The sequence below is a fragment of the Pseudomonas sp. 22085 genome (assembly GCF_052045815.1).
GTDB lineage: Bacteria > Pseudomonadota > Gammaproteobacteria > Pseudomonadales > Pseudomonadaceae > Aquipseudomonas > Aquipseudomonas glycinae.
In genome coordinates this window covers 111,133-167,639 of sequence record NZ_JBQEQA010000006.1, presented here as the reverse complement: position 1 = coordinate 167,639, position 56,507 = coordinate 111,133, and the positions used below count along the sequence as shown (strand labels likewise).

53 protein-coding genes, 1 tRNA gene, 1 pseudogene and 1 riboswitch (1 of these 56 running past the window's edge) are annotated in these 56,507 nt (G+C 59.0%); of the genes and pseudogenes, 30 read left to right on the top strand and 25 right to left on the bottom strand.

From position 1 onward, the window contains the following. The 4 genes from ACTJK7_RS09160 to ACTJK7_RS09145 all read left to right on the top strand — a co-directional run. Positions 1–573 carry the 3' portion of a LysR family transcriptional regulator gene (locus ACTJK7_RS09160; protein ID WP_064383023.1) on the top strand. Its footprint begins 336 nt before the window's first position, so the window shows 573 of its 909 coding nt (coding positions 337–909); the start codon falls outside the window, past its left edge; its stop codon occupies positions 571–573. Positions 574–676: 103 nt separating this feature from the next. Beyond that, positions 677–1,870: a CaiB/BaiF CoA transferase family protein gene (locus tag ACTJK7_RS09155; RefSeq protein ID WP_108559981.1), complete on the top strand. Its 1,194-nt coding sequence runs from the start codon at positions 677–679 to the stop codon at positions 1,868–1,870. Continuing rightward, positions 1,867–2,793 carry a hydroxymethylglutaryl-CoA lyase gene (locus ACTJK7_RS09150; RefSeq protein WP_108559983.1) on the top strand — a complete coding sequence of 309 codons (927 nt, stop codon included), beginning with the start codon at positions 1,867–1,869 and terminating at the stop codon, positions 2,791–2,793. Before ACTJK7_RS09155 ends, ACTJK7_RS09150 begins: the two co-directional genes overlap by 4 nt. A gap of 82 nt (positions 2,794–2,875) precedes the next feature. Next, positions 2,876–4,207 (top strand): MFS transporter, encoded by a 1,332-nt coding sequence (locus ACTJK7_RS09145; protein WP_011332861.1) that lies wholly within the window; start codon positions 2,876–2,878, stop codon positions 4,205–4,207. A gap of 34 nt (positions 4,208–4,241) precedes the next feature. On the opposite strand, the gene ACTJK7_RS09140 is transcribed toward ACTJK7_RS09145, so the two are convergent. After that, entirely contained in the window at positions 4,242–4,730 is a 489-nt protein-coding gene (locus ACTJK7_RS09140) for a DMT family transporter (protein ID WP_085655539.1), read from the bottom strand. Positions 4,731–4,808: 78 nt separating this feature from the next. Here ACTJK7_RS09140 and ACTJK7_RS09135 point away from each other — a divergent pair, with 78 nt between their 5' ends. From ACTJK7_RS09135 to ACTJK7_RS09105, 7 genes are all read left to right on the top strand, one after another. Further along, a complete protein-coding gene (locus tag ACTJK7_RS09135; protein WP_440780639.1) occupies positions 4,809–5,720 on the top strand; it encodes a LysR family transcriptional regulator in 912 nt (303 codons plus the stop codon). Positions 5,721–5,873: 153 nt separating this feature from the next. Continuing rightward, positions 5,874–6,593 carry a hypothetical protein gene (locus ACTJK7_RS09130; RefSeq protein ID WP_085655536.1) on the top strand — a complete coding sequence of 240 codons (720 nt, stop codon included), beginning with the start codon at positions 5,874–5,876 and terminating at the stop codon, positions 6,591–6,593. A 4-nt stretch (positions 6,594–6,597) separates the two neighbouring features. Then, positions 6,598–7,014, top strand: coding sequence for a fosfomycin resistance glutathione transferase (gene fos, locus ACTJK7_RS09125; protein ID WP_064383036.1), 417 nt, complete (start codon positions 6,598–6,600; stop codon positions 7,012–7,014). A 60-nt stretch (positions 7,015–7,074) separates the two neighbouring features. Then, complete coding sequence (locus ACTJK7_RS09120; RefSeq protein WP_323150916.1) at positions 7,075–7,713, top strand: LysE family translocator; 639 nt, start codon at positions 7,075–7,077, stop codon at positions 7,711–7,713. Between the two features lie 77 nt (positions 7,714–7,790). Beyond that, complete coding sequence (locus tag ACTJK7_RS09115; protein WP_108559991.1) at positions 7,791–9,140, top strand: sensor domain-containing protein; 1,350 nt, start codon at positions 7,791–7,793, stop codon at positions 9,138–9,140. 118 nt (positions 9,141–9,258) lie between these two features. After that, positions 9,259–9,414: a KGG domain-containing protein gene (locus ACTJK7_RS09110; protein ID WP_077045875.1), complete on the top strand. Its 156-nt coding sequence runs from the start codon at positions 9,259–9,261 to the stop codon at positions 9,412–9,414. A gap of 75 nt (positions 9,415–9,489) precedes the next feature. Then, positions 9,490–9,993, top strand: coding sequence for a DUF4142 domain-containing protein (locus ACTJK7_RS09105; RefSeq protein ID WP_064383040.1), 504 nt, complete (start codon positions 9,490–9,492; stop codon positions 9,991–9,993). A gap of 49 nt (positions 9,994–10,042) precedes the next feature. On the opposite strand, the gene ACTJK7_RS09100 is transcribed toward ACTJK7_RS09105, so the two are convergent. Next, positions 10,043–10,453 carry a low affinity iron permease family protein gene (locus ACTJK7_RS09100; protein WP_011332870.1) on the bottom strand — a complete coding sequence of 137 codons (411 nt, stop codon included), beginning with the start codon at positions 10,451–10,453 and terminating at the stop codon, positions 10,043–10,045. 223 nt (positions 10,454–10,676) lie between these two features. Here ACTJK7_RS09100 and ACTJK7_RS09095 point away from each other — a divergent pair, with 223 nt between their 5' ends. Next, entirely contained in the window at positions 10,677–11,762 is a 1,086-nt protein-coding gene (locus ACTJK7_RS09095) for a type I restriction endonuclease (protein WP_064383042.1), read from the top strand. A 162-nt stretch (positions 11,763–11,924) separates the two neighbouring features. After that, positions 11,925–12,695 carry a trans-aconitate 2-methyltransferase gene (gene tam / locus ACTJK7_RS09090; RefSeq protein ID WP_108559992.1) on the top strand — a complete coding sequence of 257 codons (771 nt, stop codon included), beginning with the start codon at positions 11,925–11,927 and terminating at the stop codon, positions 12,693–12,695. 42 nt (positions 12,696–12,737) lie between these two features. Here tam and ACTJK7_RS09085 read toward each other — a convergent pair whose 3' ends face one another. Further along, positions 12,738–13,466, bottom strand: a complete 729-nt coding sequence (locus ACTJK7_RS09085) for a class I SAM-dependent methyltransferase (protein ID WP_440780638.1) — start codon at positions 13,464–13,466, stop codon at positions 12,738–12,740. A gap of 529 nt (positions 13,467–13,995) precedes the next feature. On the opposite strand from ACTJK7_RS09085, the gene ACTJK7_RS09080 reads away from it, so the two are divergent. Then, on the top strand, positions 13,996–14,364 hold the full coding sequence (locus ACTJK7_RS09080; RefSeq protein ID WP_064594063.1) for a DUF6124 family protein: 369 nt from the start codon (positions 13,996–13,998) through the stop codon (positions 14,362–14,364). 79 nt (positions 14,365–14,443) lie between these two features. Here the strand turns inward: ACTJK7_RS09080 and ACTJK7_RS09075 are convergent, their stop codons facing one another. The 14 genes from ACTJK7_RS09075 to ACTJK7_RS09010 form a co-directional block, all read right to left on the bottom strand. After that, entirely contained in the window at positions 14,444–15,703 is a 1,260-nt protein-coding gene (locus ACTJK7_RS09075) for a type II toxin-antitoxin system HipA family toxin (protein ID WP_440780637.1), read from the bottom strand. After that, positions 15,696–16,013, bottom strand: coding sequence for a helix-turn-helix transcriptional regulator (locus tag ACTJK7_RS09070; protein WP_440780636.1), 318 nt, complete (start codon positions 16,011–16,013; stop codon positions 15,696–15,698). Before ACTJK7_RS09070 ends, ACTJK7_RS09075 begins: the two co-directional genes overlap by 8 nt. 482 nt (positions 16,014–16,495) lie before the next feature. Next, positions 16,496–16,569: transfer RNA gene (locus ACTJK7_RS09065), tRNA-Gly, on the bottom strand. 169 nt (positions 16,570–16,738) lie between these two features. Continuing rightward, complete coding sequence (locus ACTJK7_RS09060; RefSeq protein ID WP_011332879.1) at positions 16,739–17,623, bottom strand: alpha/beta fold hydrolase; 885 nt, start codon at positions 17,621–17,623, stop codon at positions 16,739–16,741. Positions 17,624–17,939: 316 nt separating this feature from the next. Next, complete coding sequence (locus ACTJK7_RS09055) at positions 17,940–18,632, bottom strand: pseudouridine synthase (RefSeq protein ID WP_108560002.1); 693 nt, start codon at positions 18,630–18,632, stop codon at positions 17,940–17,942. A 33-nt stretch (positions 18,633–18,665) separates the two neighbouring features. Continuing rightward, a complete protein-coding gene (locus tag ACTJK7_RS09050) occupies positions 18,666–18,896 on the bottom strand; it encodes a cysteine-rich CWC family protein (RefSeq protein ID WP_108560004.1) in 231 nt (76 codons plus the stop codon). After that, positions 18,889–20,376, bottom strand: coding sequence for a sensor domain-containing diguanylate cyclase (locus ACTJK7_RS09045; RefSeq protein ID WP_085655528.1), 1,488 nt, complete (start codon positions 20,374–20,376; stop codon positions 18,889–18,891). Before ACTJK7_RS09045 ends, ACTJK7_RS09050 begins: the two co-directional genes overlap by 8 nt. A gap of 168 nt (positions 20,377–20,544) precedes the next feature. Beyond that, positions 20,545–22,317, bottom strand: coding sequence for an allophanate hydrolase (gene atzF, locus ACTJK7_RS09040; protein WP_440780635.1), 1,773 nt, complete (start codon positions 22,315–22,317; stop codon positions 20,545–20,547). Positions 22,318–22,341: 24 nt separating this feature from the next. Further along, entirely contained in the window at positions 22,342–25,974 is a 3,633-nt protein-coding gene (uca, locus tag ACTJK7_RS09035; RefSeq protein ID WP_108560007.1) for an urea carboxylase, read from the bottom strand. Between the two features lie 279 nt (positions 25,975–26,253). Beyond that, the gene (locus ACTJK7_RS09030) at positions 26,254–26,895 is read right to left on the bottom strand and encodes an urea amidolyase associated protein UAAP2 (protein WP_064383065.1); all 642 of its coding nucleotides are present in this window, start codon (positions 26,893–26,895) and stop codon (positions 26,254–26,256) included. Between the two features lie 11 nt (positions 26,896–26,906). Continuing rightward, a complete protein-coding gene (locus ACTJK7_RS09025; protein ID WP_064383067.1) occupies positions 26,907–27,632 on the bottom strand; it encodes an urea amidolyase associated protein UAAP1 in 726 nt (241 codons plus the stop codon). Between the two features lie 13 nt (positions 27,633–27,645). Continuing rightward, positions 27,646–28,434: an ABC transporter ATP-binding protein gene (locus ACTJK7_RS09020; RefSeq protein WP_108560009.1), complete on the bottom strand. Its 789-nt coding sequence runs from the start codon at positions 28,432–28,434 to the stop codon at positions 27,646–27,648. Next, the gene (locus tag ACTJK7_RS09015) at positions 28,431–29,246 is read right to left on the bottom strand and encodes an ABC transporter permease (RefSeq protein ID WP_085655522.1); all 816 of its coding nucleotides are present in this window, start codon (positions 29,244–29,246) and stop codon (positions 28,431–28,433) included. Before ACTJK7_RS09015 ends, ACTJK7_RS09020 begins: the two co-directional genes overlap by 4 nt. 18 nt (positions 29,247–29,264) lie before the next feature. Continuing rightward, the gene (locus ACTJK7_RS09010) at positions 29,265–30,332 is read right to left on the bottom strand and encodes a putative urea ABC transporter substrate-binding protein (RefSeq protein ID WP_108560011.1); all 1,068 of its coding nucleotides are present in this window, start codon (positions 30,330–30,332) and stop codon (positions 29,265–29,267) included. Between the two features lie 63 nt (positions 30,333–30,395). Then, positions 30,396–30,496, bottom strand: a riboswitch (guanidine-I (ykkC/yxkD leader). Between the two features lie 284 nt (positions 30,497–30,780). On the opposite strand from ACTJK7_RS09010, the gene ACTJK7_RS09005 reads away from it, so the two are divergent. The 5 genes from ACTJK7_RS09005 to ACTJK7_RS08985 all read left to right on the top strand — a co-directional run bounded on the left by ACTJK7_RS09005 (position 30,781) and on the right by ACTJK7_RS08985 (position 39,492). Further along, positions 30,781–31,044: a hypothetical protein gene (locus tag ACTJK7_RS09005; protein ID WP_064383076.1), complete on the top strand. Its 264-nt coding sequence runs from the start codon at positions 30,781–30,783 to the stop codon at positions 31,042–31,044. A 178-nt stretch (positions 31,045–31,222) separates the two neighbouring features. Next, the gene (locus ACTJK7_RS09000) at positions 31,223–31,621 is read left to right on the top strand and encodes a hypothetical protein (protein ID WP_064383078.1); all 399 of its coding nucleotides are present in this window, start codon (positions 31,223–31,225) and stop codon (positions 31,619–31,621) included. Between the two features lie 203 nt (positions 31,622–31,824). Beyond that, a complete protein-coding gene (locus ACTJK7_RS08995; RefSeq protein WP_440780634.1) occupies positions 31,825–33,024 on the top strand; it encodes a glycosyltransferase family 4 protein in 1,200 nt (399 codons plus the stop codon). A 46-nt stretch (positions 33,025–33,070) separates the two neighbouring features. Beyond that, the gene (locus ACTJK7_RS08990) at positions 33,071–33,931 is read left to right on the top strand and encodes a hypothetical protein (protein WP_108560015.1); all 861 of its coding nucleotides are present in this window, start codon (positions 33,071–33,073) and stop codon (positions 33,929–33,931) included. A 2-nt stretch (positions 33,932–33,933) separates the two neighbouring features. Next, on the top strand, positions 33,934–39,492 hold the full coding sequence (locus ACTJK7_RS08985) for a calcium-binding protein (protein WP_440780633.1): 5,559 nt from the start codon (positions 33,934–33,936) through the stop codon (positions 39,490–39,492). Positions 39,493–39,569: 77 nt separating this feature from the next. On the opposite strand, the gene ACTJK7_RS08980 is transcribed toward ACTJK7_RS08985, so the two are convergent. Next, entirely contained in the window at positions 39,570–40,682 is a 1,113-nt protein-coding gene (locus ACTJK7_RS08980) for an enoyl-CoA hydratase/isomerase family protein (RefSeq protein ID WP_236196733.1), read from the bottom strand. Positions 40,683–40,814: 132 nt separating this feature from the next. Here ACTJK7_RS08980 and ung point away from each other — a divergent pair, with 132 nt between their 5' ends. After that, the gene (gene ung / locus ACTJK7_RS08975) at positions 40,815–41,510 is read left to right on the top strand and encodes a uracil-DNA glycosylase (protein ID WP_440780632.1); all 696 of its coding nucleotides are present in this window, start codon (positions 40,815–40,817) and stop codon (positions 41,508–41,510) included. 136 nt (positions 41,511–41,646) lie between these two features. Here the strand turns inward: ung and ACTJK7_RS08970 are convergent, their stop codons facing one another. From ACTJK7_RS08970 to ACTJK7_RS08955, 4 genes are read right to left on the bottom strand one after another with little or no spacing between them, the layout of a single operon-like run. After that, positions 41,647–42,684, bottom strand: coding sequence for an AbrB family transcriptional regulator (locus ACTJK7_RS08970; protein WP_108560020.1), 1,038 nt, complete (start codon positions 42,682–42,684; stop codon positions 41,647–41,649). Beyond that, a complete protein-coding gene (locus ACTJK7_RS08965; RefSeq protein WP_011332894.1) occupies positions 42,677–44,191 on the bottom strand; it encodes a tripartite tricarboxylate transporter permease in 1,515 nt (504 codons plus the stop codon). Before ACTJK7_RS08965 ends, ACTJK7_RS08970 begins: the two co-directional genes overlap by 8 nt. Position 44,192: 1 nt before the next feature. Beyond that, positions 44,193–44,651: a tripartite tricarboxylate transporter TctB family protein gene (locus ACTJK7_RS08960; protein WP_011332895.1), complete on the bottom strand. Its 459-nt coding sequence runs from the start codon at positions 44,649–44,651 to the stop codon at positions 44,193–44,195. A 56-nt stretch (positions 44,652–44,707) separates the two neighbouring features. Then, complete coding sequence (locus ACTJK7_RS08955; RefSeq protein WP_011332896.1) at positions 44,708–45,685, bottom strand: Bug family tripartite tricarboxylate transporter substrate binding protein; 978 nt, start codon at positions 45,683–45,685, stop codon at positions 44,708–44,710. A gap of 450 nt (positions 45,686–46,135) precedes the next feature. On the opposite strand from ACTJK7_RS08955, the gene ACTJK7_RS08950 reads away from it, so the two are divergent. Further along, positions 46,136–46,807, top strand: a complete 672-nt coding sequence (locus ACTJK7_RS08950; RefSeq protein ID WP_007957980.1) for a response regulator — start codon at positions 46,136–46,138, stop codon at positions 46,805–46,807. Continuing rightward, on the top strand, positions 46,800–48,185 hold the full coding sequence (locus ACTJK7_RS08945) for a sensor histidine kinase (protein WP_064383088.1): 1,386 nt from the start codon (positions 46,800–46,802) through the stop codon (positions 48,183–48,185). Before ACTJK7_RS08950 ends, ACTJK7_RS08945 begins: the two co-directional genes overlap by 8 nt. On the opposite strand, the gene ACTJK7_RS08940 is transcribed toward ACTJK7_RS08945, so the two are convergent. Beyond that, positions 48,186–49,007, bottom strand: coding sequence for an HDOD domain-containing protein (locus tag ACTJK7_RS08940; RefSeq protein WP_039772686.1), 822 nt, complete (start codon positions 49,005–49,007; stop codon positions 48,186–48,188). It lies immediately after the preceding gene. Positions 49,008–49,042: 35 nt separating this feature from the next. Continuing rightward, positions 49,043–49,984, bottom strand: a complete 942-nt coding sequence (gene ygfZ, locus ACTJK7_RS08935) for a CAF17-like 4Fe-4S cluster assembly/insertion protein YgfZ (RefSeq protein ID WP_011332899.1) — start codon at positions 49,982–49,984, stop codon at positions 49,043–49,045. A gap of 149 nt (positions 49,985–50,133) precedes the next feature. On the opposite strand from ygfZ, the gene ACTJK7_RS08930 reads away from it, so the two are divergent. After that, on the top strand, positions 50,134–50,388 hold the full coding sequence (locus ACTJK7_RS08930; RefSeq protein WP_007957989.1) for an FAD assembly factor SdhE: 255 nt from the start codon (positions 50,134–50,136) through the stop codon (positions 50,386–50,388). Continuing rightward, positions 50,372–50,824 (top strand): protein YgfX, encoded by a 453-nt coding sequence (locus tag ACTJK7_RS08925; protein WP_440780631.1) that lies wholly within the window; start codon positions 50,372–50,374, stop codon positions 50,822–50,824. Before ACTJK7_RS08930 ends, ACTJK7_RS08925 begins: the two co-directional genes overlap by 17 nt. On the opposite strand, the pseudogene ACTJK7_RS08920 reads toward ACTJK7_RS08925, so the two are convergent. Further along, a pseudogene (locus ACTJK7_RS08920) lies at positions 50,793–50,984 on the bottom strand (L-aspartate oxidase); the annotation flags it as partial. The gene ACTJK7_RS08925 and the pseudogene ACTJK7_RS08920 overlap by 32 nt on opposite strands. A 43-nt stretch (positions 50,985–51,027) precedes the next feature. On the opposite strand from ACTJK7_RS08920, the gene ACTJK7_RS08915 reads away from it, so the two are divergent. From ACTJK7_RS08915 to ACTJK7_RS08890, 6 genes are all read left to right on the top strand, one after another. Then, positions 51,028–52,488, top strand: coding sequence for a tyrosine-type recombinase/integrase (locus ACTJK7_RS08915; protein WP_440780629.1), 1,461 nt, complete (start codon positions 51,028–51,030; stop codon positions 52,486–52,488). 248 nt (positions 52,489–52,736) lie between these two features. Then, positions 52,737–53,156 (top strand): hypothetical protein, encoded by a 420-nt coding sequence (locus tag ACTJK7_RS08910; protein WP_085605541.1) that lies wholly within the window; start codon positions 52,737–52,739, stop codon positions 53,154–53,156. Between the two features lie 259 nt (positions 53,157–53,415). After that, entirely contained in the window at positions 53,416–53,889 is a 474-nt protein-coding gene (locus tag ACTJK7_RS08905) for a hypothetical protein (RefSeq protein WP_159085202.1), read from the top strand. A 510-nt stretch (positions 53,890–54,399) separates the two neighbouring features. Further along, a complete protein-coding gene (locus tag ACTJK7_RS08900; RefSeq protein WP_108560030.1) occupies positions 54,400–54,702 on the top strand; it encodes a hypothetical protein in 303 nt (100 codons plus the stop codon). A 199-nt stretch (positions 54,703–54,901) separates the two neighbouring features. Then, positions 54,902–55,297: a hypothetical protein gene (locus ACTJK7_RS08895; protein WP_085605547.1), complete on the top strand. Its 396-nt coding sequence runs from the start codon at positions 54,902–54,904 to the stop codon at positions 55,295–55,297. A gap of 56 nt (positions 55,298–55,353) precedes the next feature. Continuing rightward, positions 55,354–56,355, top strand: a complete 1,002-nt coding sequence (locus ACTJK7_RS08890) for a hypothetical protein (RefSeq protein ID WP_108560032.1) — start codon at positions 55,354–55,356, stop codon at positions 56,353–56,355. Positions 56,356–56,507: the final 152 nt, after the last annotated feature.

Here is a 56,507-nt window from a genome sequence, read left to right as displayed (position 1 = left end):
CAGTTTCTCCCCGAAGACCTGCGCGATTTCACTGCGCAACAGCCGCAGGTCAAGACCGATCTGGAAGAGCGGCCCAGCGCCGGCGTGGTTCAGGGCGTGCTCGATGGCGTGGCGGATCTGGGTATCTGTTCCAGCGACAGCGACATCAAAGGCCTGCACAGCGTGCGCTATCGCCGGGACAAACTGGTGGTGGTGATGCTGCCCGAGCATCCGTTGGCGGTGCGCGAATCCGTCGCGTTCAGTGAAACCCTCGACAGCGATTACGTCGGTCTGCACGCCGCCAGTTCGATCAATATGCGCACCCACGCTGCCGCGCGGCAGGCCGGCAAGGTGTTGCGCATCCGCATTCATGTGCCGGGCTTCGATGCCGTGTGCCGGATGGTGCAGGCCAACATGGGCATCGGCATCCTGCCGCAGCGGGCTTATGAGTTGTTCGGCCGGGCGCTGGGGTTGCAGGCGGTGCCGCTGACCGATGGCTGGTCGGATCGTGACTTGCTCGTGGTGGTGCGTGACCAGGCCGGGCTGTCGCCGGTGAGCCGGATCCTGTTCGAGCATTTGCGCGCAGCCAGTTGAGCGTTCGCGTTTGGCGAACGGCCGTTGCCGAGTGACGGCTGGATCGCAGCCATGACGTTCCTCTAGCCTTGGCCGCAATTCCAAGAACAAGAGGTACCCCGCGATGACTGCCCCTTTGAGTGCGATCAAAGTGATCGAAATCGGCACCCTGATCGCTGCGCCGTTTGCCGCGCGCATGCTTGCCGAATTCGGCGCCGAAGTGATCAAGATCGAAGCCATGGGTCAGGGCGACCCGCTGCGCAAATGGCGCAAGCTGCACGAAGGAACGTCGCTGTGGTGGTACCTGCAATCGCGCAACAAGAAATCCTTGGCGCTCAATCTGAAATCCGCCGAAGGCATCGAGCTGGTCAAGCAACTGGCGCGCGATGCCGACGTGATCATCGAAAACCTGCGCCCCGGCGCCCTGGAAAAACTCGGCCTGGGCTGGGACGTGCTGCACGCCCTGAACCCCAACCTGACCCTGGTGCGCATTTCCGGCTACGGCCAGACCGGCCCTTACCGTGACCGCCCCGGCTTCGGTGCGATCGGCGAGGCCATGGGCGGCATTCGCTACACCACCGGCACCCCCGGTTCGCCCCCGGCGCGGGTCGGCGTCAGCCTCGGCGATTCGCTGGCTTCACTGCACGCGGTGATCGGTGCACTGATGTCGCTGCTGCGGGTCAAGACCGGGCAGGGCGGCGGGCAGGTTGTCGATGTGTCGCTGGCCGAAAGCGTGTTCAACGTCATGGAAAGCCTGGTGCCGGAATACGACATGCTCGGCCATGTCCGCGAACGCAGTGGCGGCGCGTTGCCGGGCATCGCACCTTCCAATACTTACCTCACGGCTGACGGCGCCTACGTTGTGATCGCCGGCAACAGCGACCCGATCTACAAGCGCCTGATGCAGGTCATCGGTCGGGATGATCTGGCCGAAGCCGAAGAATTCGCCCACAACGACGGTCGTGCCGCAAAGAGCGGTCTGCTCGACGCTGCCATCACCCACTGGACGAGCAGCCTGCCGATCAATGACGTACTGGCGGCGCTGGAAGCCGCCGAAGTGCCGGCCGGCCGCATCTACTCGGTGGCCGACATCGTTGCCGATCCGCACTATCAGGCCCGGGACATGTTGCTTGACGCCGCGTTGCCCGGCGGGGCGACCGTGAAGATGCCGGGCATCGTGCCCAAACTCTCGGAAACCCCCGGTGGTGTGAACTGGTCGGGCCCCGGCCTCGGTCAGCACACCGATGGCATCCTCGCCGGTCTCGGCCTGACCGCTTCTGACATCGAACGCCTGAAAAACCAGGGGGTGGTGCAATGATCAGCGATTACTCGCAGACCCTGATCGTCCAGGAAGTCTCGCCCCGGGACGGCTTGCAGATCGAGCCGACCTGGGTCGAGACCCAAGACAAGATCGCCCTGATCGATCAACTGTCCCGGGCAGGATTCAGCCGCATCGAAGCCGGCTCGTTTGTCTCGCCGAAAGCGATCCCGGCCCTGCGCGATGGCGAGCAGGTGTTCAAGGGCATCCAGCGTCAGCCGGGGGTGATTTACGTCGCGCTGATTCCCAACCTCAAGGGTGCGCAACGGGCACTGGAGGCTGGCGCCGATGAACTGAACCTGGTGATGTCCGCCAGCCAGACTCACAACCTGGCGAACATGCGCATGCGGTGCGAAGCCTCGCTGGCGGCGTTTGGCGAGATCGTGAGCTTCGCCAGCGGCTCGGGCGTGCGGCTCAACGGCAGTATCGCGACGACGTTTGGTTGTCCGTTTGAGGGCAGGATCGACGAAGATCGCGTGCTGCAAATCGTCGAGGCCTATCAACAGCTCGGCATTCAGGGCATCTCCCTGGCCGACACCACCGGCATGGCCAACCCGCGACAGGTCGACCGACTGGTGCGGCGGTTGTTGCAGCGGGTTTCGGCGGCGGATCTGACTCTGCACTTTCACAACACCCGAGGCCTGGGATTGTGCAACGTGCTGGCGGCTTACGAAGCGGGCGCCCGGCGTTTCGACGCGGCGCTGGGCGGGCTCGGCGGTTGCCCGTTTGCGCCCGGTGCCTCGGGCAACATCTGCACCGAAGACCTGGTCAACCTCTGCGATGAAGTCGGCATTCACACCGGCATCGATCTGCCGGTGCTGCTGAAACTGTCCCGTGGCTTGCCCGCGCTGCTGGGCCACGAAGTGCCGGGGCAACTGGCCAAGGCCGGACGCAATTGCGATCTGCACCCGATCCCCACCTGATGTCACACGCTCACTGACTTACCCCCAACCAGACAACAAAAACAATCGGACGCCCACCGGCAGTCCGCCTGGAGAAAAAACTATGAGCCTCAATGTAATGGAGGCGGGCGCAAGCTCGTCCGTCGATCACGATGCCGAAAAAGCCCTGGTCAGCAAGGTCGCCTGGCGCCTGATGCCGTTGATCATGGTCTGCTACCTGTTCGCCTTCTTCGACCGCATCAACATCAGCTTCGCCAAGTTCCAGTTGCAGGCCGACCTGAGCCTGAGCGACACCGCTTACGGTCTCGGTGCCGGTCTGTTCGTGGTCGGTTACGTGCTGTTCGAAGTACCGAGCAACATGATGCTGTACAAGGTTGGCGCGCGGCGCTGGATCGCCCGGATCATGATGTCCTGGGGCGTGGCGACGGCGTTGATGGTGTTCGTCAACAGCGAATGGCAGTTCTACGTGCTGCGCTTTCTGATCGGCGCGATGGAGGCCGGTTTCGCCCCCGGCGTGCTGTATTACCTGACGCTGTGGTTCCCGCAGCACTTCCGTGGCCGCATCACCTCAATGCTGTTTCTGGCCTCGGCGTTTGCCGGGCTGGTCGGTGCGCCGTTCTCCGGACTGGTGCTGGAACACCTTGATGGCGTGTTGCAGATGCGCGGCTGGCACTGGTTGTTTCTGCTCGGTGGCGTGCCCTGTGTCGGCCTCGGGTTTTTGGTACTGACCTTGCTCAAGGACCGCATCGAGGACGCTCACTGGCTGACCCCGGAAGAGAAAAAACTGCTGGCCAGCCGCATCGCCCATCACGAACCGCACAAGAGCGGCGGCTCGTTGCTGGCGGCGCTGAAGATTCCGGGTTTCCTGACTTTGGGGCTGATCTACTTCCTGATCCAGGTCGCGTCCTACGGCCTGAATTTCTGGGCTCCGCAACTGATCCGCAGTGCCGGCACCGAAAGCCCGGTGATGATCGGCCTGCTGACCTCGATCCCCTACATTTGTGGTGCGATCAGCATGGTGGTGATCGGTCGTCTGTCCGATGCTACCGGTGAGCGGCGCAAGTTTGTCGCGGGGCTGGTGATCGTCGGCGCCATCGGCTTTTTCAGCGCGGGGATTTTTGCCAGCCACACCACGTTTTTGATCGTCGCTCTTGGCTTGTTGGGTGCCGGGATCATTGCGTCGATTCCGAGCTTCTGGACCTTGCCACCGAAACTGCTGGCGGGTGCCGGGGCCGGTGCGGCGGGCGGGATTGCGGTGATCAATACACTGGGGCAGTTCGGCGGCATCGTCAGTCCGGTGATGGTCGGCCGAATCAAGGACCTGACTGGCAGTACCACACCGGCACTGTATGTCATCGGTGTGGCGGCACTGATCGCGGCGGCGTTGCTGCTGTGGGGGCTGCCGCAGAAATTGCGCACACTCGACAAGTACTGAGTTTCCGGGCTGGTCGTTCCGATCACGCGAACGATCAGCCCGCCGGTGCCAAGGACCTGGCGGCCGAGTCACCAAACTGGATCAGCACCACTCCCGCCATCAACAACAGCGCTCCGAACAGGCGCGGCAACGTCAGATGTTTCTCTACCAGCCCGAACAGGCCGAAGTGATCCAGCACGATTGACGTGATCATTTGCCCGGCCAGGGCCAGCGCCAGAAATCCCGAAGCCCCCAGCTTCGGCAGCAACACCACCGCCAATGCGACGAAGCACACTCCGAACGCGCCGCCGGTCCACATCCACAGCGGCAGCTTGCTGGCGAGGGCCAGTGACGGCAACGGCAGGCGCAGGGCGACAATCACCGGCAACAAAACCAGCACGCTCACCACCAGCGAGGTGAACGTCGCCCACAGCGGATGCCCCAACCCCCGCGCCAGGTTGATATTGATCGCACTCTGAAACGGAACCACCGCCCCGGCAAATACTGCCAACAGCAGCAAACCGACCCACTGCATCGTTCCCATGATCGTTCTCCGGCAAGGTTTTGCTGGACTCTAGAGTATTCGTCGCGCAGATTTAAATTCTGTTTTGGTATTCGGAACATGCATCGAATGAATGATTTGCGCCGCATCGACCTCAACCTCCTGGTGATCCTCGACGCCTTGCTCGGCGAACAACACGTGACCCGCGCCGCTGAGCGCCTGCACCTGAGTCAACCGGCGGTCAGCCACGCGTTGGCGCGTCTGCGTGACTTGCTCGGTGATCCGTTGCTGGTGCGTGCAGGTTCGGGGCTGGTGCCCACCGCGCGTGCGCTGGAGCTGGCGGCGCCGCTGGCTGAAACCCTGGCCCAAGTACAATCGCTGCTGGCGCCGAACACCTTTGATCCGGCCAGCGCCCGTCGGACCTTTCGTCTCGCGATGTCGGACTACGGCGCGGCGCTCATCCTGCCCGGGCTGATTCGCACGTTGCGCGCAGAAGCACCGGGCATCGACCTGCAAATCAGCCACGCCAGCCGCGAAGGCATGGTCGAAGGCCTGCTCAACGGCGACATCGACCTTGCTGCCGGCGTGCTCCCCGAATTGCCCGGCGAACTGCGCAGCACGCCGTTGTTCGAAGAGCGCTACGTCTGCCTCCTGGATCGTCAGAGCCTTCCCGCCGGAGGTGTTCTCGACTTGCCAACCTATCTCTCCCGTCCCCATGTCTTGCTGGAAATGCGCGGCAGCGGCACCCCGGAAATCGAACGCACCCTGACCGCCCTGCGTGAACGCCGCCGCGTCGCCATCAGCCTGCCGCACTGGAGCGTTGCGCCGCGGTTCATCAGCGGCACGGATCTGATCCTGACCGTGGCTTCGCGGGCGTTGAATGAGGTGGATGACGAATCGCTGATCGTCATGCCGCCGCCGTTTGAAATTGCACCGTTCACGTTTGTCTCGGCGTGGCACAAGCGGCGGGGCGGGGACCAGGCGTTGAACTGGTTGAATCGGCGGATTGAGCAGGGGATAGTGCGCGGCTGAAAAACATCAAGGAGCGGGGCGTGACGGTGAAGTCTGGGGGCGTGTCATGGTGCTGACACCCCTTCGCTACGACGGAAAATCTTACGTCCTGCCTAAAGGTTTCAAAGCCATCGAGTGATACAGAGCCAACGCGACTTAATTCAAGGAAGAACAATGTTTACCCCAACCCGACTTCTTATCGTCCTCGGCTTCCTGGCCGTAACCACTCAGGCCCACGCCGCCTGTGAGATCAAGAAATTCGACGGTCACTCCCTGTCACGCTGCAAAGTGTGGCCGGCCTTCCCGGACAAGGCGATCTCGGCAAAATCTACCTTCGTGTCCGACTCCGAAGGTGATCACGACGGCGTTTTCGATCTTGAGTTGTCGCTCCTCAACGCCGCGAATGCCAAGCCTTTGGCGAGTTACGTCAAGCCTGGAGCCTATAACTCCGACGCGATCCGCTTCGATGACTTGAAGATCGATACCGCGCGATACCGCCTGGCGTCGGACGTTCGTGCCTTTGGCCTGCGTTCGGATTTCGCCGACCGTCTCTCAAGAGCCAACCCCTACGCGAAAACCGATTTGGCGCTGTATGTGCGCGAAGGCAGCAAGTTGCGACCGGTGCTGGAAGGTCTGGTCATTCGGAAAGAATTTGGCGAGGGTAGCGGGGAGTGCGAAACCAAGGACACGAAAATCCTCAGGACAGTGGAAATCGGCTCGTCCAGCCATAACGGGTTCGCTGATCTGATCGTCTCCTCAAGTGGTGTGGTGTACACCTCGACCCAGTCAGGCAAAGAGTGCGTTTCCAAAACCACCGACCTGACCAAAACCCAAATCACCCTGACCTACGACGGCAAGCAATACCTCATCCCCGAAGACCTCCGAGGTTACTGACCCGATGCTCACCGGCCTCAACCACCTGACCCTCGCCGTCACTGACCTGGACCGCAGCCTCTCGTTCTACCGTGACTTGCTGAAGCTGCGGGTCGAGGCCACTTGGGACGCCGGTGCCTATCTGTCGCTCCCGGGCCTGTGGTTGTGCCTGTCCCTCGATCCGAAGCGCCATCCCGAGCCCGCCGCCGACTACACCCACTACGCCTTCAGCATTGGCGCGGCGGATTTCCCGCTGTTCGTGCAACTGCTTCGCGCCGCCAACGTGCAGGAATGGCGCGACAACCTTAGCGAAGGCGCGTCGTTCTACTTCCTCGACCCGGACGGTCACAAGCTCGAAGCCCACGTCGGCGATCTGGCCTCGCGACTGGCCGCGTGTCGGCAAAAGCCCTACGCGGGCATGGGTTTTTTCAACGAGCCGTGATCATCCGTTAATCGCTGATATAGACTGGCGGCCACGTTTTCCGGGACTTGCAGGTTTTCCATGACTCCATCGTTGCTAATGGCCGTGCTGGCTTCGGGTTTCATTTACGGCATCACGCCGGGGCCGGGTGTGCTGGCGGTGTTCGGCATTGGCGCTGCACATGGGCGGCGGGCCGGCGCGGGATTCCTGTGTGGGCATTTGCTGGGCGATGTGATCTGGTGCAGCACCGCGCTGATCGCGATTGTCGGCGCCCGGAAAATCGGCAGTACCGCGTTCGATGTGCTCGGTGTGCTCAGCGGCCTGTACCTGTTCTGGCTCGGCTGGCGTGCAGTGCGGGCCAAACGCAGTAACGGCGAGCAGCCCCAGGGCGCGGCGCGTCAGCCGTTCTGGCACGGCATCCTGTTCGGCCTGACCAACCCCAAGGCCTACCCGGTGGCGGTGGCGACCTTTACTGCGTTGCTGTCGAGCCGCGCCGAACTGCTCAACTGGTCGATGTTGCCGATGCTGATCGCCTTGAGTTTCCTCGGCGGATTGCTCGCCTACGCTATCCTCATTGGCATCGTCGGGGCGCGCCAGGTGCGTACGTTGTACCAGCGCCATGAACTGGCGATCACCCGGTTGTGCGGGATCATGTTCATCGGTTTTGCCATCAACGCGCTGGTGCATGCGCTGCCGGGGCTGATACCGAACAAGGCTTGAAAACATTCGCTGGGATGCGAGGTCGAGGTCATGGATGGTTGAACAGTGCTGCATTGCCCGGACACCCACGCTGAACCATGGAAAGCCGAAATTCCGCGCCGTTGGCGAGTTACATCGATCTGCTGCTGGATGCCGTTTGCGCGGTCGACAAGCAAGGTCGCTTCGTTTTTGTCAGTGCGGCCTGCGAGCGGATTCTCGGCTACACGCCTGACGAACTGATCGGCCAGTCGATGATCGACTACGTCTACCCGGCCGACCGTGAGCGCACCCTGGCCGCCGCGAGCGACATCATGGGCGGCGAGCCCAAGCACAATTTCGAAAACCGCTACGTGCGCAAGGACGGCAGCGTCGTGCACATCCTGTGGTCGGCGCGCTGGTCGGAAGTCGATCAACTGCGCATCGCCGTGGCCCGGGACATCACCGAACGCAAACTCGCAGAATCCCGTCAGGCGGCGTTGTACGCGATCTCCGAAGCGGCGCACGCGGCGGAGGATCTGCTGGCGCTGTTCAAGCGCATCCACCTGATCATCGGCGAGTGGCTGCCGGCGCTGAACTTCTCCGTGGCGCTGTACGACGAACATTGCGCGCAGCTGAATTTTCCCTATCACGTCGACGATGACGAGTTGCAACCGGAACAACCCGGCACCGTCACCGGGCGCCTGTGTGCGGAAGTGATCCGCAGCCGCCAGCCAATCCTCCTGACCCCGGATTGCCCTCACGCGCCGCCGGAGTTCGCCGCGCTGGTGGCCGGCCAGCAATCGCCGTGCTGGCTGGGCGTGCCGCTGAGTTCGAAAGACCGCACCATCGGCGCGCTGATCGTCAAAAGCCTGGCCGGCGGCGAGCGTTACACCGAGCGCGACAAGGAACTGCTGCAATACGTCTGCGCCCAGGTCGCCACTGCCATCGAACGCCAGCAACTGCACGCCCGTCTTCGACGCATGGCGCAGTATGACCAACTGACCCAGTTGCCCAACCGCGAACTGCTGCGCGACCGGCTCAAGGCTGCGCTGAACCATGCGCGGGAACGGGCGGGGCACATGGCGCTGCTATACGTAGATCTGGATCGTTTCAAACAGGTCAACGACACCTTTGGCCATGGGGTCGGCGACATGCTGTTGCAGGCGGTGGCCAACCGGCTCAAGGGCTGCGTGCGCGAGACCGACACGGTGGCGCGGATCGGCGGCGACGAGTTCGTGGTGCTGTTGCACAGCGTCCACGCCGCCGCCGATGCCGACAGTGTCGCGGAAAAAATCCGACAGGTACTGGTGCAACCCATGCGCCTGGACGGGCACAACCTGCACATCGAGCCGAGCATCGGCGTGGCCCGTTACCCCGAGCATGGCGATGAGGAACAGCAACTGTTTCGTCACGCCGATCAAGTGATGTACGCCGCCAAACGGCAGAATCATAAAAGGCTGGACAGCTGATCGGCGGGTCACCGTTCGTCGCGGCGACGGCAACTTTTCTAAACCTTTGTCAGTCAGGAAATTCTCAATCTAGGCGGGCACCTGCTCGCTTACGATCAATGCCAAGAGGTAGAGAATCATGCCTAACTCAAGAAACTCGAACTCGGGAAACTTCGCCAACGATCGAACGAAGGCGTCTGAAGCCGGTCGCAAAGGTGGGAAAACCACCACCACGACGGTCGACAAAGAGCCTAAAACCGACATGGGCCGCAAGCCTGCTCAGAAATCGAAGTAGTCGGCGAAGGTTGTTTTGATTGAGAGGCGGGGGCGCAAGCTCCCGCTTGAATCTGCACAGAAGGAGGGCGCGACCATGAGCCGGATGGCCACCCGAGTACGCCACATCAGTTTTGTCAGCCTGTTGGGGTTGTTCGCCAGCAGCGCGTTTGCCCAGTCGCCCGCCGACTTCATCAACGAAGCCTCGGCCAAAGGCATGGCCGACATCGAGGCCAGTCGTCTGGCGCACAGCAAGGCCGAGTCCAAAGAAGTCAAGGACTACACCATCCAGGTCATCAACGACCGCACCACCGCCAATCAGCATCTGGCGAAAATCGCCAAGAAACTGGACCTGCCGGTTGCACCCCGCGAAGAAGTCGCCGACAAGGCCAAGACTTTGATGCCGGAGGTCAAAGAGGGCGCCAGCTTCGATCAGGCCTACGCCGCCAGCCAGGTCAAAGCCACGGAAGAGGCCATTCAGCAGATCCAGCAGGAGGCTCAGACCACCGACGTGCCGGAGATCAAGGCGTTTGCCGACGAGACACTGCCAAAACTGCAGAGTCATCTGGAAATGGCCCGAGCCCTTCAGGCCAGTCGCTGAATCGGCAGCAATGAAAACGGCGCTTTTTTAGCGCCGTTTTTTTTGCCTGTCAGCATTCATTCAGATCCTGCTTCGGCTTGCTCTTGTCCCCCAGACCTTCCAGGTCAAACACCTCGTTCTCGCCCATCGCCCGGTAATGCCGACGCAACGCTTCCAGCTGCTTGAGATCCAGCGACTCCAGCCCGAGCATCGCGTTCTGCGCCTCCTTGTTCACCCGCAGCAGTTCATCGAGTTTCAAATGCAGGATGTCGGTGTCGCGGTTCTGGGTGTTCTGGATCAGGAACACCATCAGGAACGTGATGATCGTGGTCGAGGTGTTGATGATCAGTTGCCAGGTGTCGTTGTAATCGAAAATCGGCCCGCTCAACCCCCAGAGCCCGATCAGAATCAACGCCCCCATGAACGTCTTGGGGCTGCCGGCCCAGAGGGCGAGCGTCTGGGAGATCTTTGCGAATTTCATGGCTGTGTTCCTTGTGGGGGCGCTTGAAATTCAGACATCGGAGGGGGGCGGAAAATTCTACTTACAGAGACTTGCTGTCTTTGAAACTTGATTGTTCCAGGTCACGGTTTTGAACGCTTTTGGAAGTGGGAACTTTCTTTGTGTGGGTTTGCGTCTAGGATCAAATGGCAGTCAATTTGCCAGCATGCGAGTGCACGGATAGAAACCCAGTCAGAGGCCGCTCATGGAATTCTTCGAAAAGTTAACCAGTCTTGCCGCCAAAGTCCGGTTGCAGAGCGCTGCAATCCAGACAGAAGAGGCGACAAAAAACGCGTTTGTCATGCCCTTCATCAGTACTGTTCTGGGTTACGACGTATTCGACCCGACAGAGGTGACGCCGGAATTTGTTTGCGATATCGGCACGAAGAAGGGCGAAAAAATCGATTACGCCATCATGAAAGAGGGCGAAGTGCAGATCCTCATCGAGTGCAAGAAAATCGGCGAGCCACTGCACATCAATCACGCCTCGCAGCTGTTCCGTTATTTCCACGTAACCAGCGCTCGAATCTCCATCCTCACCAACGGCCAGGTCTACAAGTTCTTCACTGACCTGGATGCGCCGAACAAGATGGATGAAAAACCCTTCCTTGAACTGGACCTTCTGGACATTGATGAATATTCGGTGCCAGAACTTATCAAGCTCACCAAGTCTGCGTTCGACGTTGATTCGATCATCAACGCGGCGGGTGAGCTGAAGTACGTAAGCCAGATCAAAAAAGTTATCGCCTCGCAAGTCAGCAAGCCGGATGACGATTTCGTCAAAGTGTTTGCTTCGCGAGTCTACGACGGAGTCATTACGCAGAAGGTGCGGGATCAGTTTCACGAACTGACGAGAAAAGCGGTCGTTCAATTTCTCAATGACCAGATCAATGACCGCCTCAAGTCGGCCATGAGTGGTGCGATCCAGCCGGCGCTAGCGTCTATTCCGGCCGCGTCTGGAGGGACGGATCCGGTAGATCCCCGTGACGAATCCGACGATAAGGTTTTGACCACTCTGGAGGAACTGGAGGGGTATCACATTGTTCGTGCATTGGTTCGATCCGTGGTCGATGCCAAACGAATCGTTCAGCGCGATACACAGAGCTACTTTGGCATCCTGCTGGACGATAACAACCGAAAGCCGATTTGCCGCCTGCATTTCAACCGTTCGCAGAAGTACATTGGCATTTTCGACAAGGAGAAAAACGAAACTCGCCATCCCATTAATTCCGTGGATGATATCTACGAGTATTCAGATCAGTTGAAAAAGACCGTGGGCTATTACGACTAGTGTGAGACTTTCCAAAAAACCGGCCATCGGCCGGTTTTTTTATGCAAGCAAAGTCCACGAAAAAAGACGCTCGCCGCCGTCACGTCTTAAGTCGGATAGGGAATGCACAGGGAGTCGATGTATCGTAGGGAACCACTGCAAAAGTCCTTACAGGAGAACGCAATGACCTGGTCCGCCAAGCAATACGTCACTTTCGAAGATGAACGCACCCGCCCGGCCCGCGACTTGCTGGCGGCAATTCCCACGCCCGAGGCGCGTTCCGTGGTTGATATCGGGTGTGGCCCCGGCAACTCGACCGAGTTGTTGGTGGAGCGTTTTCCGGGGGCGAAAGTGCAGGGGCTCGACAGTTCGCCGGACATGATCGACGCCGCGCGCCAGCGTCTGCCGCAGTTGCAGTTCGCGGTGGCGGACATCGATAAGTGGGCGGATGAAGGGCCGTTCGATGTGATCTTCGCCAACGCCGTTTTGCAGTGGGTGCCGGAACACGCGACGTTGTTGCCGGCGCTGGTGGGCAAGTTGGCGCAGGGCGGCAGCCTGGCGATCCAGATGCCGGACAACCTCAACGAGCCGTCCCATCGGTTGATGCGTGAAGTGGCGGCCAACGGGCCGTGGGCCAGCAAACTGGCGGGCGCGGCGGGGCAGCGGACCGAGATGGCGGATGCCGGTGCCTATTTCTCGATGCTGCGGCCGCATTGCGCGCGGGTCGATGTGTGGCGCACCACCTATCACCATCAGTTGGCGGGCGGGGCTTCAGGCGTTGTCGAGTGGTTCAAGGGCAGCGGTTTGATTCCGTTCCTCAGTCCGCTGACGGATGCGGAGCGGGCGGAGTATCTGGCGCACTATCTGGCGGAGGTTGCCAAGGCTTATCCGGCGCTGGCGGACGGTTCGGTGTTGTTGCCGTTTCCGCGGTTGTTCATCGTTGCCACACGTTGAAATGAAAAAGGGCCGATTGGATCGGCCCTTTCTTTTTTGCGGTCAGCGCTGTACGGCGACCAGCATCATCATCGGTCGCTCACGCTCTTCAGCTAGCGCTGGTTGGGCGGCCACTTCGGCATCGCTCGGGCCCCATTCATTGACGTGTTGAATCGTGAACCCGGCGTCGATCAGCGCGTTAAGCAGCGTGCCGACCGTACGATGCTGCTTGATCACACCGTCGGCCAGCCAGTTCGTAACTCGCTCGCCTTCCATCTGATAACTGTCCAGTGGCCAGCGCTTGTTGCCTTCGCTGTCGATCAGCCAGCCCGGATTGCGCGGTGCCATGAAGATCGGGTGCTCGATGGAAAACACAAAATGCGCACCGGGTTTAAGCGCCGCGTGCAGTTTGTTAAACAGCCCCGAGAGATCCTTGATGTAGTGCAGGGCCAGTGAGCTGTAGGCCAGATCGTAAGTGCACGCGGGCAAGTCGAGGTGTTCCAGGTCGGCACGTTCGTAGCGGATGTTCGCGGCCGAAGTGGTTTCCTTCGCCCGTTCGAGCATTTTCTCCGAGACATCCAGCCCCAGCACTTGGGCAGCTCCGTGTTCGCTGGCCCAGCGGCAGAACCAGCCATAGCCGCAGCCCATATCCACCACTTGCAAACCGTGCAGGGAGGGCAACAAGGCTCTCAGCGCGGGCCATTCCGGCGCGGCATCGAGGCCGCCGATGGAGCGGTTCATCTGGCTGTAGCCCTGGAAAAATTCGGGGTCGTCGTAGATGTTCTGGGTCATGGATTTGCTGCTCTTTTGAATTTGATTTGGGTGGCTCGCAGGCCACGGTTTTGAATCCCTCGAAACGTGATGGCGCGTATTCGTTGATGGCCGCGCAGGGGGAGGGTGGTGGGCGATGGGGAAATGCTAGCGGGTCGTGGCGAGTGTGAGAACCGGGGGAGTGTTGGGGATCTGTAAACGAGGTTTTTCGATACGGGATGTTTAAAGAGTTGGCCCTGTTTACTGAACCTTCCCACAAGGTTTTCAGGTTGTCCGTCGGAAGTGCGGACTCTAGCCTGTGAGGGTCGCTGATGAATCGGCGATCGGGATTGGAACCCCGGCGACTTCCCAAAAAAGCAAAAGCAGCTTTCATGACGTATGCTTGCCCGCCTTCATGGTGTGCACTCTGTTATGGCGGCTGTGCGCGAGAGACTTCGAGTCTGTCGGGCTTTTGGCTTTTTTCGCCCGGGTTCCAACTCGCGTACAGCTGCCACCTCTTCGATTGGAACCGAGTAGGTCAGCTCCACCCATCGACTAGAAAGAAGCCATTATGAAGAAGCCAACCCCGAATCCCCCCGAAGTCGAAACCGACCCAACATCCCCGTACGTCTCGATCGACTGCAGAAAACTCCACGACGCCGCCAACCGCGCCCTCGATCATTACCTCTGCCCCGGCGCCCATGTCATGGGCACGACCAACCAACCCGAACCGATGTACTTCGCCAACCCGGCCTACGACACCGAATCCCTGCTGGCCAACGCCAGCGAATCACTGGGCTCGGCATCCGAGATGCTCAACAACTTCGCCGCCACCCTCGACCCCACCCACCGTAGAACCGCGATAGGCATTGCGCAGTTGGTGATGCTGGGGGAATTGGCGGTGAATCAGGCGCTGGATCATGTTGAGGTGAAGGACTGAAATGCAGCTGTTCTGGCAGGCATAAAAAAACCGGTCATCGCGACCGGTTTTTTCATTTTGGCGCTTTGGCAGAGCAATCTCAGCGAAGTCGCTCGACGTTTTCATCGATTCGTTTCTGGATAGTCTGCAACGTGTCCTGAGTGATGACGCCGGGGTACATCGTTTCTGCCATGGTCGCGAACTGATCAGCCACCTCGCAAAATCGGTTGATGATGCCGTCGGCCGTTTCAGCCGATACTTCCGCTTCCTCTGCAAGGTCGAGCATGGCTTTTCGTCCGATCTCCAATGCTTCGCCCATAACGTCCATCTGGTGGTATCCGCCGGGACCCTCACAGAAGGTCACATCGTAGGCGGGCGCCAGCGTCCATTGGCCCGATTTAGACATGATGTAGGCGAAGTTCTTCGGGTGGTCATCGCGGTTGTTGAACGCGACGTTGAAGATTACACGCTCAAACGCGAGCGCTTTCTCTCGTACGTCATTGGTGCAGAGATGGGTCGCACGCAAGAAGTTGACGTAGTCCAGCGCACCGGCATTCTGGAAGTCGGCGGCAGTGAAGGCCGCGAGACTTTGCATCGGCACGCGTAAGTCGTCTTCGCGATCAAAGCGTTTGGTAGCAAACGCTGCCAGCCCGTTCGGCAGGCTGAAGTACTGAGTTTCAGGTGTCTTTATTCCACACATCCGCAAGCATTCGGCGTAGACCATTTCGATGGCACACACCTCGGGATGCTCCTGCCGGGCGGGAAACTTGACCAGCCAGGCCTCGAAGCCTGATCTGGCTATGGTGGTAAAGTTGCCTGTTCGCGGATCGCGATAGACCAAGGCTTTTGGTCTGGCACCCTGCGGAGATCCACCCACCAGCAACAGCTGTTGCAAGAACTCGCCACCCTCACCCTTGAGGACTTCCTGCACCTCGGCAGCCAGCAGATCAATGGAGACCTCAACTTGCGGCTCCAGCGCCTCGGGTGCCACCGGCTCGAACGACATTGCGCCCATGGCATTGTTGCCGATGTAAGCGAGGCGCTCGAGTGGGCCGATGCGTGCGGAATTAAGGCCGCGCCGCTTGAACAAGCGATCCATCAGCAGCATGCCCCAGCCATCCGGCAGCGCATCGTAGACCGGTCCAGGCAAATCCAATTGATGGAGCGGAAAGTCACGCCGTAACTTGGGGCCTTCCAATGGAAGTCTGTACGCCGACAATTCCAGGCCTCTGTTCTTTGCCTCGTCGCTGTACTCGAACACGATCAGTGGGCGACCGGTGATAGCCGTCGTGGAAACGAGCGTGCCCCACCGCCAGTGTTCACCCCAGCCATCGTAGTAGACGTCCACTCGTTCAAGCATTTCCTGATTTCCTTTTTATGCGCTGACGCCTGGAGCTGTCTTCGTAACGAAGGATGTCGTCCAGGCTGTCCAGTTTTGGCAAGAACAGGTCTTCGATTTCCTGGACGCGCCCCACAACCATGGCCACTCGGACTACGGTTTCGAAACTGACATTCCGCCCGGCTTCAAGGTTGGCCACCGTATTGGTGCCGACACCGGCGCGAGCAGCCACATCGGCTTGCGTCATCTGCATGGCTATCCGCTCTGTGCGCAGGCGTTGGCAGAGCCGTTTGACGATCTCGCTTGGTTTGCTGAGGCTTAATTCCAGCATGGTGTGCCTTACGTCGCATAAAGGTCGGTTAATACCCAAAATTATAGAGTTAACCTTCATTGCGTCAAATCAGTTAACACCATTTTGATGTGGGTTAACTGCGATTAATGCTGATAAACCACAATTGTGCAGAATTAAATTGTCGGTGTTCAAACCGCTCCAGATTGGCTTCACGTTGAACACTCCATCGAAACCATTGCAATCGCATACCCTTGATCGTCTCTGGCCGAGAAGCAGCCGGGAAGAAATGCGGATATCTCCCTTGAAGCCGAACGCTTCGATAACAAGCGCTCACGACATGAGTGACTGACTGTCAGGAGCGTAAGCGCAGACGGGGGGAATTCAATCAACGTGTTGTTTCTGAATGGTTCAAGGCTGGCTTGCTCGCTGCCAAATCCGAGGCATAAAAAAACCGGCCCTGCAGGCCGGTTTTTCTGTTTCCGCATCCCCCGTCAAACCACGACGCAGGACATAAATTCGATTGGAGCGGGTGAAGGGAATCGAACCCTCGTTATCAGCTTGGGAAGCTGGAGTAATGCCATTATACGACACCCGCTCAGAGCGGCTGACTTTGTACCAGACTCGGCCACGGATTTGAAGTTTTCTTTGCGTGTGTCGAGTGGAAAAGCCTGAATCAGAGCCAGATCGGTCAATCGCGGGCAAGCGCTGCGGGCTGGAGGACGGCTGAATCTCAGCCTCGCAGGCTTGCTCGCGACGACACTGTTTCAAATGGCCAATGCATGGTGATCCTGGACAAACTGGTAACGCGTTCGGCTTGCCTGTTGCGCCGGTTTCAGGAAACCGAGCAGGGCGTTCTGGCTGTCCCGGCAGGCGGATTTGTGTTCCATGTCGAGGAAGTGCCCGGTGGCCTGCAGGGTGGTGAAGGTGCTCTGCGCGACGTGGTTGCCGAACAGGCGCGCATCTTCGGCGGCGGTGTATTCGTCCCATTCGCCGTTCAGGAACAGCACCGGTACGTTGATTTTCTTCGCCGCGTTCAAATAGCACTGACGATCGCTGTGCAACACGTCATTGATGTGAAAGTGCATCTGCCCGTATTCGTGCTCGGCCAGGCTGCTGACGTGGCGATAGTTGAAGCGCTTGAACAGCGACGGCAGGTGTTTGCCGATGGTGTCGTTGACGAGGTGCCCGACCCGATCGCCGTCGCGTTTGCCGAGGCATTCGACACCGCGTTCGAGGTAATCAAGCATGTGTGCATTGATCACCGGGGAGAACGAGCTGATCACGGCTTTTTCGATGCGCCGAGGCTGATGCGCGAGGGCGACCATGGTCGCGGCGCCACCCCAGGAGAACGACAGCACGTGTTCGGCCGCGAAGTGATCGATCAGCTCCAGCAGGATCAGACCTTCGACTTCTTTCGTCAGATGTTTCTCGTGGCGGTTGTGGACTTTCGACTTGCCCGCGTAGGGCTGGTCGTAGCAAACCACGTTGAATTGCGGGTGCAGATTTTTCACGGTCTGTGCAAACGACGCAGTCGTGGCCATCGAGCCGTTGACCAGGATGATGGTCTTTTCTGCGGCGTCTGCGCGATAGAACTCCGTGTAAACCCGATACTGACCCTGTATATCCAGCACAGCGATTTCTGGCCTCATGTCATAAGACTCCTGGCAAGCAAGCGGGTATGCGCGCAAATGAGATTGCACGAGCTTTGTGACAGGTAGGCATATGCCTGGAATTTTGTGGCCCATGTCGATCCGATACGTCAGGTCGACGGGTGTTGTTATTGGCGGGCAGTCTGTCGGCTGAGGCGCAACCCTTGAGGGCTGTCTACCGACAAAAAGTTTCTTGGATGTTATGTGTGACTCATCGGTCACAATTTGGCCGACGACCTGATTCAAGCAGGGGGATCCGGATTGCGCAAGTGCCGTTGGTAAATTGTTCGACAACTTCTGCTGAGCGGTCGGCTGCTTAGAACAAATGAATCTCTTCGGTGCGCAAAGCGCGGTACTCGCCCGGTTTTAGCGCGTGATCCAGCGCCAGCGGCCCCATGGATTCGCGGTGCAGGCGCAGCACTTTGTTGTTGAAGTGGCCGAACATGCGCTTCACCTGATGGTAACGACCTTCGACGATGCTCAACCGCGCCGTTCGCGGGCCGAGCACTTGCAGCTGCGCCGGTTGGGTGGTCAGGTCTTCGAAGGCGAAGTAGATCCCCTTGGCGAACTTGATCGCATATTCCGGGCCGATCTCCTGTTCGGTCTCGACGTAATAGACCTTCGGCAGTTTGGTCTGCGGCTGGGTCAGGCGCCGCGACCAGCTGCCGTCGTTGGTGATCAGCATCAGCCCGGTGGTGTTGAAATCCAGACGCCCGGCGATGTGCAGGTCATCCTTGTCCGGTTCGTGGATCAGGTCGAGCACGGTCGGATGTTCGGGATCGCGGGTGGCGCTGACGCAGCCCTGCGGTTTGTTCAGCATGAAGTAGCGCGCCGGTTTGCCGGGTTGCAGCACTTCGTCGTCGACCTCCACGCGGCTGAACTCCAGGACTTCGCTGCGGGGATCGCTGACGACTTTTCCGTCAATGCGCACGCGCTTTTCCACCAGCAACAGGCGAACCTGTTTACGGTTGTAGCGGGGCAGGTTACTGAGGAAACGGTCGACGCGCATGATCAGGAATCGGCAGGAAGCGGGGCGCGCATCTTACGGGATCGACGGCCTGGCCGCTTGCAGTTGCGCCTCGACCTGAGCGCAACGCGGGCACAGGCAGGATTTGTCGCGCAGTTCCGTCGGCAGGGCTTCGAGCACTGCCGGGTCGATGGAAACACCGTAGCACCAGCAGGCACGGTCGGCGGTGCGCGGGTCGGCCAGGATGCAGTCGTTGCGGGCGCCGCAGGCCGGGCAGAGGTCAGGTGTGTTCTTGGCGTCAGGCATAGGTCGAGTGAGGCATTTCCACGCAGGTGCGGTTGCGGCCGGTCTGTTTGGCCCGGTACATCGCATGATCGGCCCGGGACAGCAGACTGTGCAAGGTGTCATCCGGTTGCAGGGTGGTGGCGCCGATGCTGACCGTCAGATTCAGGGTGTGACCGTTGTAGGCATATTCATGCTGTTCGACGTGCTGGCGGATCTTCTCGGCAATCTTCTGACCGGTCTCGCCGTCGGTGTCCTTCAGCAGCACGATAAATTCCTCACCGCCCCAACGGCAGACAATGTCGGAATGCCGCAGACAACTTTGCAGGTCCCGGGCGAATCCGATCAGCACCTGATCGCCGGCCATGTGCCCGTAGGTGTCGTTCAAAACCTTGAAGTGATCCAGATCCAGCAGCAGCGCGGTCAGCGGTTTCGGCTCACGGTGCGCTTCGTGCAGCGCTTGCACGGCGAGCAGGTCGAAGCCGCGGCGGTTGGGAAGTTCGGTGAGGCTGTCGAGGGTGGCCTGAGCGTGGATCTTGTCCTGATAGCGCTTGATCAATCGATTGACCAGCGCCAGCACGATCAGCGTCACCAGCAGGCAGATCAGCAGGTTGAGATAGAGCGACTGGCGGATTTCGCTCAGTGCGCCGTCTTCGCGTTTGTCGACAAACAGGTACCAGTTCAGCTCCGGAATGAACCGCACGTTGAGGAAATGCCCCTGGCCGTGGGTGGAATATTCGTAGCTGCCGCTGTGGGGTTTGGGCAGCTGGCTGACCAGGCTTTTCATGCTGTCGAGGTCGGTCAGGCTTTTCCCGACCCGCGCCCCTTCCGGCCCACCCTCGGCGCCGGTCAAGACCAGCCGACCGAAGGTGTCGACGAAGTAAACGCTGCGTTGATAGCGCTGCTGATACTTGTCGATCAGCTTGATCACTGCGTCCACCGTCAGCCCCACGCCAGCGGCGCCGATGAAGCGATTGTTGTAGTCGTAGACCTTGTAGTTGATGAAGAACGTCATGTTGTCTTTGTTGGCCAGATCCGGGTCGACATTGATCTCGTATGGATCCTTCATGTCGCGCACACGAAAGTACCAGGCGTCGCGCGGCTCGTCGATTTTCACCTGCTTTAGCACGCCCTTGGCGTGGTAGTAGGTGTGGGTGCTGTTGGAGACGAAAAACGCGGTGTAGGCGCCGTAGTGGGTCATGACCTCGTCGAGGTAGCGGGTCATCTGGTCGCTGTCTTTCTCGCCGTTCACCACCCAGTCGCGCATGAAGGTGTCGCGGGACATCATCGAAGAAATAAGGATCGGTCTGACCAGGTCTTTCTGGATTTCCGAATAGACCGTGTCGGAGGTTAGCGGCAGTTCGGTGTTGACGATGTTGTCGCGGATCGACGCCCGCGAGGCGTAGTAGCTGAGCAGTGAAGTGGCGAGGAAACCTGCGCCGAGCAGGGCGACGAGGGTCAGTACCAGCGAACGTTGGGAGTGAAACGCAGATCTGAGCGGCATTGGCAATTCCGTTGACAGTGACCCGATGGGCAGCATTCTAGTGGCACGGCGGGGAAAAGACTGCGGGATTTGTGCCTGAAATGCGGGGGGATCAGCCGGGCAGGGGTGTCTGGAGAATGGCTCATTCATCCAGCCCCCTCCCGGAGCGAGAGGGGGCCGCTGTTCGGATCAGTTTGCGGTTTGCAGATACGCTCGCCACCCACCCAAATGGCTGATGTCGGTTGCACCTTCCAGGCCGTAGGGTTCGCAGATGAATCCGCTTTCCCAGCGGCCATCCGCCAGTTGTACCTTGCCCAGGCCCAGCGGCGCCGGGATGCCGGTCAGGAACGAGCCCAGCTCACTGCTCGGTAACTCCCAGACTTCCACCTCGATGGCCACGCCGCCTTCGGCCACGCGCAGCATGCCCGGGCGCAACGGCGGGCCGCCGGCCAGGGCATAGAGTTTGTAGTTCTTCGAGCTGTAGGTGGCCTCGATCAGGCGTGCGCCGCGTTGCCGCAACTGCCAGTTCAGGGCCAGTCCGTCCAGATGCGCACCGCAGACCACCAGTCGTGCACGGTCATGGCGCGCCGGGTTGTTCGGCGTCGGCAGCGCGGGATCCTGCTGGCGCTGCAAGGCATCGGCCACGCCCAGCAGATACTGATCGGTGAACGTCCGGCCAAACAGCGTTACACCCCACGGCAGTCCGTTGGCCATGAAACCGCTGGGCACGGCGACGGCAGCGTAATCGAGCAGGTTCATGAAGTTGGTGTAGTAGCCCAGTTCGGAATTGCGCAGCACCGGTTCCGCGTCCAGTTCCTCCAGCGTCACCGGACGACCGATGGTGGGCGTGAGCACGCAGTCGAGTTCTTCCAGTGCTTTATCGCAAACGGCTTTCAGCGCTTGCAGGCGGTATTGCGCACGGAACGTCTGCACGCCGCTGACGGCCGGTGCTTTGGCCAGCACCGCGCGGATCACCGGCAGCACCGCTGCGGGATTTTCTTCCATCAACTCGCCGGCCACGCTGTAGCGCTCGGCCACCCACGGCCCTTCATAGAGCAACCGCGCCGCTTCGAGGAACGGCGACAGGTCCAGTTCGACCGCTTCACCGCCCATAGCTTTCAGACGGTCGATGGCATCGCCGAACAGCCGCGGGCCTTCCTCACAGCCGAAAAAAGCCAGGTCTCGCGCACGCGGTACACCGAAGCGAAACGGCCGTGGCGCGCCGAACGCGGTGCCGTCGTTCCATGACGGATTGCTGCGGCTGTATTCGTCCCTCGGATCGAGGCGCGCGGTCAGCGCCAGCAGCTGACTGGCTTCCCGCGCTGTTGCGGTGAACGTGGTGACGCAGTCCAGCGTGCGACAGGCCGGCAGCACGCCGGCGGTGGAAATCAGCCCTTTGCTGGCCTTCAGCCCCACCAGATTGTTCAATGCCGCCGGCACCCGGCCGGAGCCGGCAGTGTCGGTGCCCAACGCGAAACTGGCCACGTCGAGCGCCACGGCCAGCGACGAACCGGCACTCGAGCCGCCGGACGGATATTCCGCCAACACGCTATTCGGGCAGGCGCCGTACGGCGAGCGGCTGCCGTTGAGGCCGGTGGCGAACTGGTCGAGGTTGGTCTTGCCCAGCGGGATCGCGCCCAGCGCCAGCAGCTGCTCGACGATGGTCGCCGAACGCTCCGGTACGTAGGCGAACGCCGGGCATGCAGCGGTGGTCGGGACACCGGCCAGATCAATGTTGTCCTTGATCGCAAACGGCACGCCATACAACGGCAGGCTGTCGAGATCGCGACCGTCGAGGGCGGCCAGATACGGTTCCAGTTCTTCGGCGCTGAGCAGATGGATGAACAGGTGATAGTCCGGGTTCAGCGCAGCGGCTTTTTCCCGCAACGCCAACAGCAATTGCCGGGGTGTGGTGTCGCCATTGCGGTAGGCCTGGCGCAGGGCATCGAGTTGCAGATTCATGGGTTGATCCTTTGGCAAATGGTTTCAGTCGAGTTCCAGCACCACGACCCGTTGTCCGGCACGCACCGCCGATCCCGGCTGCACGCGAATGTCCTGCACCACCCCGGCCATGGGCGCGAGCACGGGGATTTCCATCTTCATCGACTCCAGAATCACCAGCACATCACCGGCCGCCACGCGGCTGCCGACCTCGACCTGCACCTGCCAGAGGTTGCCGGCGATGTGGCTGTCGATGCTTTGTTGGCCGCTGGTCAGCGGTGTGTCTTCGCTGCTGTCCGGCACGGCTTCTTCGCTGTCGAAGTGCGCCTGGCCGCTGGCGATCCAGCGTTCGCGCTCCGCCTGGAAGGCACCCTGTTGCTGCGTTCGGAAGGCGTCGATGGTCTCGGCTTCGCGTTGCAGAAAGGCCTGGTAGTCGGCGAGGTTGAGCTGGCTCTGTTCGATGTTCAGGTCGAAGCGGCCGAGAGGAAAGTCGCGGCGGATGCGCAGCAGTTCTTCGGCGCTGACCGGGTAGAAACGGATCTGATCGAAAAACCGCAGCAGCCACGGTTTGCCGTCGAACGCGGCGACCTCGCGATAGCGGTTCCACATCTGCAAGGTGCGCCCGACGAACTGATAACCGCCCGGGCCTTCCATGCCGTACACGCACATGTAGGCGCCGCCGATGCCCACCGAGTTCTCGGCGGTCCAGGTGCGCGCCGGGTTGTATTTGGTGGTCACCAGCCGATGGCGCGGGTCGAGCGGGGTGGCGACCGGCGCACCGAGGTAGACGTCACCCAGGCCCATCACCAGATAACTCGCATCGAACACCGTGCGCTGCACCTCGTCGAGATTCGGCAGGTCGTTGATGCGGCGGATGAACTCCAGATTGCTCGGGCACCACGGCGCGTCCTTGCGCACGGTGGTCATGTATTTCTCGATCGCCAACTGGCAGGCCGGATCGTCCCACGACAGCGGCAGATGGACGATGCGCGACGGTACTTGCAAGTCCTGGGCGGCGCACACCGCATCCCATTCACCGGCGACGATGCCGAGCAGATCGGCCAGCGGCAATTGTTCGGGCTGGTAGTGGATCTGCAGCGAACGAATGCCCGGCGTCAGGTCGATCACGCCGTGCAGGTTTTTGCCTTCCAGCGCCTGCATCAGGGCATGGGCGCGAAAGCGCAGGACCAGATCCAGTTCCGGCGCGCCGATTTCCAGCAGCAGATGGGTATCGCCGGACACACGGCCGACCAGCCGCTTGTCGTCCTGACCCAATTCCAGAACCACAGGCGCAACCAGGGCCTGTGGGAGCTGGCTTGCCAGCGATGAAGTTGACGCGATGTTTGCTCGGGCCCCATCGCTGGCAAGCCAGCTCCCACAGGTGTCCCATTTGAGGGCGAGATCGCGTGCGGTCTTGAGATCGACGGGCACGAACTGCACTTTGTCCCCGGCCTTGAGCTGCCCGAGCTGCCATAGATCGGCCTCGATCACCGTCACCGGGCACACGAAACCACCGAGGCTCGGGCCGTCCGGGCCGAGGATCACCGGCATGTCGCCGGTGAAGTCCACGGCGCCGATGGCGTAGGGATTGTCGTGGATGTTCGACGGATGCAGCCCGGCCTCGCCGCCGTCGGCGCGCACCCATTCCGGTTTCGGCCCGATCAGGCGCACGCCGGTGCGGCTGGAGTTGAAATGCACTTCCCATTGCGTGGCGAAAAAGGTGCCGATGTAGTTTTCAGTGAAGTATTCAGGCGCGCCATGAGGGCCGTAGATAACGCGGATCCGGCGCACGGCAGGTAATTCGCTGACGTGATGGGGTGCCAGGGTCTGCCCGGCGCTTCGGTCGCTCAGTGGGGCCAGGTGCAACACGTCCCCGGCACGCAGGGCTCGCCCGCCATGACCGCCGAACTGACCGAGGGTGAAGGTGCTTTTGCTCCCCAGATAATCCGGCACCTGCAGGCCGCCACGCAGGCACAGGTAGCTGCGGGCGCCGGCGTCGAGCAAACCGCCGAGATGTAACTGGCTGCCCGCTTCAATCAACAGCGCGGTGTTCATCGGCACCGCTTCGCCGTCGAGGGTCAGCGCCAACGGCGCCCCCGTCACCGCCACCACCGCATCGCAATTGAAGCGCAGCAGCGGTCCGTTCATGGTGATTTCCAGTGCCGCCGCGCCTTCGGCATTGCCCAGCAAGCGATTGCCCAGGCGCAACGCGCGGCTGTCCATCGGCCCCGAAGGTGGCACGCCGACCGCCCAGTAACCGAGGCGACCGGGGTAGTCCTGGACGCTGGTCTGGGTGCCGGCGCTCAGCACTTCAAACGTGTTGGCCCGGTACACCAGGCCTTCCAGGCAACGGGTCCAGGGCTGACCGCTGGCAAACGGCGTATCTAGCAGAATCTGCCGCAGGTAATCGCGGTTGGTTTCCACGCCGTACAGCAGGCTGTCGCCGAGGGCCTGGTGCAGTTCGGCGCGGGCCTGTTCGCGGGTTGGCGCCCAACTGATGACTTTGGCGATCATCGGATCGAAGTAGGGCGGGATCTCGCAGCCAGCCTCGACCCAGGTGTCGATGCGCAGTTGAATACCGTTGGCCGCAGGAAATTCCACAGCGGTCAGCAGCCCTGGGCTCGGCTGGAAATCGCGCCCCGGATCCTCCGCGTACAGTCGCGCCTGAATCGCGTGGCCGTCCGGTTTCAGGCCCTCAAACAATGTGCTCAGCGGCGGCAGATCTCCCGCCGCCAGTTCAATCATCCAGCGCACCAGATCAACGCCCCACACCTGTTCGGTGACGCCGTGCTCAACCTGCAACCGGGTGTTCACTTCCAGAAAATAGAAGCGCTGCGCATCGCTGTCGAAAACGAATTCGACGGTGCCGGCGCTGCGGTAATTCACTGCTTTGGCCAGTTTGATCGCCGCCGCGCACAGCTCATCCGCCATGCCGTCGGGCAGGTTCGGTGCCGGGGTTTCCTCGAGGACTTTCTGATTGCGCCGCTGCACCGAGCAGTCGCGCACGCCAAGGGCGATCACTGCGCCTTGGCCGTCGCCGAACACCTGGACTTCCAGATGCCGCGCACGCTGGATGTACTTCTCGATGAACACCCCGGCGTCGCTGAAATTGTTCTGGCCGAGACGCTTCACCGCCTCGAACGACTCGCTCAGTTCGCTGGCGTTACGGCACACGCGCATGCCGATGCCACCGCCCCCAGCGGTGCTTTTGAGCATCACCGGATAACCGACCTGCGCGCCGGCAATCAGCGCGGCGTCGAGGCTGTCGAGCAGTTCGGTGCCTTCGAGCATCGGCACGCCGTGCTGTTTGGCCAGCGCCCGTGCAGTGTGCTTGAGGCCGAACACCCGCAGTTGTTCCGGTGTCGGGCCGATGAAGGCAATGCCGTGGTTGGCGCAGGCTTCGGCGAACGCGGCGTTTTCCGAGAGGAACCCGTAGCCTGGGTGGATCGCGGTGGCGCCGCTGGCTTTGGCGATGGCAAGGATTTTTTCGACGGCCAGATAAGTGCCGGCCGCTGCGCCTTCACCGAGGCTGTGGGCTTCGTCCGCTTGCAGGATGTGCAGGCTGGCGGCATCGGCTTCGGAGTACACCGCGACGCCTTCGACTTGCAGTTCACGCAAGGTGCGCAGGATGCGGCAGGCAATCGCGCCACGGTTGGCAATCAGGACTTTTTTGAACATGGCAAAACCCCTGAAGGGGATGCGGGCCGTCCCGCAGTTTTTCGATGAGCGCCGGGGTCGTCCCCGACGGCAAAATCACAATTCGAAAGTCACCATTGACCTTGTGGGAGCGGGCTTGCCCGCGATGGCGGTGTGTCAGTCATCATCAATGTTGGCTGTGCCGACGCCATCGCTGGCAAGCCAGCTCCCACAGGGTTCAGGGGTGTTTTGGGGATTTCAGACACTGGCCGGAACGGGCCTGGCACAGGGCGAAAAGCCAACGGCGCAGGCGGACGAATGTCAGTTCCATACCAGTAGCTCCGCAGGTGTCGGGTTGTAGGCGTTGCACGGGTTGTTCAGTTGCGGACAGTTGGAGATCAGCACGATCACGTCCATCTCGGCGCGCAGGTCGACGTACTTGCCCGGCGCGGAGATCCCGTCCTCGAAGGTCAGGCCGCCGTCGGCGGTCACCGGTACGTTCATGAAGAAATTGATGTTCGGCCCGATATCACCTTTGCTCAGGCGCCCGTCGTGGGCGCAGGCACGCAGGTAATTGTCGCGGCAGCTGTGCATGTAGCGTTTTTCCAGGGCGTAGCGCACGGTGTTGCTCTCTTGCGCGCAGGCGCCGCCGAGGGTGTCGTGGCGGCCGCAGGTGTCGGCGATGATGGTCAGCATCGGTTTGCCAAGGTTGGAATACAACACGCTGCCGGTGCTCAGGTACACGCTGTTCTGTCGGCGCAATGTGCGTTGCACGTCGTAGCGTTCACGGGGATTGGCGAGGCTGTAGAACAGCGTATCGACCGCCTGATTGCCCTCCAGGTCGAGGATGCGCAGGGTCTGGCCGGCCTTGACCTCCATCAGCCAGGGTTCGCCGGCGGGAATGGTGGCGCGGTACACCGCAGTGTCGGGTTGTTTCTGCGAAGTGGCGATAGCAACTGACATGGCGATGATCCTCAGGCAAACAAACGGTCGGTGTTGATAAAGCCGCGCTCGTTCTCCGGGCGCGAGGTGCGGCAGTGTTCGGCGACGCTCGGGTCGGCGTTCATCCAGCTCAGCTTCAGCGGTTTAGGCGCGTATTCAGGTGAGGGATCCATCGGGTGTTGCAGGGCGGTGAGGACGACGAGGGTGTCCATCGGGGCGTACAGCTCGATGTAATCGCCGGCCTTCGAATGGCCTTCGACGAAATGGAAGCGCCCGGCTTCATCGACGTTCACGCGGCTGAACAGGTTGAGGGTCATCAGCAGGTCGGACAGGCCCAGGCCCCACTTGCCCAGTTCCACCAGCAGGTTGTCGGTGCCGTTGCGAAAGAAGCCGTTGCGCAGTTCCTGGTAGCGGCCCTGGCCGTATTTTTCCGCGACCTCTTCAGCGCACAGCACGCCACCGAGGCTGTCGCTCCAGCCACAAGTGTCTGCGGTGATTGCCGCCAGCACCCGGCCCATGTCCGAGTACAGGCAATGGCCTGCGGTCAGCTTGGCGGTGTGTTGGCACTTGAGGCTGTCGGGCAGGTTCAGGCGCTCGGTTTTCTCGTTGGCGTTGAGCAGGGTCAGGCTGACGTTGGCCCCACCGCGCAGGTCGGTCAGGCGCAGCAGCTGGCCGCGTTTCAGGACGAAGGAACGGTGGCCGCCACCGGGCAGGGTTTCCTCGGCGAAGGGTGGAAACAGTTGGGTCGAATCAGTCATGGGAGCAGTCCTCTCAGGCAATACGAAGCGTGCCGGCCAGCTCGGCGGGCAGAGCGTCGACGGCGGCGCGTTGGGCGCGGCGGTCGCTGTTCAAAGGGATGTCGTAGGTGATGCGGGCGCCATAGGCGCCGGGGGCGTGCGGGTCGAGGCGGACCTTGTCGAACACCAGCAAACGGGTGCCGAGGCTGAAACCTTCGGACAGGTCGTGGGTGACCATGAACACCGTCAGTTGCGTCTCGCGCCATAGCTCCAGCAGCAGGGCGTGCATGTCCTTGCGGATGCCCGGATCAAGAGCGCCGAACGGTTCGTCCAGCAGCAACACTCTCGGCTTCATGATCAGCGCCTGGGCAATCGCCAGTCGCTGTTGCATGCCGCCGGAGAGTTGCGCCGGGTACTTGTCCAGCGCATGGCCGAGGCCGACTTTGTGCAGCAGCGCCGAGGCCTGCTCGCGGGCGTCCCGTTTGGCGCTGCCGAACAGACGACCGAGCAGTGGCGCCCGTGGCAGTTCGAGGCCGAGGGCGACGTTGTCCAGTACGCTCAGGTGCGGGAACACCGAGTAGCGCTGGAACACCACGCCACGGCTGGCATCCGGTTCGTGGGCGAGGGGCTGACCGTCGAGCAGAATCTCGCCGCGACTGGCGGTTTCCTGACCCAGCAGCAGGCGCAGGAAGGTCGACTTGCCGCAGCCCGAGGCACCGACCAGCGTGCAGAACTCGCCCTCGTTGACGTTGAGGTTCAAGCCTTCCAGCACCACTTGGTCGGCGTATTGCTGCCAGACGTTTTTCACCGTGATGAAGCTCATTTGGCGGCCCCCTCATACCAGGGGAATGCCCGACGGGTCAGGTATTTGAGAGCCCAATCCATCAGCCAGGCAAGCAGGGTGATCCAGACCACGTACGGCAGGATCACGTCCATCGCCAGGTAGCGGCGCACGAGGAAAATCCGGTAGCCCAGACCGTCGGTGGAGGCGATGGCTTCGGCGGCGATCAGGAACAGCCACGCCGAACCGAGCATCAGCCGCAGCGAGATCAGCAGGCGCGGCAACAGTTGCGGCAGAACCACACGCAGCATCAATGTCCAGGTCGAGGCGCCGAGGGTCTGGGCCTTGATCAGCAGTTCGACGGGGATGTCCCGCGCGCGCTGTTCCAGATCACGGGCCAGGGCCGGGGTGATACCGATCACGATCAGCATCACTTTCGACAGCTCGCCGAGGCCGAAGACGATGAACAGAATCGGCAGGATCGCCAGTGGCGGCACCATCGACAACACCGTCAGCAATGGCGAGAGCGGTGCGCCGAACAGCGGCAGGGTGCCGGCCGCCATGCCCAGGCACAACCCGGCCAGCGCCGCGATGCCGAGGCCGGTGGCCAGGCGTTGCAGGCTCGACGCGGTGTCCTGCCAGAGCAGGTATTCACCGGTGCGGCTGTCGGCGTTGAAGGCCAGGCGTTTCACCGCATCGGTCATCTGCACCGCGCTGGGCAGCAGTTTGTCGTTGGGGTTGTCCGCCAAGCGCTCGGCCGAGCCCATGAAGTAGGCGAACAGCACCAGGGCGAACGGCAGGATCACCAGCAACAGGCGACTCGGGCGATCCGGGTGGCGATTGATCAGGCGCATGGCCAAATCCTCCGTGGCTTACAGCTTGGCGTCGGCGGCCATCTGCACGTAGGTCGGATCGAAACGCAGCTTGAGGTTGCCGGTGTCGCCGCTGGTCACGCCGTTGGCGAACGCCATGCCGACCGCGCTGGTGTCTTTCGCGCCTTCACCGAGCAAACCGTGCTGGAACGAAAACTCGGCGACCCTGCGCATGGTTTCCGGCAGTTGCTTGCTGGTGGCGAACGCCAGGGCTTCTTTCGGTGTGGCGAACAGTTTGGTGGTGTCCAGTTGCGCCTGGAATCCGGCCAGGTCGGTGCCCGAGGCTTTTGCCATGTGCTCAAGTGCGGCTTTGCCCGCCGCGTTCTTGGCGTTCATCAAGTCGACCACTTCGAACCACGCGCCGGTCAGCGCCTTGCCCAGCGCCGGGTTGTCTTTGAGGGTGGCGCTGTTGACCACCATCATGTCCATGATTTCGCCGGGGATCTGGCTGGAGTCGAAGACTTCGGTCACACCGGGTTTGGCCTTGATGTCCGAAAGCATCGGGTTCCAGGTGGTGACGGCGTTGACCTGCTCGGTGTTGAAGGCGGCGGAAATGTCGGCGTCGGAGGTGTTGACCACTTTCAGGTCTTTTTCGGTCAGGTCGACCGAGTCCAGCGCGCGGGCCAGCAGGTAATGCGAGACCGACAGTTCGACCAGGTTGACGTCCATGCCCTTGAGGTCGGCGACTTTCTTGCCTTCGCCCTTGAGGACGATGCCGTCGTTACCGTTGGAAAAGTCGCTGACGATCAGCGCAGTGCTGTCGACGCCACCGGCGGCCGGAATGGTCAGCGCATCCATGTTGGTCATGGTGCAGCCGTCGAACTGGCCGGCGGTGTACTGGTTGATCGACTCGACGTAATCGTTGAGTTGCACGACATCAATCTTGATCCCGTACTTCTTCGCCCATTTGTCGACGATGCCCTGGCTGCCGGCGTATTCCCATGGCATCCAGCCGGCATAGATCGTCCAGCAGACGCTGAAGTGGTCTTTCTGCGCGGCGGGGGATTGAGTGCTGATGAGCGCGGCGAACGCGGCGGCGAGCAGGGCGGGCAAACGTAGTCGGGACATGGTGGCTTCTCCAGTTGATCGAGGGCGGACAGGAAGGCAACGCGGCACCGCGAACGGTGGCTTGTCTCCCGGGCTTTTGTCCCGCCGTGTAACCTCAACTGGAGGTCGCCAACTCTCGGACCAGCCACTCGCAGATGCGAGCCGGAACCCTAGTCAGCCATTGCAAATTGTGGTGCCGCGAACCTGTGATGACTCCTGCACGGGTTTGTTAAAGCGAGAGGCGTGCCAAGTTGCGGCGAGCCCTCTGCCACTTGGCTTGCGGGTGGATGGGCCAGGTTGGCGGGTGCAGACGACGCTTTGTGTTGGTGCGCGCTTGCACCGTCATGCAGCGTCCGGTGCCGCTGATCCGATGCCCGTGAGGCGTGGGCACTCGCTGCCGGTCAGCCAGTCAAATCTGTTGTCAGCCGGTCTGTGCCGACTGCTGTCACAGGTCTTTCAGGAGGCCGCCATGCGTATTTCAAAATTGCTGCGTCGGGTGCTGCTGGGAGCAGTGCTCGGTCTGGGGCTGTCCGGTTGTTACTACTACGCCGGCGGTTACGATGTTTACTCCACGCCCTATTACTATCCCGGCTATTACTCGCCCTATTACTACGGTGGTTATTACGGTCCGCGCTACTACGGTGGCGCCCGCTATTACTACGGCGGCCATGGCTATCGCGGCGGTTACGGACGGGGTTATCACGGCGGTGGATACCACGGTGGGCACCACTAATCAGCGGCTGAATGACGGCGTTTCTGCATGAACAAGGTTTCATCAATCACTTGTTTCAAGTTGTTGCAGAAACGCACCGGATGCCGAAATCGCTGTCAGATATTTCGTCAGTCGCCGAATGAAAGACTGACGCCTGCCAGCGTCGCTGGTGTGGCTACCCGCGGTCCAGGAGGCCGCCATGTATCGCCGAATTCTTCTGTTTACCGTGATGCTTTTTTCCCTTGGCGGATGCGTCCCTTATTCCTACGGAGATGGCTACTACAGCTCAGAGGTCTACACATCGCAGGCACCTTCGTATTACAGCGGTGGCACTTATTACAGCGGCAGCACGTACTACTCGGCGCCGCGCTACTACCAGCCAGCGCCACGCTATTACCAACCGGCGCCCCGTTATTATTCAGCGCCCCGTTACTACCAACCGGCCCCGCGTTACTACGAGAACCGTCGCTGGCACGGTCATGATCGCGGACGCTGGGACGACCACCGTCGCGGTGGCTGGGATGACCGCCGGGGTCGTGGCAATTACGACCGTCACAGTGGACGTGGCGATTACGGCCGACACGGCAACCGCTGGTAACCACCCGCAAAAAAGCGGCGCATTGAGCGCCGCTTTTTTTGTGCCTGTTTTTTTGCAATGCGTGTATCGCACCATCTCCTAGGAGGTTCTCGGAACCCTCCTACAGTTTTATTTCTGGGCATTTGTTAGCGTTTGTATGCATATGTTGATGTTGAAAAACTTCAATTTCATGGAGGTGTATAAGCGCGGGATATTGCTCGGATATGAATCTTCTTATCATTCATCAGAATTTTCCCGGTCAGTTTCGTCATGTGGCGTTGGAAGCATTGCGCAGGCGTCTGGGCGTCATTGCAATTGGACGCGATACAGCGCCAGGTATTGCCGGGGTAAAGTTATTTCGATATCGACCATCAAGGAATATGACTAATGACGCTCACGACTATTTGCATAGATATCAAGAGGCTGTTTCGGACGGGCAACAAGTTCAAAGAATATTGAAGAAGCTCAGCCATGCAGGCTTTCAGCCTGATGTAGTTCTCGCTCATCCTGGGTGGGGTGAATCGCTATTCGTCAAAGATGTGTATCCCGATGTACCTCTGGTTCATTTCTGTGAGTATTATTACCGAGCGCACGGGGCAGACTCTGGTTTTGATCCTGAATTTCCCAGTGCGATGGACGCGACTTCAAGGCTTAGAGTCTTGAATTCGATGCATCTCCTGAATGTTGAACAGTGTGATGCCGGGATTGCACCTACACAATGGCAGCGCGGTCTTTTTCCTAATACATATCAGTCTAAAATCCGCGTCATTCACGAAGGCATTGTTCAATTTGCCGAATCAGAAAAGGTCGAATCTGTAACGCTGCCGAGTGGGCGCGTGATAAGAGCAGGTCAGCCTATCTTGACTTATGTCGCCAGAAACCTGGAACCTTACCGAGGCTTTCATAGTTTTATGAGATCCATTCCCTATATTCAGGAAAAGTGCCCGAGCGCGCAGGTCATTGTAGTGGGTGGGGATGATGTCAGTTATGGGCGGATGCCCATTGGATACCCGAACTGGCGAAGCAAGATGGTCGCAGAGGTGGATGTTGATATTTCCAATGTTTACTTTGTTGGGAAGTTGCCTTATCAAACATACAGGTCGGTTCTGAGTCTTTCAAAGGCTCACGTGTATTTGACATGTCCGTTTGTTTTGTCTTGGTCTCTGTTGGAAGCCATGGCATCTGGCTGTGTTGTCGTAGGTTCAAATACCGCTCCCGTGCAGGAAGTTATCGAAGATGGAATCAGCGGGATACTTGTGGATTTTTTTGACGCTGAAGAAATCGCCACGGCAGTGTGCAGGGTTTTAACGTCTTTCGCTGGTTTTGAGTCTGTGAAGGATGCGGCGAGGTTGAAGGCAGGCGAATTCGATGTGGTTAAAGGAGTAAGCGGTTACTTTGGAGTGTTTAAGGAGTTGATGAGGTGAGTTGTTTCAAGTGATGTGATTGGTCATTTTAAAATGGAGATTTGAAATGCTTAAGATGTCTCGCAAGGAAGTTTTTCGCCAGTGCAGAAGGGGAATTAAATATGGAGTGTTACTAGCGATCTGTTATTGGGTCGTTGATTTCTGTATCCGATGGGAGGAGGCCGCAGAAGCGCGGGAGATTTATCAGAAGAAACAAGGGGAATGCAGCAGGAAGCTGGCGGGTATGGAGCAGGTCCCGATACTGGGCGGCAGCCTGCTGGATCGGACGAGGATTCCCGGGTTCCATTTTGGATCGACATTAAGGAGCGACGGGTCCTGTATTGCAGATCTTCTTGATGGGGCATTCTGGTGGACGGGAAAAGAACTGTTTCCTGTGTATGAAACTCTTGGGGCAGAACCACCCACCAGCTGGACGCATTACCACGTTACCGCCAGGCTTTACACCAGAAGGGATACCAAGGAACCGCACAATATGGGCGGACGGCATGTGAATTGGCCGGATGAGCTGGTTGTAAAGCTGAAGAACTACCCAGGCCTGGAACTTTGGCTTACCGCGCCACCACCCAGTATCAAAAATGAATTCTCTGTTCGAACGTTTGTTATGCACGACTGGCGCCGGCGTGATGGAACACCACGGACGATAAATTGTGATGGTTTGAATTCGCCAGAATCTAAAGCTTCGGCCAGTGGTTTGAGTAAAGCATATCTTCTGAAAATGAGTAAGGAGCAGCTGGAGAATTTGGAGTTTGGTAGTTTGCGTGCGTACTGTACGGTCGAGTTGCATAGTTTTGACTTTACAGGTGGGGATGGCCGTATACATTTGGGTACAGAAGGATTACGGGGCGCTCCTGAAGCGCTTAAGTCTGTTAGTGACTATCTTTCACGTTCAATTATTACAGGGAAGTAAATATGACTTATATATTCAGCGATTTGGAAAAGACGGCAATTTTGCAGGCTGCAAATGTTTGTGATGGGATGGAGTTCAATGTCGAGCGGCAAGAGTATCGTGCTGTGGCGGTAGAGGGGCGAAGCTGTGCTGTATTTTACCGCGTATTGTCAAATATTTTGGGTGAAAAATTTTTAGATTGTTCTGCGTTCGATGAGAACGTAATGGGTATTTTTAAAAATGCCAAACTCTGGCTCGATGTAGCAATTGATGCGAATGGCGGGGTGGGCGCCTACTCTACATTGATCCGAGCCTACACCCTGCGGCAGGGGGAGTTGAGGCTAAATAAAAAGTTTAGCGATTTCAAGATGCAAGAGTCATCTAATCAGGTGGCTGTCAATTTCATGAATGCGCTGATAAAAGGGTCCGTTGAACATGATTTGGCGCCATGGGCTGTGCCCTCCATAAGCCAAATTGCAGCAATCGATGCGAGCGCTATTGGTAAAGTATTATTTCGTGAAGATGTTGGTGACATTGATACAGCTACCAGTCGTAATGCGGGATGGTCTGGAACAATCGGCTTTAGTCTGCTGGGTGGAGAAAGACCCTATGAAACCTGGCGATTGATCTCCGCGGGTGATCCGGACTCCCACATCAAAGGTAATCATGACCTCGCCAAGTTCAATAGGCTGGACGATCTAAAGAATATTCTGTTTGCCGTGGACTCATACAGTGTTGCATTGCAGGCAGTGATTAAAAACTTCGGGTCGAATATGGTTGAAAGCCTGTTTTCAGTCCTGCCCGAACAGATAAACATCGCTCTTGCCAGTGGCAACATCAATCCGCTGATTCAGCATGTGGTGAAAGGTACGCCCATCTCACCTATTGTCAGCCTGATATTGCGATATAACCTGAATGATTTCTTTGACATGCTCAGGCGAACCTACGACGGAAACTCGGCCGCCACGCCTACCACCGACGAAACCTTCGCCTCCAATGCCTACACATTTTTCTCCGCACTTTCTCCGTCTCAATCGCAAAGCATCGTTACCAGAACCATTGGCGAGTATGGCAGTGCCAAGGACTGGGCAACGTTGGCCAGTCAGGCAACGCCAATCGGCGCCGCGTTACGCAATTCCCTCAAGCAACTAAGCGAAATCGTGATTGAGCGGGCCGACGGTTTTTCCGGACGCGAACTGGAGCTTTACGATCCCGAAACGGGGGAGGGTTTCATCACTGAGCAGTGGCTTGCCGATCGTTCTGAAATGCTGGCCCGGCTGATTTCCCGAACCAATGGATCGTTCGGTCGAAATACTGTCCAGACCTTTTCCTATTCGGATTTGGCTTCGGGCAAACAGGCCCCGATGACCACAGGCGTCTCAAACCCTCTGGTCATGTTTGGTGATGACGGCGGTCGATCATTTGGTGGCGGAACGAATACCGATCATCTTTACGGCGGTGGCGGCAACGATTCCATGAGCGGACTGTCAGGTAACGACTTTATCCAGGGGGCTCGCGGCAATGACTATTTAACGGGAGGCGATGGGAATGACGCGTTACACGGGATGGCCGGTGATGATGTTTTGGTGGGTGGCAAGGGCAACGACTTCCTGACTGGCGGGCCGGGTAACGATCGGTATGAGTTCTCCACCGGAGATGGAATAGACGAAATTTTTGATGCGGACGTTGGGGGCGGGTTGTTGATAAATGGACTTCCGATCCCACCTCTCGAACGGAGTGATCCGCTCAGCAATATCTGGCTTACGGAAGATCGAGCCATCAGCTTGACGCTTATTGAAGATCTGGCTGAAAACACGCTGAACATTCAATACGGACTGAGTGATCTCATCGTCGTAAAGAACTTCAAGCCGGGGATGCTCGGCATTGATCTTCCTGATTACCAGAGCCAGACGTTCCCCGCTCCCGATCTGGTCCTTCAAGGCGACTGGAAAGTCAAAGATTCCGACCCGAATGTTCGTGGGGATCAGCCTTCCTATGATGAGTTGGGTAACGCCAAGCTTTTGCCCAATATTAAACAGAGAAACAAAGCCGACTTGCTTTACGGATCACCGAAAGACGACCTGATCGTTGGTCTTGGCGGGTCTGATCGATTGTTCGGCAAAGAAGGCAACGATCGTTTGTTCGGCGACAAGCAGTCGTCCCTTGAAAAAGCCTTTGCCGATGCAACAAAAGGAAAGGCCAGCCGCGGCGACTGGCTGGATGGTGGGCAGGGTGATGATTTGCTTGTGGGCACTGCCTCGCGAGATGTGCTGCTCGGTGGCAATGGTCAAGACACGCTGATTGGCGGAGCAGGTGATGACAATTTATCCGGTGATGAAGCAACGGGCGCACATGAGCAAAATTGGGAATACAAGCAGATCAACGTTCAAATCCCCGGTGGAGTCACTAGCTTTCGTACCGTCTTCGAGAACTCCTCTTTGAACCAACCCTTGGAGGGAGGCAATGACGTTCTCTATGGCCAAGGGGGCCGGGACTTTATCAATGGAGGCTGGGGAGATGATCTGCTTGACGGCGGAAGTGAAGACGACACGTTGGCCGGGGAGGGAGGTAATGACACGCTGGCTGGCGGGAGTGGCAATGACACATTGTTTGGAGACAACCTCGATTGGGGTGGCGGTCTCCACGGCATCCATCATGGCAACGATTTTTTGCAGGGCGGCGATGGCGATGACGCTCTAGCCGGCAACGGTGGTAACGACGTGCTGTACGGTGGCGCTGGCAATGATGTTCTGAACGGAGATGACAGCGTACTGCAAGGAATTTCGGGTGATGCGGCGCATTTTTTCGGGAGTGATTTTCTGGATGGCGGCGCGGGGGACGATACCCTCTGGGGCGGAGGTGCGGATGACTTACTTTTCGGTGGCAGCGGTAACGACGAATTGGTCGGTGATTACCATGAACACCCGATTCGTTATCACGGTGATGATTATCTCGATGGCGGTGCGGGTGACGACACACTCCGTGGGTTGGGTGGTTCCGACACACTGATAGGCGGATCAGGCGCCGACGCTCTGGATGGCGATGAGCCCAACTTGAAAGCGGGCGGAGCCAACGATGACTACATTCAAGGTAATTCAGGAAACGATACGCTCTGGGGAGGTTTGGGCGCCGATACGCTTTTGGGCGGTGCCGATGATGACCTTTTGATGGGGGACTACGAGCAGACATCCGAAGCGGAACATGGCGCCGATTATCTTGACGGCGGTTCAGGCAACGACACTTTGCTGGGTGGTGGTGGAAACGACACGCTGGTTGGCGGGGAGGGAGTCGATTATTTGCGCGGCGGCCCTGGCGATAACGTGTTTGAGGGTGGCGCCGGCAACGATTATCTGGAAGGGATGCAGGGCAACGATGTTTTCTACTTCGGAGTGGGCGATGGACTGGACGTTGTTACCGATACAGGTGGCAACAATCTTGTAAATTTTGGCGGTGGATTTTCTGCTGAGAACTTGCAGGCCGAGATCGTCAGTCTTGATGCGGGCATAGCGTTGCGGCTGTCGAATGGTACTGGTGACATTCTTCTGATTCGTCACCATGAAAATTGGGCAAGTTCTACGTTCAGGTTCAGCGATGGTGTGATCCTGAGTTTCCAGGATGTAATCAAATTAACGGTGCAACCGGTAGATGTAACGGATCCGTCCGCGACAATTGCTAGGGTGCCCGATGCCGGAAAAATTCAGGACATGGAGAGTGAGATCGTGGCAGTCGTCCAGACACTGCCCGATGACTTAGCCGCTTCTACTGAGAGGGAAGGTAGTGAAACCAGTCGTCACATCGACTGGGATAGTCTTTTTCTTTCGGAACTGAAAGCAAAGCGCTCAGCGGACAGGCAGGCATCAGGATTTGCACTGAACGATCAGGGTGTTTGGGTAAGAAATCATATTGCTACCGACGAAAGTGGCTATGCCATCAGCGCCGACCTGATCCATGAGGACGTTGAAGTCGGAGTCTTTTCCAATACACCTGAGTGGATGGGGGCGATTGCCGCAGACGCCGTGGTGAGTGAAAGGCAGTCAATCTCTGCAACGAAAACCACGTTCAAGTATGTAAAAGCTGAAGCTGCGCAATTACCGAAACAGAAGCCAAAATATTACCCCTCTGGCTCCAGTTATTCGGGGTTCTCGTTCAACTTGGGTGATGCTGTAGTCGAAGATATAGACCACTCGGGCGCCATTAAGGGGTGGTACGTGTACCCCGCTGGCAGTTTTGAAAATCATGAAACTGTTCGTAAAGCGTTTCGCTGGAGCTCTACTACCCAAACGATCAAGCATAAAGTTGTTCATGGTAATGACGCTGGCGGCAGGGTAAATCTCGAAGTGGGAAATCTCTTTCATGGCGGTGCAGGAGATGACTTGGTGGTTACCTATGCTGGTTCAGTGCTTGAGTACGGCGGGGTGAACGACAGGATCCCAGGCGCATTTTTATCAGCTGGCGCAGGCAACGACACACTGCTCGGTTCCGCGGGGGCCGATTTTTTGATCAGTGGATCGGGAGAAGATTGGCTTTACGGCGAAAACGGTCCCGACACTTACATAGTTGAAGCGCATGGTGGCGCAACCACCATTATTGCCGATGTTCTTGACCCTGTTTTTTTGCGTCCCGAGGTTGGAGCCTCTGGGTGGCATGAAGAGTTTGGGGGGCTTGATATTGATACCGTCGTTCTTCCGGAAGAGGCGAAACCAGATAAGTTGAAGCTAACCTGGGGCGCTGTGTTGGTTGAGACGGTAAATATTGAACTCTCACCGGCCCCACTGCGTGGTGCTCATCGTCAACCGCCTCGGGCCCAAATGTTGTACACGACACTCGATATCGAATGGAGCGGAACTCAAAAAGTACGAATCGTTTTGCCCAATCCGAATGACATCGGTGGTTCCGGAATTGAACGGGTGAGGTTTTCTGACGGATCGAGCATCAGTTTTAAAGATCTCGTCAGCCGATTAGGCATTGCCCCCGATACTTATCATCACGGCATCACCGTTCAGGACGCTGCTCAGGTTAAGTCCTTTCGAGAGAACCGTTTTCTACCGCTCGTGGGCGGTCGCGGTAATGACACCCTCAGAGGCGCTGGTGAAATAAGAGGGATGCAAGGGGATGATCTGCTCGGCGGTGGCTCAGGCGATGACGTGCTTTACGGTGGGCCGGGCAATGACACCTTGTCCGGTGGCGGGGGCAATGATGTGTATAAATATGATGGTCTCGGACGAGATCTGGTAGTCAATGCCGGTGGCGGAACTGACGGTATAGACTTTTCGGAGGTCGGACTGTCGATTGATCAACTCAAGTTTCACCGTGAACGGGATGATCTCGTCATCGTAGTGAGTTATGGAATGTCGCCAAAGATTCGTGTCTCCGAACACTTTTCAGGAGGCGATGCCGCTATCAGCTTCATCAGCGTTCAAGGAGAAGTGGGAGCTGTTAAGAATTACACGGCGAACCAGCTCGCTGAGCTTTTGCATCCTCTACCTCCGTTGCGGGACGTAGAGGATATCTTGTCGAGAAATGATGAAGAGGCGTTGCGGGCAATGAAGGAAATAATCGCGTTTTACGAGTTGAATGTTTGATCGCAGATAGTTTTGCAACTGGCTCAAACTTCCCGCGACAGAGCTCAAGAGACTGCCATCGCGGGCAATGATCGGTTTTAGTATTGCGACAGATCCGCCAACGGATGCCGCCCCTCCCAGACCTTGTGAAAGTGCGCCTCGACCACCGCGTCCGGCACCCGGGCGATGTCCGGCCAGTGCCAGTGCGGTTTGTGATCCTTGTCGATCAGCCGCGCCCGGACCCCTTCGCTGAATTCCGGATGCCGGCAGCAATTGAGGCTCAGGGTGTATTCCATCTGAAAGACTTCGGCCAGCGACATGTGGCGGGCGCGGATGATCTGTTCCCAGACCAGATGCGCGGTAAGCGGCGAGCCTTCACTCATGGTTTTCGCCGCACGGGCAATCAACAGGTCGCTGCTGTCGCGATGCAGGCTGATGGCTTTCCAGGCGCAGACCACGTCGCTGACATCCAGCCATTCATCGATTTGCTGCCGACGCGGCAGCCATTGCGCCTCGGGCATCTGCGCCACGGCTTCCTGCTGCAACGCCTTGAGCAGGCTGTTGAGCTGCATCGCGGTCTGTTCCTGCCAGTTCAACTGCAACAGGCCGTCGATCAGTTCCTGCTGCTGTTCGTCGAGCAGGAAGCGGTCGGCCAGGTCCAGATCGATCGCATCGCGACCGTTCATGTGCGCACCGGTCAAACCAAGGAACAAGCCGAGCTTGCCCGGCAGCCGTGACAGAAACCAGCTGGCGCCGACATCCGGGTAAAGGCCGATGCTGATTTCCGGCATCGCCAGACGACTGCTCGGCGTGACGATCCGGATGCTCGCGCCTTGCAGCAGGCCCATGCCGCCGCCGAGCACATAACCATGGCCCCAACAGATCAACGGTTTCGGGTAAGTGTGCAGGCTGTAATCCAGCCGATACTCAGCGTTGAAAAACTGTGCGGCCAGCGGCGGCACTTCGCCGGGATGGGCGCGACAGGCTTCCACCAGGCTGCGCACTTCGCCGCCGGCGCAGAAGGCCTTGGCGCCGTTGCCGCGCAGCAGCACGCAGACGATTTGCGGATCCTTGGCCCAGGCGTTCAGTTTGTCGCTCAGGGCGTGGATCATCGGCAGGGACAGCGCATTGAGCGACTTTTCGGCATCCAGCGTGGCCACGCCGATGCGCGCGCCGTCGGTGCCGGTGAGTTCTTCGAAGTGCAGATTCATCGTGACCTCGATCGGGAATTTGAACGATCAGTATGATCGCTGTGTGGGAAAGTGCCGGATCTGCGTCAGATCAATTGACAAGCGTGGTCGGCTTTCCTAGGGTTCGCCCCATTGTTTTTGCCGGGTATGACCATGACTGCTGACGACCGTATCAAACTCGAACCGAGCTGGAAGGAGGCACTGCGTGCCGAATTCGACCAGCCCTACATGGCAGAGTTGCGCACTTTTCTGCAGCAGGAGCGGGCGGCCGGCAAGGAAATCTATCCGCCGGGCCCGATGATCTTCAACGCGTTGAACTCGACACCGCTGGACAAGGTGAAAGTGGTCATCCTCGGCCAGGACCCGTACCACGGCCCGGGCCAGGCTCATGGCTTGTGCTTCTCGGTGCAACCGGGCGTGCCGGCGCCGCCGTCGCTAGTCAACGTCTATAAAGAGCTGAAGCGCGACCTGAACATCGACATTCCCAACCACGGCTATCTGCAGAGCTGGGCCGATCAGGGCGTGCTGATGCTCAACACCACCATGACCGTCGAGCGTGCCAACGCCAACGCGCACAAGGACAAGGGCTGGCAGTTCTTCACGGACCGGATCATTGAGGTGGTCAGCCAGAAACAACCACATCTGGTATTCATGCTGTGGGGCGCCCATGCGCAGAGCAAGCAGAAGCTGATCGATGCCACCAAGCATCTGGTACTGACTTCGGTGCACCCGTCGCCGCTGTCGGCCTATCGCGGCTTCCTCGGTTGCGGGCACTTCAGCCGCACCAACAAATTCCTCGAGCAGAACGGCGAAGCGCCGATCGAGTGGCGCCTGCCGTCGGTGGTCTGATGCTCAGGGCTGGCAGCTAATCTCGTTCCCATGCTTTGCGTGGGAACGCCTCAATGGACGCTCTGCGTCCGCTTTGGGACGCGGAGCGTCCCAGGCTGCATTCCCACGCAGAGCGTGGGAACGATCAGTAACCGGATCAGGCTTCGGAATTACGGTTCCAGTATTTGAACAGCGGTTCCGCCAGAAACAGCACGAACAACAACCGCATTACCTGCATCGCCGTCACCAATGGCACTGACAGTTGCAGGGTTTCCGCCGTCAGGCTCATCTCGGCGATCCCGCCGGGCATCATGCCCAGCGTCAGTGAGCGCAGGTCGAGCTGGGTCAGCGCACTCAATCCCAACGCCGCCAGTGTCGCGATCAACATGGTCAGTGCCGTGCCGATCAATGTGCGCCCCATGAACGACGGGGCGCGGCGGAAGAACTGCCGGTTGAAGTGGCAACCCAGGCCGCTACCGATCAACCACTGGCCAATCTGACTGCCGCCATTGGGCAAACCGATGTGCAGATCCCAGCCGATGCTCACCGCCGCGCTGACCAGCAGCGGGCCGAACAGCCAAGGGTTAGGTTGACGCAAACGTTGCCAGAGCCAGGCGAGCATGCCGCCCGCCGGAAAAAGAATCGCCAGCCAGCGCCAATCGACGCTGCCGGCGTGTGAAATCGGTGTGCCGTCACCCAGCAGATATTTGAACGCCGCCGGTACACACAATACCACCACCAGCACCCGCAGACTCTGCCCGGCCGCGACATGGCTGAGCAGTGCACCGTTGCGGGCGCCGAGGTTGACCATCTCGCCGGAGCCGCCGGGCACGCTGGAGAAAAACGCTGTGGCGCGATCCTCGCCGGTTCGGCGCATCAGCCACACGCCGACCACCGCCGAAAGGCTGGTGACCAGCGCGCCGAAGAAGATCAGGCCGAAGTGGCTGAGGACCTGCTCCATCACCAGCGGGGTGAAGTGCAGGCCGATACCGATGCCGACGATCCACTGGCCGCACTTGCGGCCGCCAGGGATTTCGGTGAGTTGCCACGGGGTCAGGCAGCGCACCAGGATGATCGCCAGCAACGAGCCGACCATCCACGGCAGCGGCCAGCCGATCTGGCTGGCGATGAAACCGCCAAGCAGACCGACCAGCGGGGTTCCCCACCAGGTTTTGAGGGAGAGCCGATCAGACATCGGCAACGGCGCGTTGCGCGGCCGAGCGTTTGCGCCAGATGCGCAGCAGCGGCATCAGCAACATGATCGCGGTCAGCACCCAGACGCCGAAGGTGATCGGGCTCGACCAGAGAATCTCCAGCGCACCGTTGGAAATCGACAGCGCCCGGCGCAGGTTCTGCTCCATCAGGCCGCCGAGGATGAACCCCAGCAGGACTGGCGACAGCGGGAAGTCCAGTTTGCGCAGGATGTAGCCGAAGATGCCGATGCCGACCATCAGGAACAGGTCGAACGTGGTCGCGTGCACGGCGTAGACGCCGATCCCGGTAATGATCGCGATCACCGGCACCAGTGCCCAGTTCGGCACGGCGAGGATGCGGGTGAAGATGCGGATCATCGGGATGTTCAGGATCACCAGCATGATGTTGGCGATGAACAGCGAAGCGATCAGGCCCCAGACGATGTCCGGCTGTTGCTGGAACAGCAGCGGGCCGGGGGTGATGTTGTACAGCGACAGGGCGCCGATCATCACCGCTGTGGTACCCGAACCCGGAACACCGAGGGTCAGCATCGGTACCAGCGCGCCGCAAGCGGAGGCACCGATGGCGGTTTCCGGCGCAGCGAGACCGCGGGCGTCGCCCTGGCCAAACTTGCCGCTGGCTCCGGCGATGCGTTTCTCGGTCATGTAGGCCACGGCGCTGGCGAGCGTCGCACCGGCACCCGGCAACACGCCCATGATGAAGCCGAGCAGGCCGCAACGGATGTTCACCACGAACACCGACGCCGCTTCCTTGAAGTTGAACATCATCCGCCCGGTGGCTTTCACCGCTTCCTGGCCGCGGTGGGTTTTCTCCAGCAGCAGAAGGATTTCGCTGACCGAGAACAGGCCCAGTACCAGCACCACGAACTGAATGCCGTCAGTCAGGTGAATGTTGTCGCCAGTGAAACGGTACACACCGCTGTTGGCGTCGATGCCGACGCTGGACAGGAACAGACCGATCAACGCCGCGATAAAGGTTTTCACCGGTCGGTCACCGGCCATGCCGCCGAGACAGACAATCGCGAACACCATCAGTACGAAATATTCCGCGGGTCCGAAGGCAATCGCCCATTTCGCCAGCAGCGGCGCGAACAGCACCATGCCACAGGTGGCGATGAAGGCGCCGATGAACGAACTCCACGCCGACAACGACAGCGCCACACCGGCCAGGCCTTTGCGGGCCATCGGGTAACCGTCGAGGGTGGTCATCACGGTGGAGGCTTCGCCCGGAATGTTCAGCAGGATCGAGCTGATCCGGCCGCCGTATTCGCAGCCCAGATAAACCGCCGCCAGCAGGATAAGGGCCGATTCCGGCGGCAGTCCGAGGGCGAACGCGATCGGGATCAGCAGCGCCACACCATTGATCGGGCCCAGGCCCGGCAACAAGCCGACCACGGTGCCGATCAGCGTGCCGGTCAGGGCGGTGACCAGGTTGTACGGACTCAGCGCGACGCCGAAGCCCTGACCCAAATAACCGAGAGTATCCATATCAGTTCTCCAGAACGTCGAGCAGGCCGAGGGGCAGCGGTACGTCCATCACGCGGTCGAACAGCACGTACAGACCGATCGCCATCAGCGTTGTGACGATGACGCTCGGTAACCAGCGCCCGCCATACAGGCGCGCCATCGGAATGCCGATCAGAATGCTGCTGAGAATGAAGCCCAGCGGCTCGAACAAGCCGGCAAACACCAGCAGCAGGGCGACGCAGATCGCGATCTTGGTCAGGGTTTCGCGATCCAGCGGCGGCTCGTCATCGCTGTGTTTGATCGGCGCCGGGCGAAACACCATGTACAGCAGCGCCAGGCTCATCAGACCCAGCATCAACAGAGGGAATGCCCGAGGACCGACCGGTTCGTAGGAAAAAGCCGCCTGATACGGCCACGCCATCAGCGCCAGGCCGGCACAGGCCAGCAACAGCACCGAGGCAAAAATGCGTTGAATAAGCATGAGGGAACTCCTGCCATGGCCCCGCTGAAAGGACCATGGACGCTAGACCGAGACGATCACTGAATCAGGCCGAACTCTTTGGCCAGCACCTTGTAGTCCGCCACTTGCTTCTTGACGTAGGTGTCCAGCTCGGGACCGGTCATGGCGAACGGGAAGAGTTCACGCTGATCGCGCAGCTTGGCGAAGTCTTCCGAGGCCAGCAGTTTGTCGAAGGAGTCTTTCCACCAGGCGTAGTCTTCATCGCTGACTTTTGGCCCGAGGTAGAAACCGCGCACCACCGGCCAGACGATGTCGTAGCCTTGTTCACGCGCGGTAGGAATGTCCTTCATTTCCGGCTCATCCAGGCGTTTTTCGGCAAACACGGCCAGCAGGCGCATGTCGCCGCTCTGGATATGCGGCATGGAGTCGGAGATGTCGGTACTGCCGACCTGAATGTGGCCGCCGAGCAGGGCGGTGGCGATCTCGCCGCCCCCTTCGAGGGCGACGTAGCGCAGATCGCGCGGGTTGATCCCGGCGGCTTTGGCGATCAGCGCAGTCTGCATCCAGTCCTGGCTGCCGACGGTACCGCCGGAGCCGATGACCACGGAGCTCGGATCTTTCTTCAGCGCCTGCACGAGATCATCGAGGGTTTTGTAGGGCGAATCGCTTTTCACCGCGATGGCGCCGTAGCTGGTGCCGACCGCCGCCAGCCAGCGTACGTTGGTTTCATCGAACCGACCGAACTTGCCCTGAGCCAGGTTGAGCAGCGAGCCGCTGGACCACGCCACCAGCGTACCGGCATCGGCGGGACGCTGCGCCACGACGGCGTTGTACGCCACCGCGCCGACACCGCCGGGCATGTAGGTCACGCGCATCGGTTTGGTCAGCAGTTTTTCGTTGACCAGCGCGCTTTGCGCCAGTTTGCAGGTCAGGTCGAAACCGCCGCCGGGGGAGGCGGGGGCAATGCATTCCGGACGTTTCGGTTCGGCCATCAGTTGGCCGGCGAACAGCACGCAACCGGCGGCGAGGGCGAAACGGCGCAGGGATCGGTTCATGAGTGTCTCCAGGGGAGTTGTTGTTTTTGGGGATGTTTCAGGTGCGGCAGTTTCGCGCGCGCAGGCTATCAGGCTCAGACCCGGACGGGTTGAACGCCGCGCAGCCGAGGATGGCGCTGACAAGCGAAAACGGGGAAATTCGAGAGGAAGAATGAAACGGGTCAACCTGAAGCTGTGTCGACAGCATGGTGCAGTACCTCGTTATTGTTCTTATTGGCGAAAACGCATCGTGGCGTTTTTCGAGAGCTACGTTTTGAAGCTACGGTGCAAGTACAGGCAAAACGGCGAAGGTCGGCAGTCGGGACCTTCGGTGAAACGACTCTAACGGCCCAACCTTTCGCTAACCTTTCAGTATTCTTTCGCGTGTTTTCGGGCTTCACAGTGGCGGTTGCGGCTGTAAACTCCGCCGCAAAGAATGGCGCCGACCATCCCTGAATGAGGTAGAGATCCATGCGTGTCCTGCTCGTCGAAGACCATTTGCCGCTGGCCGAAAGCGTTGCCCAGGCGCTCAAGAGCACCGGGCTGACCGTGGACGTCTTGCACGATGGCGTGGCTGCCGACCTGGCTCTGGGCAGCGAGGAGTACGCGGTGGCGATCCTTGATGTCGGCCTGCCACGCATGGACGGTTTTGAAGTGCTGGCGCGCCTGCGGGCCCGGGGCAAGAATCTGCCGGTGCTGATGCTGACCGCTCGTAGCGACGTCAAGGATCGGGTCCACGGGCTCAATCTCGGCGCCGACGATTACCTCGCCAAACCGTTCGAACTCACCGAACTCGAGGCGCGGGTCAAGGCCCTGCTGCGCCGCAGCGTGCTCGGCGGCGAACGCCAGCAGCGTTGTGGTGTGCTGGCCTATGACCTCGACACCCGGCGCTTCACCCTCGGCGATGAATTGCTGACGCTGACCTCCCGCGAACAGGCGGTGCTCGAAGCGCTGATCGCCCGTCCGGGGCGGGTGATGAGCAAGGAACAACTGGCTGCGCAGGTGTTCGGTCTCGACGAAGAGGCCAGCCCCGACGCCATCGAAATCTACGTGCATCGCCTGCGCAAGAAGCTCGACGGCCATTCGGTGGCCATCGTGACCTTCCGCGGCCTGGGCTATCTGCTGGAAAGCCGCGATGCATAAGCCCAGCAGCCTGCGCTGGCGGTTGCTGTGGAACCTCGCGTTGCTGCTGGTGGTGTTGATGCTCGCCAGCGGATTGAGCGCGTACTGGAACGGTCGCGAGGCCGCCGACACCGCCTATGACCGCACGCTGCTGGCCTCGGCGCGGACCATCGCCGCCGGTCTGTCGCAGCGCGATGGCAGTCTCAGTGCCGACGTGCCGTATGTGGCGCTCGATACGTTTGCTTACGACAGCGCGGGTCGTATCTATTACCAGGTCAACGACATCAACCAGAAGTTGATTTCCGGCTATGAAAATCTGCCGGGCCCGCCGCCAGGCACCCCGAGAACCGACAGCTATCCCGCCCTCGCGCGCTTTTACGACGCGAAATATCAGGGGCAGAACGTGCGTGTGGTGAGTCTGCTCAAGGCGGTCAGCGAGCCGAACATGAACGGCATGGCGGAAATCCGCGTCGCCGAAACCGACGAGGCACGCGTCAGCATGGCCCGCAGTCTGGCCGCCGATACCTTGCTGCGGCTGGGCATGCTGGCGATTGGCGCGTTGTTGCTGGTGTGGTTTGCGGTGAGTGCTGCGCTACGGCCGATCGAACGTCTGCGCACGGCAGTGGAAGAGCGCCAACCTGACGACTTGCGTCCGTTGCCGCTGGTGGAAGTCCAGCATGAGTTGTCGCCGCTGGTGCGTGCGCTCAACCATTTCACCGAACGCCTGCGTGGCCAGTTCGAGCGGCAAGCGCAATTCATCGCCGATGCGGCCCATGAACTGCGCACGCCACTGGCGGCACTCAAGGCTCGACTTGAACTGGGCTTGCGCTCGAACGAGCCGCAGACCTGGCGCGACACACTGGAATCCTCGGCGCAAAGCACGGATCGCCTGACCCATCTGGCCAACCAGTTGTTGTCGCTGGCGCGGGTGGAAAACGGCGCCCGGGCGATCGCCGAGGGCGGGGCGCAGTTGCTCGATCTGAGTCAGTTGGCCCGCGAGCTGGGCATGGCCATGGCGCCACTGGCTCACGCTCGTGGCGTGGCGTTGGCGCTGGAAGCGGACGAGCCGGTGTGGCTGCGCGGCGAGCCGACATTGCTCAACGAGTTGCTGAGCAATCTGGTGGACAACGCGCTGGCGCACACGCCGCCGGGTGGCAACGTGATTCTGCGAGTCACGGCGCCGGCGGTGCTGGAGGTTGAAGACGATGGGCCGGGCATTCCGCTGGAAGAGCGGGATCGGGTGTTCGAACGTTTTTACCGGCGTAACCAGCAGGTGGCCGGTTCCGGGCTGGGGTTGGCGATTGTCGGGGAAATCTGCCGCGCGCATCTGGCGCAGATCAGCCTGCACGATGGTGAGCAGGCGGGTTTGAAGGTGCGGGTGAGCTTTATCGCCAGTTGATCAGTAGAACATCGACCGCGATTCTTCCAGATCGGCGCACAGCGCCTTGTTCTCCGGGTCGATGCCGAGCTTGCGGAATGCCGGCACGCTGAACGGATCGATGCGGGCCAGCGGGTGATCGGTGTCCTTGTGGCAATACAGGCTGGCCACTTGCACGATGTCGACGTAATCGATCTGCTGCGATTCGCGCTTGAGGTCCTGATACAGCCCCGGCAGCTCCACCAGGCGCTCCGGAAACTCCCAGACCCGCAGTAATTTGTCGCCGAGCAACGGGTGAATGTGATCGATCACATGGTTGAGGCTGACCGGATCCGACAGCAACTCGTAGTGATCTTCGGCATAGGTCAGGATCGGCAGCACGCCGATCTGATGAACCAGTCCGCCGAGCGCGGCCTGATCGGGCTTGAGCTGGGTATACCGACGGCACAGGGCGTAGCTGACGCCGGCGATTTCCAGGCTTTTGCGCCAGACTTCGCGCATCTTCTGTTCGACCACGTCGGAACGGGCGTGAAAGATCTGCTCCATCACCAGACCGATCGCCAGGTTGCTGCTGTAATTGACGCCGAGCCGGGTGATGGCGGTGTGCAGGTCGGTGACTTCCTGGGTGGCGCGCAGCAGCGGGCTGTTCACCACTTTGATCAGGCGCGCCGACAGCGCCGTGTCGCGGCCGATCACTTTGCTCAGGTCGCTGACGCTGATATCCGGATCTTCAGCGGCCTTGCGAATCTGCAGGGCCACTTCCGGTAACGTTGGCAGAACCAGGTCATCGTTATCGATGGCCTCAACCAAATCCTGTTGGACCTTATCCGCCAGCTCACTCATGTCGTTTCTCTAGGGTGTTGCAACAAATGCTGCGATCAACGCTGGATTTCGCGGTCGCGATCCAGTTCGTATGGCAGGTCGAGCAAGTGCAGCGCCGGACCTTCGGCCGAGCCCAGATGCAAGTCGCCCGCTTCGGCAGCTTCGGCCTGCAACACCGCCAGCAGTTCAATATTCTTTTCGGTACGGGCGGCCAGCACCACTTCGCCGATCGAACTGCCGTGGCTCGGGGCGAACAGCGCGGTGCCGGGCTCCGGCAACTCAGCGGCATCCAGTTTCACGCGATACAGGCGACGTTTGAGTTTGCCCAGGTACTGCATGCGCGCGACGATTTCCTGGCCGGTGTAGCAGCCTTTCTTGAAGCTCACACCGCCGACGGCCTGCAGATTGAGCATCTGCGGGATGAACAGCTCACGGGTGCTCGGCATGACCTGGCCAATACCGGCGCGGATCTGGCCCAGCAGCCATTGATTGAGTTCGGCTTCGGTCAATTGCGCGCACAGCTTGCCTTTGACGGTGTCGGCCTGATCGGCAGGCACCCAGAGTTCGGCACGATTAGGGGAGACGCGAATCGCGATCAGCCCTTCGTGGCGGGCCACGCTGTCTGTTTCTGCCGGCAGTTCCAGACCCAGGCTGCTCAGGGCCGCATCGCCATGATCCAGACCGAAGCGCACCCAGGAGGCGCTTTCGTCGGTCAGTTTCGATTTGGAGAACACGGCGTACTTCTTCAGATCGGCCAGTTGCGGTTCCAGCAGCGCGCCGGCCATCGCCAGCAGCACGCCGTCGCCTTCGAGCACGATGCGGAAACTCGACTGCATCCGGCCTTTCTGTGTGCAGCGGGCACCAAGGCTGGCCTGGGTTTCGCTCAGGTAATTGATGTTGCAGGTCAGCTGGCCTTGCAGGAATTTGCCGGCATCCGCGCCGCGAACCGCGAGAACGCCTTCATGAGACAGGGTGCAGAAAAAAGCAGAATCGGCCATGGGTCATCGCAGGGTAAATAGACTGGGGCACATCATAAGGGGGTGGTGTTGAAATGGGTAGTTCATAAAGGATCGATGGCGCCCGACCAAAGCCGACTGTTCGGCCCGCTTCGGGCCTGTATACTTGCGGCCTATTTGAGGAGGGCTCCATGGTCGAACAAGTTGAACTGAATCGCCTCTTTTGGCACAGCCGTCGCGGCATGCTGGAACTCGACGTGTTGCTGGTGCCGTTCGTGAAAGAGGTCTACGCCAATCTGAACGAGGTGGATCGCGCGCTGTATGTCCGCCTGCTCGAGTGCGAGGATCAGGACATGTTCGGCTGGTTCATGGAGCGCAGCGAATCGGAAGATCCCGAGCTGCAACGCATGGTTCGCATGATTCTGGATCGTGTCCAGCCCAAGTAACACGTTCGAATGCCGCTGGCATGCCTCACGGCAGTTGCTGGCGGCGTATCTGCTGGCCCAGGCATTCGCGCTGGGTACTCTGCTTATATTGTCGATTCCGTTCTGGGCTTCTCTGCTCGGGGTATTCGCGTGTCTCGGTCATGCTGCCTGGGTGTTGCCGCGCCAGATCCTGCTGAGTCATCCCAAGGCATTTTGCCGATTGCGCCGGGACGCCGATGGCTGGCAGTTGTGGAACAAGGCCGATGGCTGGCAGGCGGTGCAATTGCGACCGGACAGCCTGGCGCTGCCATTGATTGTGGTGCTGCGCTTTCGCTTGCGCGGTGAGCGGCGGGTCAGGTCGATCTGTGTGCCCCGAGACTCGCAGGCGGCGGATCTGCACCGACGCCTGCGGGTACGCCTCAAGTTCAGCCGACGTAGGTGGGCGGCACCAGAATAGTGTCAAGTGCTTCGGGCAGCAGGTCTGGGTAGTCGAGTGTGTAATGCAGGCCCCGGCTTTCCTTGCGCTCCATGGCCGAGCGGATCATCAGTTCCGCTACCTGCGCCAGGTTGCGCAGCTCGATCAGGTCGCGACTGACTTTATAGTTGCTGTAGAACTCGACCCTATGAGGCTAAACCCAATGGATACAGGGGTTTCAGCCGATGACCGTCAACCACCGCTCCCAAAGTGGGACAAACCTGTTACAAACTGCGCTCGCCAAGCCGTACCACTATCGCCGGTCTGGTCGCTATTACCTTCGCCTTCGCCCTCAAGGCACTGATACTGGCTTTTTCACGCTTTCGCTCAGAACTACCGACAAGGCCACCGCTATGACCATCTCGAAGGACATCCTCAAGACCCTCAAGGCGTATCACTTCGACAACCCTGAGGCGACTTGGGATGAACTCCGTGAGCGTCTGGTAGACATCGCCGAGTCATCCTTGACGATGGCGCACGGGGATAGCTCATTGGTCGCCTATGAAATGATCCATGATGAGCATCATGAAGCGCTCCGAGAGGCCAGCGCCAAGATGTCTTTGAGCCTGAATCAGCAACGAGCAGTGGGCAAGGCATTGGAGATCATTGAGGCATCTCAGGAGCGCCTGAACGGGAGGCCGGGGAAGCTGGTCGAGATCGTTAGGGGACTTAAAGAAGAGTCTTGTGGCACGTCTGTGGCCCTCCGTCCGTCCCTATCTGTATTATCGTCCGAAGCTTCCAAGCCGCTGACCTTCAAGGCCATCTCTGAGCTTTACATGGACGAGCGCAAGGAACACGTAGAGGCAAGCACCATGCGGGACATAAAGTCTTCTTGTGGCTCTATAGCTGCTGTTCTGGGTGAGCTTGACCTGAAGACCCACGCGCGGGCTGACATGGTGGCTCTGAAGGAAAAGCTCCTTGAGGATCGCTCAGCTTCCACCGTGAAGAAGATACTGACCCGCCTTACAACTGTCATGGATTGGGCTGTGCATAACGGCTACATCGACAAGAGCTTCGATAAGGGTCTAAAGCCTACCAAAGGCGCCGATAGCTCCCGTGAGGCGTTCTCTCAGGATCAAGTAAAGACACTCATGGCCCATACCAAGACTCTTCCTGAAGACTCGTGGCAGCGCTGGGCATTGTCTCTTGGGGTCATCACTGGGACTCGTATTGAGGAACTGAGGCAGCTCACCAAGGCTGATGTTAAGAAGATCCCAGGCACTGACGGTAATGGCATCTGGGTCATCGACATCAATAGGAACGATGGCAAGACAGCCAAGACCAAGAATGCGCTCCGTGTCGTACCGCTGACCGATGGGGCCTATGGGTTTGATCTTCAAGCGTTCCTCAGGTTTGTCGAGAAGGCCGACTCGCAGTTGTTCAAGCTGGGTGCAGGGCAGTTCTCTGCGGTTCTCAATGGCGCTCTCCGAGATGTCCTGAACTTGAATGCTGACCGGACACAGACATTCCACTCACTCCGCCACTCATTGGCAGGCGCATTGAAGGCCGTTGCGACTCAAGTGGAAATCACCGAGGCAATCTTGGGCCACGCTTCGGGATCTATCAGTAACGACCTGTATGGGGCGGGCAGTGCTGTGGAGGTGGGGCGGATGGGTGAGGCCTTGAAGACGGCTTTGCTCGCTTAGATATCACTGTTTCTGAATGACAGAAATCTCGTCTGTCGCCTGAGTGATGCCTGAATGATATCGTTAAGTGATTCATCAAAGGAGGCTTCAAGCGCATGATGCACCTATCTGCTTTAATTTGGCTTAAGGTGTTTCCTTGGGACGCTCTTCAAGTGCGCAATAATTTTGGTTGGGGCGCGTGAATTGGTGGTTGTCAATGTTTGCATTTGGTTCATGTGAGTTACGGCATATAGGATGAGTGAAGATAAATGGGTGTGAATAAGAAGTGTTTGGTTGTTTTGATGGGGGCAATATTTCCACTCCTCGGTTATTCAGCATCTGCGGAGAAAAGTTGGATAGGCCTTGCCACGTCTGACGATGGTACAAAGTGGGAAGCTAAGACCGGTTCGTTTGAATTTTCAAAAAACAAGAGCGGTGTGCCTATCGCGGTAATAGCAGGGAGGATGGTCAGCACGAAGCCAACGAAAATAGATTTGAACAAGTGGTACGTCTCTGCTGGAGACTGCAAAAGTAAAATGGGGAAACTGATAACTTTAAGTGTTAGTGGTGAGTACAAATTTGAAAATGATTTTCTGTTTGAGAGCGGGAATGTAGCCTCAAGTATCGCCAAATTTATTTGCGATGTGGCCGATCAAGCCATAAAAAATGCTGATGGTAAGAGTTTGTAAGCTTCTTTTGAAACGCCTGATTTAACCGGATAGCCCCTGCACCGCTGAGTTGAATAGGCTAATGAAATCTATGATTTACTCGACCCAATACCTCTAATCACCTTAGGAAGGGCTCAAAATTGAACAAAGGATGTTCCGCTTCCAGTCCGTGCTTTTTATTACGCTTCACGCCCTCTCTGGGTCCGCTGCTGCGGAGAGTCAGTTATGGGTAACTACAGACCGCACGGATCGGCACACCTGTCCTGCGATTGAGTGCGGGGTGGCAGGTCGTCTGATGTTTAGGGAAAGCGTCAAGGCTCTCGAGGAAAAAGGTGCGTGGGTGCGGATAACTAAACGATACTCAGCTTCCTGTGTAAATGGAGTTAGTGAGTATGTGAAGGATGGAAATGCAGCCTGTGTAAGCTCAAATGGCATCACAGATGGTAAGTTTGCTGAATGGGTTCAAGCAAAAGATTTGGCTGTGAATCGCCCTGAAGATCCAGCAAATGGAGCAATTGGTGATGATGCGCTTATTAAGGGGTCGGATGATTATAGACTTTACAGAGCGCAATTCTCTCAAGGCGCCCGGAAGCTAATCAATGAAGGCATTTGCAGCGAGAGCGACTTTGAGGAAATGGGTGGGTGGATGTCCTCACCGAATAGAGGGAAGGGAATGTACTTCACTTATTGCGGAGGGATGACCCTTAGCAACAAGGTTTATCTGAACGTGGGGACTGGCGAGACCAGCCGCTGATCTCCTCAAGGGTTTCTCAGGAAAATGCTGCATCTGTCAACCAGAATTTAAAAACCCTCACTATGGCTACCGGGCAACACACCAACGAAAATAAATCGTTGTCCGGCTGACCATTCAGATTCCTACCGGCTCCTTCAAGGTTCCGACCAGAGACCACCGAGTGCCAAGCGCGACCAGATCGCCAACGCTCAACTGTCCCCGGTAAACAGACCTCGTGTCTGGCTCCAGTAGGAAGGAGCGAACATTGAAATTGCTGATCGTTAGTCGGTGCCTCTTGAGGGCATCGCTGGGAAGCCTTGCACGGGATTGGGGCCACCGTGTATTGCTCAATGTTCATGGGGGCCTTTACCCTTAAAGATTCCAAAGATTACTCATTGAGTAGCTCTAATTATTACTATTTAAATAAATCTTTGCTCTTGTCTTAAAGGTCTTCTCAAGTTCTCTCTAAGTTAGGGATTGGTCTGGTGATCATGAGCATCCCATTCTTTCAGTTCGTCTCAAAGGAGGCCTATGCGATTTCACTTCAAACTCGATGGTCTCGATCATCAACATCGTGAAACCTTGTTGTCTATCGAATCGGCAATGACCGGTCGATCCTCTACCGCTTTGTTCGATCTAAAAGCTCTCGATGTTTTCACGAACAGGCCCCCTGAGAAAACCAATGAGTTCGTCTCGGGTAAGTTGGGAACATTCCTAATGAATTCCCTTGAGGCTCTTATGGCTGCTACTGGTCTCGACCTGATCGCTCTTTACGGAGCAGTGAAGGGTGTTCCCGTTATCCTCAAAGCTCGTCCCATAGCAGTCCAGCAATAACCCAGTGTCGCCTCACTGGTGCCCTTCAGATGCCTTCAGGCTTGCCATGTCCTGATCCAGCATTAGCCACATAACCCAAACCAAGAACCTTTTGATCGACCTTGGAAGATGCCCATGCGGCTCCCTCCTTGCCGTCTTGTCGTGTGCGTCTATGGCGCCAAGGTCGATCAAAGGGTCACCTCACAGGAGATCCAATTCAATGAATATCACCATCACTAAAGTCCTGAAGAACGAAGTAACTGTGTCGGGTCAGACCCTCAATCGTGAGTACGTCGAAAGCGTCATGTTGCCCTTGTTGATGGCCCAGTGTGGCCGGAACAACGGCACCAAGTTCGGCGTTATCAAAGCCTTCGAGGAAGCCGGTTTGTCCCTCAAGGCCATCCAAGAGGACGCTCAGGTCTACTTCATGACCAAGCGGGAGCAGAAAGCGACCCGTGAGCAACTTCAGCGGGAAGCCGACGAGCGTGCTGAACGTTTACGCGAGTGGACGCCACGCGAACTGGCCCAAGCGAAAGCTGACAGAGAGGCCCGCGCTGCTGCCATCCGTGAACAAGCTCAAAAGGTTTTGGCAGCACGCTCCCGTAATAACGGCTGATAGCTCCAGATCTGCACCAATCACTTCCCTACTTATTCTTCAGGAGACCAATTTCAATGAAACAGCCTAATCAATACGTCAAACCATCGACTTACAGCACTGCTCTCACCGATAGTCAAAACGGCTCGATCCGCTTCAATACGGCTAATGTCCGTGTGGAGACCCAAGCGGCCACCGATGTGTCCGCCTATGTGGAGGCCCTTACAGAGGCCCTCGACGATTACCTCAATGGTGATGAGTGGCGGCAAGCGGCAATCGAACATACACCTTGTGAGTTCCGTCCGGCTGGCTCTGAGGCGACCGGTCAGCAAATCATCACGATGGCTGATCGCTCCGTCACTTTTGACCCTCGTAAGAACTGGGATAACCAGACCATCTCGAAGGGCGAAGTCCTGGCCGGGTCTGTGATCTTCACCGAGCCCACCGATAAAGCTCTGGTAATCAGCAAGCGCTTCACCATCCTCGACCACAACCTAATGGCGGGCTTCACTGAGGGCTCCTTGCACCAGACCGGTGAGAAGCTGTTACGAGACATCGAGCATGAGGCCGCTGGCAAGATCGCTGGCATTCTGGCTACAGCTCCGAGCACCGAAAGCGTCAGTGAGCCCAAGCCTACTGGCAAACCTGCCGTGATCGCTGAGGACCTCATCGACATCTTGACGCTGCACATTAACCAGACCGTAGGCAGTTCGCTGTCTGACTTCGTGGTCTTGCTTCCTGTGTCGCTACTGGGCGTTCTTGAGCGGGCTGCTCAGCGTGCTGGAGTAGAGGATATTGAGAGCCTTATCGGCGCCTCTGTGCAGCCTTACTCGGGCACTGACTATGGTCTGTTCCTGCTGCCGAAGCTGTTCACCTCGCTGAGCTATCGCGAAGGCCGTAACGGTGACGTGTGGAAGATCCAAGCGACCCGCAACGGTGCCCACCAGTGCTGGGACGTTGAAATCATGGCTACCGTGGACATCGTTGCTAACGGCAAAGTCCGTGTGAAGCTGACCGCTGATGGTCTCCAGACCGAGGCTGTGGCCTTCCCGATGATTACCCGCATCACCTTGGCGTAGCTTTAGCTCGCTACTGAGCTGATCGTAAAGAGCCCCGTAAGACCGACCCGAGAGGGACCGGCAGGGGCCTCGCTTCACCAGCAATCAAAAACCCTCACCATCGGGGACAGGCAACCGTAATCCGTATCAAAGCCAGTCAACCTCGCTTCAAC

Coding starts and splice junctions, on each gene's coding strand:
- ACTJK7_RS09140 (WP_085655539.1), bottom strand. CDS start 4,730: ATGGGAACGATGCAGTGGGTCGGTTTGCTGCTGTTGGCAGTATTTGCC.
- uca (WP_108560007.1), bottom strand. CDS start 25,974: ATGTTCAAAAAAGTCCTGATTGCCAACCGTGGCGCGATTGCCTGCCGC.
- ACTJK7_RS09105 (WP_064383040.1), top strand. CDS start 9,490: ATGAGCCGGATGGCCACCCGAGTACGCCACATCAGTTTTGTCAGCCTG.
- ACTJK7_RS08970 (WP_108560020.1), bottom strand. CDS start 42,684: ATGTCTGATCGGCTCTCCCTCAAAACCTGGTGGGGAACCCCGCTGGTC.
- ACTJK7_RS09155 (WP_108559981.1), top strand. CDS start 677: ATGACTGCCCCTTTGAGTGCGATCAAAGTGATCGAAATCGGCACCCTG.
- ACTJK7_RS08965 (WP_011332894.1), bottom strand. CDS start 44,191: ATGGATACTCTCGGTTATTTGGGTCAGGGCTTCGGCGTCGCGCTGAGT.
- ACTJK7_RS08930 (WP_007957989.1), top strand. CDS start 50,134: ATGGTCGAACAAGTTGAACTGAATCGCCTCTTTTGGCACAGCCGTCGC.
- ACTJK7_RS09015 (WP_085655522.1), bottom strand. CDS start 29,246: ATGCGCCTGATCAATCGCCACCCGGATCGCCCGAGTCGCCTGTTGCTG.
- ACTJK7_RS09045 (WP_085655528.1), bottom strand. CDS start 20,376: ATGCCGCTCAGATCTGCGTTTCACTCCCAACGTTCGCTGGTACTGACC.
- ACTJK7_RS09010 (WP_108560011.1), bottom strand. CDS start 30,332: ATGTCCCGACTACGTTTGCCCGCCCTGCTCGCCGCCGCGTTCGCCGCG.
- ACTJK7_RS08940 (WP_039772686.1), bottom strand. CDS start 49,007: ATGAGTGAGCTGGCGGATAAGGTCCAACAGGATTTGGTTGAGGCCATC.
- ACTJK7_RS09150 (WP_108559983.1), top strand. CDS start 1,867: ATGATCAGCGATTACTCGCAGACCCTGATCGTCCAGGAAGTCTCGCCC.
- ACTJK7_RS08980 (WP_236196733.1), bottom strand. CDS start 40,682: ATGAATCTGCACTTCGAAGAACTCACCGGCACCGACGGCGCGCGCATC.
- ACTJK7_RS09080 (WP_064594063.1), top strand. CDS start 13,996: ATGAAGAAGCCAACCCCGAATCCCCCCGAAGTCGAAACCGACCCAACA.
- ACTJK7_RS09085 (WP_440780638.1), bottom strand. CDS start 13,466: ATGACCCAGAACATCTACGACGACCCCGAATTTTTCCAGGGCTACAGC.
- ACTJK7_RS09030 (WP_064383065.1), bottom strand. CDS start 26,895: ATGTCAGTTGCTATCGCCACTTCGCAGAAACAACCCGACACTGCGGTG.
- ACTJK7_RS08945 (WP_064383088.1), top strand. CDS start 46,800: ATGCATAAGCCCAGCAGCCTGCGCTGGCGGTTGCTGTGGAACCTCGCG.
- fos (WP_064383036.1), top strand. CDS start 6,598: ATGCTCACCGGCCTCAACCACCTGACCCTCGCCGTCACTGACCTGGAC.
- atzF (WP_440780635.1), bottom strand. CDS start 22,317: ATGAATCTGCAACTCGATGCCCTGCGCCAGGCCTACCGCAATGGCGAC.
- ACTJK7_RS09000 (WP_064383078.1), top strand. CDS start 31,223: ATGTATCGCCGAATTCTTCTGTTTACCGTGATGCTTTTTTCCCTTGGC.
- ACTJK7_RS09095 (WP_064383042.1), top strand. CDS start 10,677: ATGGAATTCTTCGAAAAGTTAACCAGTCTTGCCGCCAAAGTCCGGTTG.
- ACTJK7_RS08960 (WP_011332895.1), bottom strand. CDS start 44,651: ATGCTTATTCAACGCATTTTTGCCTCGGTGCTGTTGCTGGCCTGTGCC.
- ACTJK7_RS09020 (WP_108560009.1), bottom strand. CDS start 28,434: ATGAGCTTCATCACGGTGAAAAACGTCTGGCAGCAATACGCCGACCAA.
- ACTJK7_RS08915 (WP_440780629.1), top strand. CDS start 51,028: ATGACCGTCAACCACCGCTCCCAAAGTGGGACAAACCTGTTACAAACT.
- ACTJK7_RS09145 (WP_011332861.1), top strand. CDS start 2,876: ATGAGCCTCAATGTAATGGAGGCGGGCGCAAGCTCGTCCGTCGATCAC.
- ACTJK7_RS08900 (WP_108560030.1), top strand. CDS start 54,400: ATGCGATTTCACTTCAAACTCGATGGTCTCGATCATCAACATCGTGAA.
- ung (WP_440780632.1), top strand. CDS start 40,815: ATGACTGCTGACGACCGTATCAAACTCGAACCGAGCTGGAAGGAGGCA.
- ACTJK7_RS09055 (WP_108560002.1), bottom strand. CDS start 18,632: ATGCGCGTCGACCGTTTCCTCAGTAACCTGCCCCGCTACAACCGTAAA.
- ACTJK7_RS09060 (WP_011332879.1), bottom strand. CDS start 17,623: ATGAGGCCAGAAATCGCTGTGCTGGATATACAGGGTCAGTATCGGGTT.
- ACTJK7_RS09050 (WP_108560004.1), bottom strand. CDS start 18,896: ATGCCTGACGCCAAGAACACACCTGACCTCTGCCCGGCCTGCGGCGCC.
- ACTJK7_RS08895 (WP_085605547.1), top strand. CDS start 54,902: ATGAATATCACCATCACTAAAGTCCTGAAGAACGAAGTAACTGTGTCG.
- ACTJK7_RS08890 (WP_108560032.1), top strand. CDS start 55,354: ATGAAACAGCCTAATCAATACGTCAAACCATCGACTTACAGCACTGCT.
- ACTJK7_RS09120 (WP_323150916.1), top strand. CDS start 7,075: ATGACTCCATCGTTGCTAATGGCCGTGCTGGCTTCGGGTTTCATTTAC.
- ACTJK7_RS09075 (WP_440780637.1), bottom strand. CDS start 15,703: ATGCTTGAACGAGTGGACGTCTACTACGATGGCTGGGGTGAACACTGG.
- ACTJK7_RS08985 (WP_440780633.1), top strand. CDS start 33,934: ATGACTTATATATTCAGCGATTTGGAAAAGACGGCAATTTTGCAGGCT.
- ACTJK7_RS09135 (WP_440780639.1), top strand. CDS start 4,809: ATGCATCGAATGAATGATTTGCGCCGCATCGACCTCAACCTCCTGGTG.
- ACTJK7_RS09130 (WP_085655536.1), top strand. CDS start 5,874: ATGTTTACCCCAACCCGACTTCTTATCGTCCTCGGCTTCCTGGCCGTA.
- ACTJK7_RS09025 (WP_064383067.1), bottom strand. CDS start 27,632: ATGACTGATTCGACCCAACTGTTTCCACCCTTCGCCGAGGAAACCCTG.
- ACTJK7_RS08990 (WP_108560015.1), top strand. CDS start 33,071: ATGCTTAAGATGTCTCGCAAGGAAGTTTTTCGCCAGTGCAGAAGGGGA.
- ACTJK7_RS09070 (WP_440780636.1), bottom strand. CDS start 16,013: ATGCTGGAATTAAGCCTCAGCAAACCAAGCGAGATCGTCAAACGGCTC.
- ACTJK7_RS09100 (WP_011332870.1), bottom strand. CDS start 10,453: ATGAAATTCGCAAAGATCTCCCAGACGCTCGCCCTCTGGGCCGGCAGC.
- ygfZ (WP_011332899.1), bottom strand. CDS start 49,984: ATGGCCGATTCTGCTTTTTTCTGCACCCTGTCTCATGAAGGCGTTCTC.
- ACTJK7_RS09115 (WP_108559991.1), top strand. CDS start 7,791: ATGGAAAGCCGAAATTCCGCGCCGTTGGCGAGTTACATCGATCTGCTG.
- ACTJK7_RS09005 (WP_064383076.1), top strand. CDS start 30,781: ATGCGTATTTCAAAATTGCTGCGTCGGGTGCTGCTGGGAGCAGTGCTC.
- ACTJK7_RS08995 (WP_440780634.1), top strand. CDS start 31,825: ATGAATCTTCTTATCATTCATCAGAATTTTCCCGGTCAGTTTCGTCAT.
- ACTJK7_RS09110 (WP_077045875.1), top strand. CDS start 9,259: ATGCCTAACTCAAGAAACTCGAACTCGGGAAACTTCGCCAACGATCGA.
- ACTJK7_RS08955 (WP_011332896.1), bottom strand. CDS start 45,685: ATGAACCGATCCCTGCGCCGTTTCGCCCTCGCCGCCGGTTGCGTGCTG.
- ACTJK7_RS08950 (WP_007957980.1), top strand. CDS start 46,136: ATGCGTGTCCTGCTCGTCGAAGACCATTTGCCGCTGGCCGAAAGCGTT.
- ACTJK7_RS08910 (WP_085605541.1), top strand. CDS start 52,737: ATGGGTGTGAATAAGAAGTGTTTGGTTGTTTTGATGGGGGCAATATTT.
- tam (WP_108559992.1), top strand. CDS start 11,925: ATGACCTGGTCCGCCAAGCAATACGTCACTTTCGAAGATGAACGCACC.